44 protein-coding genes (1 of these 44 cut by a window edge) are annotated in these 47,130 nt (G+C 37.6%); 29 read left to right on the top strand and 15 right to left on the bottom strand.

What is annotated here, in order from left to right; all coding sequences use genetic code 11:
* Nucleotides 1-25 carry the 3' portion of a hypothetical protein gene (locus M3182_RS26135; RefSeq protein WP_285867741.1) on the top strand. The gene continues 107 nt to the left of window position 1, outside the view, so the window shows 25 of its 132 coding nt (coding positions 108-132); its start codon lies off the left edge, out of view; its stop codon occupies nt 23-25.
* Nucleotides 26-38: 13 nt separating this feature from the next.
* Here the strand turns inward: M3182_RS26135 and M3182_RS10855 are convergent, their stop codons facing one another.
* The gene (locus M3182_RS10855) at nt 39-1,790 is read right to left on the bottom strand and encodes a B12-binding domain-containing radical SAM protein (protein ID WP_251558060.1); all 1,752 of its coding nucleotides are present in this window, start codon (nt 1,788-1,790) and stop codon (nt 39-41) included.
* A 108-nt stretch (nt 1,791-1,898) separates the two neighbouring features.
* Entirely contained in the window at nt 1,899-2,942 is a 1,044-nt protein-coding gene (locus M3182_RS10860; RefSeq protein WP_251558062.1) for an acyltransferase family protein, read from the bottom strand.
* A 365-nt stretch (nt 2,943-3,307) separates the two neighbouring features.
* On the opposite strand from M3182_RS10860, the gene M3182_RS10865 reads away from it, so the two are divergent.
* From M3182_RS10865 to M3182_RS10885, 5 genes are all read left to right on the top strand, one after another.
* Nucleotides 3,308-4,321 (top strand): 2-oxoacid:acceptor oxidoreductase family protein, encoded by a 1,014-nt coding sequence (locus tag M3182_RS10865; RefSeq protein ID WP_251425479.1) that lies wholly within the window; start codon nt 3,308-3,310, stop codon nt 4,319-4,321.
* Entirely contained in the window at nt 4,321-6,615 is a 2,295-nt protein-coding gene (locus tag M3182_RS10870) for a thiamine pyrophosphate-dependent enzyme (RefSeq protein ID WP_251558064.1), read from the top strand. The genes M3182_RS10865 and M3182_RS10870 overlap by 1 nt, the downstream gene beginning before the upstream one ends.
* Before the next feature lie 633 nt (nt 6,616-7,248).
* The gene (locus tag M3182_RS10875; protein WP_251558066.1) at nt 7,249-7,761 is read left to right on the top strand and encodes a methylated-DNA--[protein]-cysteine S-methyltransferase; all 513 of its coding nucleotides are present in this window, start codon (nt 7,249-7,251) and stop codon (nt 7,759-7,761) included.
* A 314-nt stretch (nt 7,762-8,075) separates the two neighbouring features.
* Complete coding sequence (locus M3182_RS10880; RefSeq protein WP_251425488.1) at nt 8,076-8,330, top strand: Spo0E family sporulation regulatory protein-aspartic acid phosphatase; 255 nt, start codon at nt 8,076-8,078, stop codon at nt 8,328-8,330.
* Between the two features lie 416 nt (nt 8,331-8,746).
* The gene (locus M3182_RS10885) at nt 8,747-9,277 is read left to right on the top strand and encodes a hemerythrin domain-containing protein (RefSeq protein WP_251425490.1); all 531 of its coding nucleotides are present in this window, start codon (nt 8,747-8,749) and stop codon (nt 9,275-9,277) included.
* 166 nt (nt 9,278-9,443) lie between these two features.
* Here the strand turns inward: M3182_RS10885 and M3182_RS10890 are convergent, their stop codons facing one another.
* Nucleotides 9,444-10,676, bottom strand: a complete 1,233-nt coding sequence (locus M3182_RS10890) for an MFS transporter (protein WP_251558068.1) — start codon at nt 10,674-10,676, stop codon at nt 9,444-9,446.
* 200 nt (nt 10,677-10,876) lie between these two features.
* Between M3182_RS10890 and M3182_RS10895 the strand changes: the two genes are divergently transcribed.
* Together M3182_RS10895 and M3182_RS10900 are read left to right on the top strand one after the other, a co-directional pair.
* On the top strand, nt 10,877-11,317 hold the full coding sequence (locus M3182_RS10895) for a MarR family winged helix-turn-helix transcriptional regulator (protein ID WP_251425497.1): 441 nt from the start codon (nt 10,877-10,879) through the stop codon (nt 11,315-11,317).
* Nucleotides 11,318-11,382: 65 nt separating this feature from the next.
* Entirely contained in the window at nt 11,383-13,077 is a 1,695-nt protein-coding gene (locus tag M3182_RS10900) for a M3 family oligoendopeptidase (RefSeq protein WP_251425500.1), read from the top strand.
* Between the two features lie 45 nt (nt 13,078-13,122).
* Here M3182_RS10900 and M3182_RS10905 read toward each other — a convergent pair whose 3' ends face one another.
* A complete protein-coding gene (locus M3182_RS10905) occupies nt 13,123-15,276 on the bottom strand; it encodes an ATP-dependent Clp protease ATP-binding subunit (protein ID WP_251425503.1) in 2,154 nt (717 codons plus the stop codon).
* 389 nt (nt 15,277-15,665) lie between these two features.
* On the opposite strand from M3182_RS10905, the gene M3182_RS10910 reads away from it, so the two are divergent.
* Nucleotides 15,666-16,724: a YkvI family membrane protein gene (locus M3182_RS10910; protein ID WP_251425506.1), complete on the top strand. Its 1,059-nt coding sequence runs from the start codon at nt 15,666-15,668 to the stop codon at nt 16,722-16,724.
* A 61-nt stretch (nt 16,725-16,785) separates the two neighbouring features.
* On the opposite strand, the gene M3182_RS10915 is transcribed toward M3182_RS10910, so the two are convergent.
* Both M3182_RS10915 and M3182_RS10920 read right to left on the bottom strand, forming a co-directional pair.
* Nucleotides 16,786-17,394 (bottom strand): CPBP family intramembrane glutamic endopeptidase, encoded by a 609-nt coding sequence (locus M3182_RS10915; protein ID WP_251558070.1) that lies wholly within the window; start codon nt 17,392-17,394, stop codon nt 16,786-16,788.
* Nucleotides 17,395-17,542: 148 nt separating this feature from the next.
* Entirely contained in the window at nt 17,543-17,734 is a 192-nt protein-coding gene (locus M3182_RS10920; RefSeq protein WP_251425512.1) for a YkvS family protein, read from the bottom strand.
* Between the two features lie 234 nt (nt 17,735-17,968).
* Between M3182_RS10920 and ykzS the strand changes: the two genes are divergently transcribed.
* The 5 genes from ykzS (at nt 17,969) to M3182_RS10945 (ending at nt 22,649) form a co-directional block, all read left to right on the top strand.
* Complete coding sequence (gene ykzS / locus M3182_RS10925) at nt 17,969-18,163, top strand: protein YkzS (protein ID WP_251425515.1); 195 nt, start codon at nt 17,969-17,971, stop codon at nt 18,161-18,163.
* A gap of 396 nt (nt 18,164-18,559) precedes the next feature.
* Nucleotides 18,560-18,823, top strand: coding sequence for a phosphocarrier protein HPr (locus M3182_RS10930; protein ID WP_251425518.1), 264 nt, complete (start codon nt 18,560-18,562; stop codon nt 18,821-18,823).
* Entirely contained in the window at nt 18,823-20,541 is a 1,719-nt protein-coding gene (ptsP, locus tag M3182_RS10935) for a phosphoenolpyruvate--protein phosphotransferase (RefSeq protein WP_251425521.1), read from the top strand. Before M3182_RS10930 ends, ptsP begins: the two co-directional genes overlap by 1 nt.
* Nucleotides 20,542-20,961: 420 nt before the next feature.
* Nucleotides 20,962-21,741 carry an SDR family oxidoreductase gene (locus tag M3182_RS10940; protein ID WP_251425524.1) on the top strand — a complete coding sequence of 260 codons (780 nt, stop codon included), beginning with the start codon at nt 20,962-20,964 and terminating at the stop codon, nt 21,739-21,741.
* A 26-nt stretch (nt 21,742-21,767) separates the two neighbouring features.
* Nucleotides 21,768-22,649, top strand: a complete 882-nt coding sequence (locus tag M3182_RS10945; RefSeq protein WP_251558072.1) for an NAD(P)-dependent oxidoreductase — start codon at nt 21,768-21,770, stop codon at nt 22,647-22,649.
* A 46-nt stretch (nt 22,650-22,695) separates the two neighbouring features.
* Here M3182_RS10945 and M3182_RS10950 read toward each other — a convergent pair whose 3' ends face one another.
* The 3 genes from M3182_RS10950 to M3182_RS10960 form a co-directional block, all read right to left on the bottom strand.
* Nucleotides 22,696-23,844 carry an aminotransferase A gene (locus M3182_RS10950; protein WP_251425530.1) on the bottom strand — a complete coding sequence of 383 codons (1,149 nt, stop codon included), beginning with the start codon at nt 23,842-23,844 and terminating at the stop codon, nt 22,696-22,698.
* Nucleotides 23,845-24,086: 242 nt separating this feature from the next.
* On the bottom strand, nt 24,087-24,554 hold the full coding sequence (locus M3182_RS10955; protein ID WP_251558074.1) for a YkyB family protein: 468 nt from the start codon (nt 24,552-24,554) through the stop codon (nt 24,087-24,089).
* 96 nt (nt 24,555-24,650) lie between these two features.
* Nucleotides 24,651-25,541, bottom strand: a complete 891-nt coding sequence (locus M3182_RS10960) for a metallophosphoesterase (RefSeq protein WP_251558076.1) — start codon at nt 25,539-25,541, stop codon at nt 24,651-24,653.
* A gap of 242 nt (nt 25,542-25,783) precedes the next feature.
* On the opposite strand from M3182_RS10960, the gene M3182_RS10965 reads away from it, so the two are divergent.
* Together M3182_RS10965 and M3182_RS10970 are read left to right on the top strand one after the other, a co-directional pair.
* Nucleotides 25,784-26,998 (top strand): EAL domain-containing protein, encoded by a 1,215-nt coding sequence (locus M3182_RS10965; protein WP_251425537.1) that lies wholly within the window; start codon nt 25,784-25,786, stop codon nt 26,996-26,998.
* A 303-nt stretch (nt 26,999-27,301) separates the two neighbouring features.
* Nucleotides 27,302-27,874, top strand: a complete 573-nt coding sequence (locus M3182_RS10970) for a DUF3993 domain-containing protein (protein ID WP_251558085.1) — start codon at nt 27,302-27,304, stop codon at nt 27,872-27,874.
* An 85-nt stretch (nt 27,875-27,959) separates the two neighbouring features.
* Here M3182_RS10970 and M3182_RS10975 read toward each other — a convergent pair whose 3' ends face one another.
* Together M3182_RS10975 and M3182_RS10980 are read right to left on the bottom strand one after the other, a co-directional pair.
* The gene (locus tag M3182_RS10975) at nt 27,960-28,202 is read right to left on the bottom strand and encodes a glutaredoxin family protein (protein ID WP_251425541.1); all 243 of its coding nucleotides are present in this window, start codon (nt 28,200-28,202) and stop codon (nt 27,960-27,962) included.
* A 13-nt stretch (nt 28,203-28,215) separates the two neighbouring features.
* The gene (locus tag M3182_RS10980) at nt 28,216-29,172 is read right to left on the bottom strand and encodes an MBL fold metallo-hydrolase (RefSeq protein ID WP_251558098.1); all 957 of its coding nucleotides are present in this window, start codon (nt 29,170-29,172) and stop codon (nt 28,216-28,218) included.
* A 182-nt stretch (nt 29,173-29,354) separates the two neighbouring features.
* On the opposite strand from M3182_RS10980, the gene M3182_RS10985 reads away from it, so the two are divergent.
* The 8 genes from M3182_RS10985 to M3182_RS11020 all read left to right on the top strand — a co-directional run bounded on the left by M3182_RS10985 (nt 29,355) and on the right by M3182_RS11020 (nt 36,820).
* Entirely contained in the window at nt 29,355-29,591 is a 237-nt protein-coding gene (locus M3182_RS10985; protein WP_251425545.1) for a YkuJ family protein, read from the top strand.
* A 440-nt stretch (nt 29,592-30,031) separates the two neighbouring features.
* Nucleotides 30,032-30,463, top strand: a complete 432-nt coding sequence (cbpB, locus tag M3182_RS10990; protein WP_251425547.1) for a cyclic-di-AMP-binding protein CbpB — start codon at nt 30,032-30,034, stop codon at nt 30,461-30,463.
* 228 nt (nt 30,464-30,691) lie between these two features.
* A complete protein-coding gene (locus M3182_RS10995) occupies nt 30,692-32,122 on the top strand; it encodes an MDR family MFS transporter (protein WP_251426179.1) in 1,431 nt (476 codons plus the stop codon).
* 14 nt (nt 32,123-32,136) lie between these two features.
* Nucleotides 32,137-33,015 (top strand): transcriptional regulator CcpC, encoded by an 879-nt coding sequence (gene ccpC, locus M3182_RS11000; RefSeq protein WP_285867758.1) that lies wholly within the window; start codon nt 32,137-32,139, stop codon nt 33,013-33,015.
* 78 nt (nt 33,016-33,093) lie between these two features.
* Nucleotides 33,094-33,804: a 2,3,4,5-tetrahydropyridine-2,6-dicarboxylate N-acetyltransferase gene (gene dapD / locus M3182_RS11005; RefSeq protein ID WP_251425549.1), complete on the top strand. Its 711-nt coding sequence runs from the start codon at nt 33,094-33,096 to the stop codon at nt 33,802-33,804.
* A 29-nt stretch (nt 33,805-33,833) separates the two neighbouring features.
* The gene (locus tag M3182_RS11010; RefSeq protein ID WP_432806701.1) at nt 33,834-35,000 is read left to right on the top strand and encodes an N-acetyldiaminopimelate deacetylase; all 1,167 of its coding nucleotides are present in this window, start codon (nt 33,834-33,836) and stop codon (nt 34,998-35,000) included.
* Nucleotides 35,001-35,161: 161 nt separating this feature from the next.
* Complete coding sequence (locus M3182_RS11015; protein ID WP_251558101.1) at nt 35,162-36,079, top strand: DUF4349 domain-containing protein; 918 nt, start codon at nt 35,162-35,164, stop codon at nt 36,077-36,079.
* Nucleotides 36,080-36,163: 84 nt separating this feature from the next.
* The gene (locus M3182_RS11020; RefSeq protein WP_251425555.1) at nt 36,164-36,820 is read left to right on the top strand and encodes a potassium channel family protein; all 657 of its coding nucleotides are present in this window, start codon (nt 36,164-36,166) and stop codon (nt 36,818-36,820) included.
* A gap of 77 nt (nt 36,821-36,897) precedes the next feature.
* On the opposite strand, the gene rnjA is transcribed toward M3182_RS11020, so the two are convergent.
* The 4 genes from rnjA to M3182_RS11040 form a co-directional block, all read right to left on the bottom strand.
* Entirely contained in the window at nt 36,898-38,565 is a 1,668-nt protein-coding gene (gene rnjA, locus M3182_RS11025) for a ribonuclease J1 (protein WP_251425557.1), read from the bottom strand.
* 3 nt (nt 38,566-38,568) lie between these two features.
* Nucleotides 38,569-38,781, bottom strand: a complete 213-nt coding sequence (locus M3182_RS11030) for a DNA-dependent RNA polymerase subunit epsilon (RefSeq protein ID WP_251425559.1) — start codon at nt 38,779-38,781, stop codon at nt 38,569-38,571.
* 658 nt (nt 38,782-39,439) lie between these two features.
* Entirely contained in the window at nt 39,440-39,994 is a 555-nt protein-coding gene (gene def / locus M3182_RS11035) for a peptide deformylase (RefSeq protein WP_251558103.1), read from the bottom strand.
* Between the two features lie 556 nt (nt 39,995-40,550).
* Nucleotides 40,551-40,679: a YjcZ family sporulation protein gene (locus tag M3182_RS11040; RefSeq protein WP_251425563.1), complete on the bottom strand. Its 129-nt coding sequence runs from the start codon at nt 40,677-40,679 to the stop codon at nt 40,551-40,553.
* 207 nt (nt 40,680-40,886) lie between these two features.
* Here M3182_RS11040 and M3182_RS11045 point away from each other — a divergent pair, with 207 nt between their 5' ends.
* The 5 genes from M3182_RS11045 (at nt 40,887) to lpdA (ending at nt 46,975) form a co-directional block, all read left to right on the top strand.
* A complete protein-coding gene (locus tag M3182_RS11045; RefSeq protein ID WP_251558105.1) occupies nt 40,887-41,555 on the top strand; it encodes a YkyA family protein in 669 nt (222 codons plus the stop codon).
* 530 nt (nt 41,556-42,085) lie between these two features.
* Nucleotides 42,086-43,204: a pyruvate dehydrogenase (acetyl-transferring) E1 component subunit alpha gene (gene pdhA / locus M3182_RS11050; RefSeq protein ID WP_251425568.1), complete on the top strand. Its 1,119-nt coding sequence runs from the start codon at nt 42,086-42,088 to the stop codon at nt 43,202-43,204.
* Nucleotides 43,205-43,207: 3 nt separating this feature from the next.
* The gene (locus M3182_RS11055) at nt 43,208-44,185 is read left to right on the top strand and encodes an alpha-ketoacid dehydrogenase subunit beta (RefSeq protein ID WP_251558106.1); all 978 of its coding nucleotides are present in this window, start codon (nt 43,208-43,210) and stop codon (nt 44,183-44,185) included.
* A gap of 80 nt (nt 44,186-44,265) precedes the next feature.
* Nucleotides 44,266-45,561: a dihydrolipoamide acetyltransferase family protein gene (locus M3182_RS11060; RefSeq protein WP_251558109.1), complete on the top strand. Its 1,296-nt coding sequence runs from the start codon at nt 44,266-44,268 to the stop codon at nt 45,559-45,561.
* A 4-nt stretch (nt 45,562-45,565) separates the two neighbouring features.
* Nucleotides 45,566-46,975, top strand: coding sequence for a dihydrolipoyl dehydrogenase (lpdA, locus tag M3182_RS11065; RefSeq protein ID WP_251425574.1), 1,410 nt, complete (start codon nt 45,566-45,568; stop codon nt 46,973-46,975).
* Nucleotides 46,976-47,130 lie beyond the last annotated feature (155 nt).

Consider the following 47,130-nt stretch of genomic DNA (forward strand, 5'->3'; position numbering starts at 1 on the left):
AAAGAAAACAAAAGATAAAAAATAAAAATAAGCCGGCATTATGCCGGCTTTAGTTGAGACAAAGTATAGGAGTATACCGTTGTATTTCCAAGGGAAGGGTGGAAATAAACTAAGACAACGGATGAGGTGTGTTCAATCTCACCTGTAGATAGGTATTTCGCTAGATTGAAGGACACTTCTTCCAGAACAGTGTGCTTAAGTAAATCCTTTTCAGATAAATTTCTAAGGGTAACCGGTAAAACTTCACTAGAAATTAATTCTCTATATATGCGACTTCTCTGTTCTTTGTCCATTTCGAGATTCCACCACGGTTTTCTCGGCTTTTGTTTCTTTCCTTCAAGATAGTCATATTTCATTAAGCCTTCAATAACACTAAGATTTTCGGTCATCCGAACCTTTAAGAATTGGTAGAGACGACGGAATAAATCTTCTAGTTGATGTCCAATTCGTGACCATCCTTGTTGTTCCCAATAAGCTCCGAAATCTTGAAAGAAATCAAATGGCGTTGGAAAGATCTTGGTTACTAGGTATTCAATGGTCGTATTCATCCGATGATCATTCCAATACTTTTCAAGCACATCTTCAACTTGTTTGATGCGAATGATATCGCTAAAAGGTAAGACATTATTACCCAGTATTTCATATGGAGAGTGATCCATGTAAATATAATCATGGTCTTTAGCTCTTAGTCTTAAGCCAGTTCCCCTAAGCATCTTTAAGAACCCAAGTTGCAGTTCCTCTGGACGCATCGCGAATACGTCATTGAAGGTCTTTTTAAAAGAATCGTAATTTTCTTCCGGAAGTCCGGCAATTAAATCTAAGTGCTGGTCAATTTTTCCGCCTTCTTTAACCATTGTTACCGTTCGCTTAAGTTTATCGAAGTTTTGTTTCCGCATGACAAGCTCATTTGTATAATCGTTTGTGGATTGAACCCCAATTTCAAATCGGAATAAACCAGCAGGTGCATTCTTGTTAAGAAAATCAATGACCTCCGGACGCATAATATCAGCTGTTATTTCAAACTGAAATACAGTGCCTGGTAAGTGTTCATCAATCAAAAATTGAAACATCTCCATTGCATAACTGCGGCTGATATTAAAGGTTCGATCAACAAATTTTATTGTTTTCGCACCATTCTTCATTAAATAACGAATGTCATCCTTTACCTTATCGCGATCAAAATATCTTACCCCAACTTCAATAGAAGAAAGGCAAAATTGACAACTAAATGGACAGCCGCGGCTTGTTTCAATATAGATAACACGCTTGGATAAATGAGGCAGATCCTCCTCAAATCGGTGCGGAGAAGGGAGGTTTTTTAAATCCAGCTTATTAGCTTGTGGATTTAATTTTATTTTACTATCAAGTCGATAGGCAATTCCCGGAACATCGGTTGCTGTTTTTTGGTCTTTTATAGACGTAAGAAGTTGTTTGAAAGTTTGTTCGCCCTCGCCAATTACAATATAGTCAAATTCGGGTACTCTCTCCATCCACTCGATATAATCGTAGGTTACCTCTGGTCCACCAACGACAATGGTAATGGATGGGTCAATCTTTTTAATCATTTGAATAACTTTTATCGTTTCCTCGATATTCCAAATATAACAACTAAAGCCGATTACCTGAGGTTTTTTTTGAATTAGGTCGGTGACAATATTGATAATTGGATCTTTAATTGTATATTCTGCTAACTGAACATCGAATTCCGGAGCCGCATAGGCTTTTAAATAACGAATTGCAATATTCGTATGAATATATTTTGCGTTTAATGTAGCACAGATTATGTTCATATCTTATTTCCTCCAATATTAAATACAAATACAAAAACAATATCCCATTATACCTCATTCTAGCCTAAGAACAAAGGACCCATCCTTGGTGGATAGGTCCTTTCGTCATCAATTCTCCAGTCGCCTTTTTTTGGTCGGTCGGGAAAAGGAACTTGAGCGTTTTTTATATTTGGTCAAAAGCGTTACTTTTAGTTCAATAAATGGTTGTGCAACTGCAGTAGCCAACTTACTAGAAAGAAGTAAGGTTAATAGGAACGATAGGGCAGCTAAGAGTACGATATTCTCTGTATAACTCAGGTAATGTGGCACTTCGCTTTCTCTAAAAATCCGTATAAAAAACCCGTGGAGGAGGTACACGTACAAAGTGTTTCTCCCGAGACTCGTAAAGAAAAACTTGCTTTTCGGTACAATGGCAAGAAAACTAAAAACCATAATGGTACTTAGAATATATAAGCCTAGGCGAATCATCATGCCGATTGTTTCCGTTGTTTCTAACGCACTATAAGACTTTGACCCGAATAACCACTGATAACTTATATCAGGGAAAGAAGAGTAAAAGATAAACGAAGCAACAAACGGTATAACAGCGATGATTCTAAATGACGGTCTAGTGAGCATCTGTACATTTTCTTTAGTTAAATAAAAACCAAGAAGGAACATTGGAAAGAAGACAAAAGTTCTCGAAAGGCTTAAATAATTGGAAATCCAATCAAAATAACCAACACCTAAACCAATAGCCAGAGCTAGGGAAAGACCTACTGCTGGTTTTAGTCGTGAGAACCCAAACAACATTATATGCCAGAAAAATAAACTGATTAAAAACCATAGAGACCAATGTGGATTTAATGGGTCAATCGCAATGCTCGATTCATTATATAAGAAATAATAAAAAATAGAGTAAATAAGCTGGAAAATCAGGTACGGCAAGATTAATTTCTTAGCAATTTTCTTTATATATCCTTTTTGATAAAAACCTCTCGCAAAAAAACCAGAAACTAGGATAAATGCTGGCATATGAAATGTGTAAATCACTTTATAGAGTGTATACACAATTTCATTTTCATGAATAAATGACTGTATTAAATGGCCGAACACAACAAAGAAAATTAAAATGAACTTGGCGTTATCAAAAAAGTAATCTCGTTGTTTCATGTAAAAACCTCCAAAAAATGCCCCCTGATGTCCATTTTCCCCATTGTAACTAAAATCAAACTAGTCTCATAGTAGTATAAAGATACTGTAAATCAAACGTAAGCAAACCTATATAATTGTAATCTTTTTTATCCTCAAATGAAATATGGATTTAATGGGTTTTTATGTGGTGGTGTTATATAAAAAATGAAAACTGTTATATATATTATTGATACAGATAAAAGGCGAGTTTAGGCTATTAATTTAAAAGTGTATTAGTAAAAAATAAGAACTATGATATACATCACAGCGTGAGTTTCTTGATAGGCATAAAATATAGGAAGTGTATTGTAATCCTTAACATTAGTGTTAGCAAGGAGGAGAGTATGTCTATTTTACCGAGAAAAAATGAATTGGGTTTTTATGAAATTAGATTAGAGTCAATTGGTGGGTTAGGAGCGAATCTAGCAGGGAAAATGCTTGCAGAGGCAGGTGTTTTTGGGCTTGGATTGAATGGATCAAACTTTGCTTCCTATGGTTCGGAAAAGAAAGGATCTCCTGTAAAGAGTTTCATTCGATTCTGTGAACCGGATACTGAAATTCGAGTACATAGCCCAATTGAAGAACCTCATGTTGTCGGTGTGTTTCATGAAGCGCTATATAAAATGGTAGATGTCGCTAGTGGACTTGGTCCAGACGGAATTATTCTTGTAAATTCAACCAGAGATTTTGATGAGATAAAAATAGATTTAAAAATGGAAAGTGGCACAATTGCAACCGTAGACGCGCTTGGAATTGCTGTAGAGGAAAAGACGAAAGTGAATACAGCAATGCTGGGTGCTTTATTTAGGGTTTGTGATTTTCTAGATCCTGAGGCAATGAAACAAGTCATCCGCAAAACATTTGAAAAGAAATATCCTCATTTAGTTGAGCCCAATTTACGTACATTTGATAAAGGATATCAGACGGTAAATTTTAAAACATATGAGAAGAATCATGAGGCGACAGGTGTCGGATTTACGCGTCCACTATCTCAATTAGGGTACTTAACCCAAGAACTAGGTGGAGTGTTAACTTCGCAGGCAAACAGTATTCAGAAGGATCTTAGTGGCTCAAGGCAGGGATTTTTACCGAAATTTGTGCAAGAAGAATGTATTCATTGTGCTGCTTGTGATACAGCATGTCCTGATTTTTGTTTTGTATGGAAAGAAGGAGAGGACAAGCGTGGCAGGAAGCAAATGTTTTTACAAGGAATTGATTATCAATATTGTAAAGGTTGTTTAAAGTGTGTAGAGGCATGTCCAACTACAGCTTTAAGTGACCTGCGTGAAACATTAGGATATGCTGAATCACATCAAGTGAAGCAGTCATTTCCATATGTGATAGGAGGGATTTCATAATGGCGATTCTTGAAGGGACGTTACAAGCAACGGCTGCGGCTGAACAAGTTACCACATTTGAATCAGGAAATGAAATGGCCGCAATGGCAGCAGCTCAGATAAATTATCATTTAATGGGGTATTTTCCAATCACTCCTTCCACAGAGGTAGCCCAGTTTTTAGATCAAATGAAATCACGTGGGGAACATGATATCAAATTAATTCCTGCTGATGGGGAACACGGTTCGGCTGGAATTTGTTATGGTGCTGCGGCGACGGGGGCACGTGTGTTCAATGCCACAAGTGCCAATGGACTAATGTATATGCTCGAACAACTACCGGTTCAGTCGGGAACTCGTTTTCCAATGGTAATGAATCTTGTGACTAGAGCGATTTCTGGTCCACTAGATATTCGAGGAGATCATTCCGACTTATATTTTGCGCTCAATACAGGATGGGTGATTTTAACAGCCAGAACTCCACAGGCTGTTTATGATATGAACATTATGGCTTTGAAAATAGCCGAGCATTCAGATGTCCGTTTACCAGTAATGGTAGCTTATGATGGCTTTTTTACCTCACACCAAAAGCGGAAGGTACAATATTTTAAAAATAGGGAAGTTGTTCAACAATTTGTTGGAGAATGCCCGATTGATTATCATTTTGCACGAGATCCAAAGAACCCAGTCACCATTGGGGCTCACATGAATGGCGATGATTTAATTAATAACCATTTTCAACAATCTGAAGCGATGTATAAAGCGGCTGATGTTTATAAACAAGTTGCTGCAGAATACGCTAAGTTATCGGGACGAAATTATCAAATTTTAGATCAATATCGTATGGATGGTGCTGAGGTAGCGTTATTTTTATTAAACTCTGCAGCTGAGTCAGCAAAGGATGTAGTTGATAAGCTACGTTTGCAAGGCATTAAGGCGGGAGTTATTAGCCCAAATATTATTCGTCCTTTTCCAGCAGCAGAAATCCGTGAGGCACTAAAAAATGTGAAAGCGCTACTAGTTGGTGAACGAGCAGATTCCTACGGTGGTCATGGACCTAATTTAACGAACGAAGTGAAAGCAGCTCTTAAGGAGGATAGCTGGAACCAAACGGTTGTATTAAGCAGAGTATTTGGTCTCGGCGGGAAAGATTTCTATGCAGATGATGCCGAGGCGTTTTTCCAAATGGCGATTGATGCAATGGAAAAAGGCTATGCAGAAAAGCCATTCGACTATTATGGTCATGTACCAGGAAATCCAGAGAAACTGCTTAAGCCAGTGATTGAGCCACAACATGGAGATGTTTATCGTTCGGGGTTAATACATGTGCAAATGAATGAAGATACAGGCAAGCTTAAAGTGAAGATTCCACCGTTACGTGCTCTAACTTCAAAACCGAAAAGACTAGGTTCCGGACATGGTGCATGTCCAGGTTGTGGGATATTTGGTGGTTTGGAAACGTTCTTTAAGGGAATAGAAGGGGATGTTGTTGTCCTATACCAAACAGGTTGTGCGTATGTTACGACAACAGCATACCCATATACATCTCATAAACAGACGATGATTCATAATTTGTTCCAAAATGGCGCGGCGACTTTATCTGGTACTCTTGAAGCATTTTTAGAACTTAAGCGTCGCGGTGAAATTGAAGTAGCAAGTGACGCAACTTTCGTGATGATTACTGGTGATGGTGGAATGGACATCGGAATGGGTTCTGCTATAGGGACTGCTCTCCGAAATCATAAATTAATCATTCTTGAATATGATAATGAAGGTTATATGAATACAGGCTCACAAATGTCTTATTCCACTCCAATTGGGCATATGACTAGCACGACTAATGTAGGTAAAATGCAAAAAGGAAAAGCTTATCATCATAAAGATACAGCGCAAATTATGGCTGCTACAAATATTCCTTATGTATTTACCGGTACAGAAGCATTCCCACAGGACCTTGTCAAAAAGGCAGCAAAAGCTCAATGGTATGCCAAAAATGTAGGCATGGTATATGGAAAAATCTTAATTACGTGTCCGCTTAACTGGAAATCGGAAGACAGATTTGGCCAAACCATTGTTGAAGCCGCGGTAAACTCCAACTTCTTCCCATTATATGAAGTAGAACAAGGAGAAACGAACATTACGTATGACCCAGAAGCAAAAAAGAAAAAAATTCCACTCACCGATTGGTTAAAGTGGATGGGAAAAACAAAGCACTTATTAAAAGAGGAAAATAAAGACTTATTAGAAGGTTTTGAGGCTGAAGTTGAAAGAAGATGGCAACGCCTAAAAGCTAAGCATGAAAATCCGCACCTATAAGCTTTTCTTCAAACTGTAGACAATCTCGATTGGGCTTGTCTACAGATTCTTTGTGTTTTTACAGTTGAAATACGTTGCACCACTTTATTTTCCGACGGATCCCCCCCAAGCGCAATCATGTGTTGAATTTTCCCTAGTTCCTAGCCTAGCGTCCGCAAGCAGATTTTTGCTTTCTTCTCCTAGATTTTAAATAGAAGTGACTTGTATTAGGACAAGGATAAATTTTATAAGACAGATAGAGTTTTGTTAATTATAAACTGTCTTAGAAGCAAAGGTTAAGGGACAGAAAGGATTTGTGAATAAGTGAAACTGCCCCATAACGAGGCTTTGAAAGACAGAAATCAATTGGAAATAAGTAAAACTGTCTATGAACCAAGGTTTGAAAGTAATAAGAACCTACTATTAACTCAACCTGTCTTATCACCCAGCTATAATAAAAAACCGTGCATATAATCCAATCACATTCTGATTTTCTATCATGCTAGAAAGATTAGACCGGTTCTAAGTATCAATTGTCCTTTATCAATACGCAAAAGGATCTAAATCTAACATCCAGTTGTATACCAAGGTAATCATAAGTAGCTTGCTTATTTATTGATAGCCGTTATATATTGGAAGCGGAGGATGTGTGAAATGAGAACATTTACGAAGATTGAATCTGAAGTTGGAGAGTTTTATTTGGTCGCTCAGAATAAGAAACTCCAGGCCATTCATATAGGTGAGGAGGACTTTCTTCGCATCGAAGAGGTTGCTTCATTGAAAGAGGATCCTAATGATGAGCTACTTGTCGAATGTAAAAGACAGCTAAGACAGTATTTCGCTGGAGAAAGAACAACATTCAACCTGCCAATTGCGCAAACTGGTACTGAGTTTCAAATAAGTGTATGGAATAGTTTATTGGAAATTCCATTTGGTGCTACGAAAAGTTATCAGGAGGTTGCCAACATGATTGGGAGGCCCAAAGCGGTTAGGGCTGTCGGACAAGCGAATAAAGCCAATAAATTTCCTATTATCGTTCCTTGTCACCGAGTAATCGGGAAAAATCAAACCTTGACAGGTTATGCTGGTTCGAGGGTTGAAATAAAAGATTGGTTACTCAAGATTGAGGGAGCAGCCTTTAAACATAATGGAAACAAAGAGAACTAATAGCATTTTTTAGTAAGCACTTTGTTAAAAAGGTGCTTATTATTTTTATATAGCTAAGTAGATTAATAGCACTATTTGTGTGATAATTTACCATATTTTTCAATTTGAGAGAGAGATCGGGTTGTAGGGCATTTTGTCAGATTACTAGTTTTTTTAATGTTGGAAAGATGTCGAAGGACAATTATTATTTAAGAAAAATGTCTATTTTTGCGAATCTATTTACATTGATTTAATTTTCTGTAATACTGCTTTAGTAAGTAGATCATTCTATCAATAGAGTGAAGGGAAAGGGATTGGACTAGGGGGAGTGGCAGGTGCGCGAAAAAAATAATCCTTTACTTGTGCAAATTCAGACAAAAAAAGAAGAGATGTTTGCCTGTGCACGTGAGACTGGATTTAATAGTTTAGAAACGATTGCTTGTAGTCAGGAACTAGATCAGCTAATTTATGAATACCAACTATCTATGCAGAACATCCTTCCTGAAAAATCAAAGGAAAAAATTCATTTTCGAAACCTTTTTTGGTTTTTTCAAAACCCAAAACAAGCGGCAGGACATTTTGATTCCTGAAAAATAGAAAACAGTTAATAGTTTATCCTTAACCACTGACCAGTTGTCGGTGGTTATTTTGTTTTTACCCAGTATTACAACACTTAAAACCTAAAATTTATCATTATGTGAAATATTCTTGATGAAAGTGATAGGAAGCTCTTTCTATCATCCCCTGTGATAAGAGTCACTACGTTTCGGAATGTAACAATTTATACTTTAGGTAGGCTCTTTTCTCAAACATTGTTGCTTATTTAAAAGAAAATATAGAATGATTTAGCAATGATTCCATTCCAAAGCCGTTTATAAGAAGGATAAAGAGCTTACAAACTAAGTAGTACCACAGAGAAAAGCTTATTTCGCGTCAACATTGTTGGCTTTAGGATTTTAACGAAAAACAGCCTTTAAGTAAAATAATAAAAAAGGGGAATTGCATTATGCCAGCATGTATGAGTTCAATGTTAGGAAATGAACCTGTGGAATTAAGTGAAGGCCTGCAGCAATTGAAAAATGAACATGTTTCATTGTTAAATAAATTGGAAGACTTGCTTACCCTTTGCGTAAAAATAGAAAACGAAGACCAGATTGTTGTTAACTTTATGAAACTCCGGCCAGCTGTAATAGAGTTTTTCGAAGAGCTTGAACCACATTCAGAGAGAGAAGAAGGGGTTCTATTTGAAATGATGGGTACCTACATTGGTAGAGAAACTGGCCCAATTGCGGTAATGGAATATGAGCATGACCGAGCGAAATCCCTGATTGGAGTCTTCTTAGAAAATACAAAGAACGATCTGGAAACATATGATACAAAAAAAATGAAGCAAGATACCGCACTTGTGAAAGAAGCACAATACACATTAGTTGATCATTTCTCAAAGGAAGAGAAAGTGCTTTTTCCTATGGCAGAAAGAATGTTATCTACTAAAGAAAAACAAGACTTAAAGACAAGACTCAGTAAGATCAATTAAAGCAAAAAGCGAAAAAGAGCTGAGTCTCTTTTTCGCTTTTTTATTTAGGCTCTTTTCATAAACTTTGTTGCTTCTGTAAAAAATACAACTGAATGTGCAATTTAATTTTGCCAAATACCTTATTTAAGATATTAGTAAAGGTAGCTAACCCCCTTGTCCATCCATTTTATTTGTAGAAGGATTGTAGTCTTTTGTCAGATGGGAGAAATAGAGTAAACATCCCTAGTAATGGAAGTAAACCAATGATCATGATAGTCTGCGGCATTCCTATTAAATCAGCCAAAGAACCTATTCCTACTGATCCAACAGCCCCCATACCGAATGCCAGACCGACAGTTAATCCAGCCATTGTCCCAATCTTCCCAGGAACTAGTTCCTGCGCATAAACAACCGTTACTGAAAAACTTAACATTAAAATAAAACCGATGATCGTAATCATCACAAATGCTAGACCGGTAGGGACAAATGGAAGTAAGATTGATAGCGGTGCGGTTCCAAGCATGGATGAAAAGATGATATTTTTTTTGCCGAAACGATCTGCAAGTGGTCCGCCGAAAAAAGTTCCAATTGCGCCAGCGACAAGGAAAGCGAATAGAAAGATTTGTGCTTCCTTGATGGAGAGCCCATATTTGTCAATGGCGAAGAATGAATAATAATTGGTAATGCCGGATATATACCAGGATCTCGCGAAAATTAAAAATAGTATTAAAACTAGAGCCCGTTTAATAGATTTGGAAGCAGTGTGGTTAACAGGCTTTACTCTTTGGAGTTTCTTTCCTGACCGTTGCTGCTCGTTTAGATTATTTGAATACCATAAGGCAATATAATAAAGAAAACCAACGGCAACCGCTGCAACTAAACCAAACCAAGCAGCTCCTTTTTGGCCTAAAGGGACGAGGACGAGTGCAGTGATGAGAGGAGCTAGCGCTTGACCTGTATTTCCGCCAACCTGATATATCGATTGTGCTAATCCGCGGCGTGGTCCAGCAGCCATATAGGCAACGCGGGATCCCTCAGGATGAAAAACAGCAGAACCGAACCCCATTAGTAGGACAGAACCGATGATCCACTCATAGCTTGGAGCGAAAGATAGTCCCAAAATGCCAATGAAGGTGAAACTTAGACCAATCGGTAATGCGAATGGCATCGGCTTTTTATCCGCCATTATCCCGATAACAGGTTGAAGAATGGAGGAGACAATATTTAACGAAAAAGCAATGAATCCAAGCTGAGTAAATGAAAGTCCCATAGATTTTTCGAGCACTGGAAACATTGCCGGAATGACTGCTTGTAAAGAGTCATTTAACAAGTGACATAAACCAATAATAAACAAAATTTTATAAGTTGTTGTTTTTTGCTTTTGTTGAATAGGCTGAATAACTGCAGCACTTTGACCCAAACCAATCGCCTTCTTTTTATTAGATTCAATGTTATCTTACCAAAATTTCAGTATGTTTGGAGAGGGATTTTCAGACTTTATAGGGTTTCAAGGAGGGCAAAGTAAATTCTCTGAAAAGAAACAAATAGGACAAATGATGTTAAATGCTGGATTTTCGTTTATAATTTAACTATCAATTGAAACAAAGGAATGAAATGCAGATGAAAGAAGAACAAATCAATCAGTCTTTAAAATTGTTTATCGTCCTGTCTAGAGCGTTTAGGGCTATAAATGAGGAAGTAAATAAAGTTATTCAGCAAAAGGGGCTGAACCCCACGGAATTTGCTGTTCTGGAATTGCTTTACCACAAAGGAGATCAGCCATTGCAACAAATTGGTGGGAAGATTCTACTGGCAAGTGGGAGTATAACTTATGTGGTCGATAAACTAGAACAAAAAGGTTATTTGAGAAGGAATGGCTGTCCAAAAGACCGAAGAGTAACCTATGCTCAAATTACTGAAGAGGGCAGAGCATTTATTGAAGAGATTTTCCCAGAACATAGTCAGCGAATTAACGATCTTATGTCTGTGCTAAATACTGAAGAAAAACAAACTGCCATCGATCTATTGAAAAAACTAGGATTATCTTTGGGAAAGTATTAGTTCGGCTACCCTGAATAACCTATTTTTCAGGAATGGATATTTATACAATTTAGGGAGGAAGTACAATGAAGTTTGAAGAGTATACATATGAGCGGCCAAATTTTCCATTGTTTGAGCAGCGCTTTGAGGAAGCTTTAAATCAATTTAATAAATCAAGCTCAGCCGCTAAACAAGATGAAGCGATGAAAATTATTAATACTTTACGGAATGAAATGGATACGATGTTTAATCTATGTTATATTCGTCACTCCGTCGACACCAATGATGAATTTTATAAAGAGGAGCAAGATTTTCTAGATGAACTGGCTCCACAAGTAGAAGGATTAGTGACTAAATATTATGAAGCGCTCGTACAGTCTCCTTTCCGGAAAGAGTTGGAAGATAGATGGGGGAAACAATTATTTGCCCTTGCAGAGGCTCAATTAAAAACATTTCATCCTGAAATTGTTCCACTGCTGCAAAAAGAGAATAAACTATCAACGGAGTATACAAAGCTTGTTGCATCAGCAAAAATCGAATTTGAGGGAGAAGAACGGACCCTTGCTCAATTAGAACCTTTTGCACAATCGAAAGACCGAAAAATGCGCAAGAAAGCAAGTGAAGCGAGGTTTGGTTTTTTTGCTGACCATGAAAAGGAATTTGATTCTATTTACGATGAACTAGTGAAAGTACGAACGGAAATTGCGACAAAGTTAGGTTATCCAAACTTTGTAGAACTAGCATATAATCGAATGTACCGCACGGACTACAATGCAGAAATGGTAGCTAATTTTAGAAAACAGGTAGAGGAATACATTGTTCCAATTGCGACAAAGTTAAAGAAGCGCCAACAAGATCGAATTGGGGTTGACCGGTTAACGTACTATGATGAGCCGTTTAACTTTCAAACAGGAAACCCGGCACCAAAAGGCGATCCAGAATGGATTGTAAATAATGGTCAAAAAATGTACGATGATCTATCTCCTGAAACAGGGAAATTCTTTTCCTTCATGGTAGAGAATCATCTAATGGACCTCGTTGCTAAAAAAGGAAAAGCGGGTGGGGGTTACTGTACTTTTATTGAGGATTATAAAGTTCCGTTTATTTTTTCAAATTTTAATGGGACTTCAGGGGATATTGACGTGCTTACCCATGAGGCTGGGCACGCGTTTCAGGTTTACTCTAGTCGCCATTTTGAGATCCCAGAATACTATTGGCCAACTTATGAGGCATGTGAAATTCATTCTATGAGTATGGAATTCTTCACTTGGCCGTGGATGAACTTATTCTTTAAGGAAGAAACAGATAAATATAAATTTGCTCACCTAAGCGACGCACTTCTCTTCTTGCCTTACGGTGTTTCCGTCGATGAGTTCCAACATTGGGTATATGAAAATCCAAATGCTACACCAGAAGAACGCAAGCAACAATGGCGAGCAATTGAGAAAAAATACATGCCACATAAAGATTATGACGGATATGCGTATTTAGAAAATGGTGGATTCTGGCAGAAGCAGGGACATATTTATAATTCACCATTTTATTATATCGATTATACTTTAGCGCAAATTTGTGCATTCCAATTTTGGAAACGATCCCGGGAGAACCACGAAGAGGCCTGGGAAGATTATCTGAAATTATGTAAGCTTGGTGGCAGCATGCCATTTACTGAACTTGTAAAAGAGGCGAATTTAATCTCTCCATTCGATGACGGGTGCGTTCGTTCTGTTGTAAGTGAAATTGAAGAGTGGCTAAATTCCGTAGACGATAAAAAGTTATAGTCAAAAAGCAAGCCCGGTCTCATATAGGAGACCGGGCTTTGTTTGTTATTTCTTGCGAATGATAATTTCATCATCTTTTAGATGTGCAATCAACTGAGTTGTTTCAGGTTCTTCTAGAATATAGTCTGCAAGTTTATCCTCCAATTGTTCCTGAATAACACGGCGAAGTGGGCGAGCACCAAATGCCGGATGGTAACCGAGTTCTGTGAGTTTTTCTTTTACCTCAGCGGTTACTTCAAGCTGGATGGCTTGTTCTGATAATAATTCTGATAACTCAGCTAACATTAAATCGACAATTTTAAGAAGATGTTCTTTTTCTAGTGATTTAAATTCAATAATACTATCAAAACGGTTAAGAAATTCTGGCTTAAAGAAAGCTCCGAGTGAGTCCAAGATACTAGTTTCATTTGCAACATCGCTCTGGTCAAATCCAACCTTAATAGTTCTATGTCCGACACCCGCGTTACTTGTCATTATGATGACTGTATCTTTGAAGCTGACTGTACGACCTTGACTATCAGTTAATCGTCCATCCTCTAGGATTTGCAAGAACATATGTTGAACATCTGGATGTGCTTTTTCAATTTCGTCTAGTAAAAGAATGCTATAAGGGTTACGGCGGACTTTTTCAGTTAATTGTCCAGCTTCATCGTGACCAACATATCCTGGAGGAGAACCAATGATTTTAGACACGCTATGCTTCTCCATGTACTCACTCATATCAAGGCGAATCATCGCATCTTTTGTTCCGAAAAGTTCTTCAGCTAATGTTTTGGTTAACTCGGTTTTTCCTACACCAGTTGGACCGACAAATAAGAACGAACCAATCGGCCGATTTTTTGATTTCAAACCTGCACGACTACGTCGAATGGCTTTTGCTACTTTCTTTACGGCTTCATTTTGACCAATCACTTTTGCTGCAAGGTTGTTCTCTAAATGTTTCATTTTTCCTTGCTCGTCGGAATGCAGTTTACCAACTGGGATGCCTGTTTTCTTTTCAATCAGCTCTTGAATTTGTTCAATTGTGACTTCCGGGCGAACTTCTTTATGTTCAGCGTTTAATTCTTTTTCGAGGGTTGCTTCCTCGTCACGAAGTTTTGCTGCCTTTTCATAATCTTCCTGCGCTAGTGCCGCCTCTTTTTCCTTTACAATAGCAGAAAGTCTTTCTTCAATTTGATCTTTTCCAGCATAACCGGATTTTAGATTCAATTTAGAACCGGCTTCATCCATTAAATCAATCGCTTTATCTGGTAAGAAGCGATCTTGTATATAACGGTGTGACAGCTGTACACACGCTTTTAAGGCTTCTTCTGCATACGTTACTTCATGATATTGTTCGTATTTCGATTGGATTCCTTTTAAGATTTCAATTGTTTTTTCTAAAGATGGTTCATGAACATGGACAGGCTGGAAACGACGCTCTAATGCAGGGTCCTTTTCAATTTGGCGGTATTCTTTTAAGGTTGTAGCCCCGATGACTTGAAGTTCGCCACGTGCTAGTACAGGTTTTAAAATATTACCTGCATCCATTGAACCTTCAGCTGAACCTGCACCAACTAGTAAATGAATTTCATCAATAAATAAAATAATATTTTTGCGTTGTTGCAGTTCTTGAATCAACTGTTTAATTCTTTCTTCAAATTGTCCACGAATCCCAGTATTAGCCACAAGAGAAGCAACATCTAGTAAATAAACTTCTTTGTTTTTAAGTTTGTTTGGTACCTCCCCCTCGGCAATTTTTAACGCAAAGCCCTCGGCAATGGCTGTTTTTCCTACACCAGGTTCTCCAATTAACACGGGATTGTTTTTATTTCGTCGATTTAAAATTTCAATAACCCGTTCAACTTCTTCATCTCGACCAATTACAGGATCGATTAGCCCTGCTTTAGCTGCATGAGTAAGATTTCGCCCAATTTGATCAATTAATCCATTTCCACCACTAGCAGCTTTTGGTTCACTGTGTGGCTGGCCAGGAATTGGGTTTGGAGAAGGACCAGAAAAAGCTTTAAAGATATCGGTTAAATCTTTGTTTGCGAAGTTTGAAAAACCAGAAAATCCACTTGAAGGAAAGGAAGCGCCAAGCTTTTCTCGTTCCTTTTGGTAGCAATCTTGGCAGAGCATTAAATGCTTTTGACTGCCATTGATATTTACCTTTAATTGAATGTTTGCTGAATTATTATGACAATGTTGACAAAGCATTTAAATTCCTCCTTAAATAATGTTTAAAAATACTAAGTCCTGACTTTGACTAACTTTGACCTTTGACTACATTATAGTCTGACCTTTTTTGACTTTCAAGAGGTTTGCTTATGAAAAATTTTGCCAAAAGGCTCTTATCTAAAAACTTTGTTTTTAGATATAAAGAGAAAAAAATTAGCTGTGTTTTCACTGGACAGTAGCTTTAAATCAGGAGAAAAAGAGCTAGTAATCATAGTATGAACTCACAAAATGGCTTATCGTACGTTAAAATCGGCTTTTGGATTTTAACAACAATTTTACGAAAATAGCCTTCTAAAAAGAACGGGGGATAAAAAAGCTTGTCATGGTTTGTCTCTACGCTCATATATTGAAAACAAGGAGGGAGTTGTGTGAGGACAAACTGGGGAGCCGCGTTTCAAATTGCAGCCGTATATGTTGGAACGGTCGTTGGAGCCGGTTTTGCTACAGGTCGAGAGATTGTGGAATTCTTTTCACGTTTCGGCTTTATTGGGTTAATCGGAATCTTGATGAGTGGATATTTACTCATTTTTATGGGATCAAAATTAATGAGAATTGCGGCTCATATTGGAGCAAGTTCATATGAACAATTTAATGAATATTTATTTGGAAAATTATTTGGAGGAATTATAAATTTTATTATGTTATTTATGCTCCTAGGAGTGTGTGCGGTAATGCTTTCTGGAGCAGGGGCGGTCTTTCAAGAGCAATTGGGAATGTCTAAAAACATTGGGATATTGATTACAATCGCATTTTCCATTTTGGTCATGATTTTAGGAATCAAAGGATTGTTTGCTGTTAACTCCTTCGTTGTGCCTGCAATGATCGGTTTTAGCCTTATTTTAATGTACTTATCAATTAAACAACCTGGATTTGCAGAACAAGCGCTGTTTGTCCCAGCATCGGATGATGGGTGGAAATCTGTGGTCGCTCCGTTTACATATACAGCCTTTAATCTATCCCTTGCCCAGGCTGTCCTTGTACCTGTTGCGGCAGAAATAAAGGATGATCAAACGGTAAAGTGGGGAGGAATCCTCGGAGGGATTGCGCTAACACTGATTTTAATAATGAGTCACTTTACCTTAATCATGCTTCCAGGGCTTGAGACTTATGAAATTCCAATGGCTACAATTATGAAAAATCTCGCTCCGGGGCTATATTGGGTCTTTATCTTAATAATATATGGAGAAATTTTCACATCCGTTATTGGCAATATTTTTGGTTTAGAACGGCAGGTGAAAAAATACATCTCCGTTCCAAGTGTTAGCATTGTGATTGGGATCTTCTTTATCTGTTATTTAGTGAGTCAATTTGACTATAGTACGCTATTGTCTTATTTATATCCGCTATTCGGTAATATAAGTCTGATTTTTATTATTCTTTTATGGATGAAACCTTTTAAGGCGAAGGGAAAAGTAAATAAAAAATAACAAAACTCCGAGAAGAGGGAGGATAAAGTGTTCCTCTTTGCTCGGAGTTTTTTATGAGTTTTTATCTTAAGGGCAATAAGCCAAACATAAGTAAATCAAAAACAATATGAGAAATCACGACTAGTCGAATGCTTTTTTTCCAAGCGTATAAGGCTCCCCATACAAGACCTCCGGTTAGCGCAGCAATGAAGAGCACCCACTCACCAGAATAAATTTGAACAGATGCGTAGAGAAGCGTTGAAATGATAATGCTTGTTCGAGCACTTGTATAGCGATGTAGTTTTCTTTGGATAAATCCTCTCCAGAATATCTCCTCTCCAGGACCTATAACCAGCAAGAGAACAATATAATGCCATACTGTTTCCGGAGAGAATAGTTTATATAATCTTGTGATTTGGATCTCTAACGGCAAGTTTAAAACTCCAATCAGAGTATCCCCAAGCCAGAAGACTGCATATAGTATAACCCCGGTTATGATACCGAATAAGAGGTGAGATTTAGAAGAGTTTCTTTCTCCTGATTCATCAAGAATTGAATAACTAATTAATAAAAGCATAGCAGCGGTGAAGAAATACCAAAAGACTTTTTGCTGTTCGAAGGTTAAGAAGATGACTAGATGGGCTAGGAAAAAGCCTAAAACTAGACGCTTGTCAGAAATAACTCTTATCATAAACAGAGACTCCTTTCATGCAAACATACATTATTGTAACAGATAATATGTTTTTATGTTTAAAAAGGAGTAGTTTTGGACTTTTCAGAAAAAGAGTTATATCTGCACACAAAAAAAGTAGCGTTTGCTACTTTTTTAAGAATTCATATCATTGAAGAGCTGTTTCTTTAATAATGGTATAATTTTTATGATTGATGACAGTTCTTTGATCTAGTTCAAGATCTCGGTAATTATCCATATAGGTTAAATCTACAATTACGGAGTTCTCATTTACTTTCTCAACAATCCCTCGTAAACCTTCCCTGAATTCAATCACATTTCCCACCTGTGCTTTTTTCAAAGAACTTCACTCCTATCTCTTGGTTCCGCAACAGTGAAATAGACAAAACAAGCATAAAGCTATAACGATTTTTATCTCAGATAATGATGCGGTTTCATAATTATAATTACCATACCTAAAAATTGCCAGTTATTCAATATATTTTTGAAAACGTTTTTATAAATGTGGCATTTATATAGACAATTAGAAATCATGTAGTATGATGTTGAAGGAAATGATGTCAGGAGTGATCGTATGTCAGTTGAAGATATCAATGATATTTTAGACCGTTTAAAGAGTGGCGAATTAACTGAATACCGTGTATTGAAAGCGGACTTCTTAGCATTTAGACAGGTTCTTGTAAATCGTAAGGACTTCAAAAATTTTCGAGGGATTGCACAGCGTGGTGGTGATGTAATTTATCAATACCTGCAAACTCCAAGAAGTTAGAGAAACTACTAATAAGTTTGTCATTAATTGTCGGTTCGTGCAAAGTCCACATTGGGTGGAAAATATCTTTCAAAAATCAGTTTATGGCTATTTTTGAAAGATATTGAATGTTCTCAATTGAAAACGCTTTAATGAAAAAACTTGATAAAACAAGCTTTTTTGGTTGTTTACTGCTTTTAACCATGCTATTCTGTTGATGGTGATTTTTAATCGTTGGAAAGAAATGATTGAAATTACATACGCTTTCAGGAAACGATTGGAAAAATATATGGTGTGAATCGAATGTCGAATTGGGTAAAATAATAGTACATGTTTATATGATAGCCTGAGTTTGACTTTGGGGTAAAAGCATCATGTATTTCACCTATATATTTTTTAAAGGAGTTTGATTTCGATATGGAAAAAAGCTTTAAAGTAATTGCAGAAACAGGGATTCATGCACGCCCAGCGACATTATTGGTACAAGCTGCTAGCAAATTTGATGCTGATGTTCATCTTCAATACAAAGAAAAGAAGGTTAACCTTAAATCTATTATGGGTGTAATGTCTCTTGGAATTGGACAAGGTGCTGATATCACTATTATCGCAGAAGGAAGCGATGAAGCAGACGCTTTAAATACAATCGAAGAAACACTTAAAAGGGAAGGATTAGCAGAATAATGAGTTTTCTTCAAGGTATCGCTGCTTCCAACGGGATTGCCATCGCAAAGGCATATCGTCTAGTCGAACCTGACTTTTCTTTTGAAAAGAAGACTGTTGACTCACCAGAGCAGGAGGTAGCTCGTTTTCAATCTGCATTAAAAACCGCTAAGGATGAACTCGAACAAATCCGGACTCGCGCTGATAAAGAGCTAGGTGCTGATAAAGCAGCTATTTTTGAAGCTCATTTGCTCGTCCTTAGTGACCCAGAACTTATTTCTCCAATAGAAGATAAAATTAACTCTGAAAATGTAAACGCGGAGCATGCCCTTAAAGAAACCGCTGATATGTTTGTTTCAATGTTCGAGTCTATGGACAATGAATATATGAAAGAGCGTGCGGCTGATATTCGTGATGTGACAAAACGTGTTCTGGCGCATTTACTTGGAATTCAAATTCCAAACCCGAGCATGGTTACGGAAGAGGTTATTATTGTTGCAGAAGATTTAACACCTTCTGACACTGCTCAATTAAACCGTGAGTTTGTAAAAGGTTTTACAACAAATATTGGTGGCCGTACATCCCATTCGGCGATTATGGCTCGTTCAATGGAGATTCCAGCGGTAGTTGGAACAAAAACAGCTACTACTGAAATTAACAACGGCGATTTAGTTGTTGTGGATGGGTTAAAAGGTGAAGTCCATATCAACCCAACTCCGGAAATGCTTGAGGAGTATAAACAACAACAAGCGGATTATGCGAAACAAAAGGCTGAGTGGGCTAAGCTTGTGAACGAAAAAACGGTCACTGCAGACGGCCAACATGTTGAATTAGCTGCAAACATTGGAACACCAAAGGATCTTAAAGGTGTAGTAGAAAATGGAGGGGAAGCAGTAGGATTATATCGTACTGAATTCCTATACATGGATCGCGATCAACTTCCGACAGAAGAAGAGCAATTCACTGCTTATAAAGCTGTCCTTGAGGGAATGGAAGGAAAGCCAGTTGTTGTTCGTACTTTAGATATTGGTGGCGATAAAGAGCTTCCATACTTGAACCTGCCAAAAGAAATGAATCCTTTCCTTGGGTTTAGAGCCATCCGTTTGTGCTTAGAAGAACAAGATATTTTCAGAACACAACTTCGAGCATTGCTTCGAGCGAGTGTCTTTGGAAATTTAAAAATCATGTTCCCAATGATTGCTACATTAGTGGAATTCAGACAAGCCAAAGGGATGTTAGAAGAGGAAAAGCAAAAACTTCAATCTGAAGGTATCCAAGTTGCAGACAAAATTGAGCTTGGAATCATGGTTGAAATTCCGTCAACTGCAGTTCTTGCTGATCAATTTGCTAAAGAAGTTGATTTCTTTAGTATCGGTACGAATGATCTTATCCAATATACGATGGCTGCGGATCGAATGAACCAACAAGTTTCGTATCTTTATCAGCCATATAATCCATCCATTCTTCGCCTTGTAAAAATGGTGATTGATGCTGCTCATAAAGAAGGAAAATGGGCAGGAATGTGTGGAGAAATGGCTGGCGATGAAACAGCAATTCCATTGTTAATTGGTTTAGGGTTAGATGAGTTCTCGATGAGTGCTACTTCAATATTAAAAGCAAGATCACTAATTAGAAACTTATCTAAAGCCGATATGGAAGTTTTAGCTGAAAAGGCACTTCAAATGGGGACAACAGAAGAAGTAGTTGAAGTTGTTCAATCAACAGTTTCTTCTTTGTAACATATTTGTAATGTTAAATATGTTTTAAATTCAGGTTTGCGGGTATAAATAAGTAAGCACTTTGGTAAAACTAAAGGTAAGCTAATCATTCTCATTTTTCCCCCAGACTTGGCCGGTTGTCTTTGACAACCGGTCTTTTTTTATGGCTCTTTTCTCAAAAATTGTTGCTCTTAAAGGAAATATAGAATGATTTGGCTATGATTTCATTCCAAAGTTGGTTCACATGTTGAGAAAAGGGCTTACAAACTAAGTATTAACGCTGAAAAGGGCTTCTATCGCGTTAAATTTAAGGATTTTAAAAACAAACTTTGCGAAAACAGGCTCAAGCTGCAAGTTTTCTGATAAGATGTCTTGCAAATGAATGAATTCTGATAATAAGTACTTTATAATAAAAGTAAATAGCCTATTGGAGGTGGAGAAATGGATTTTCAATTAACAGGAAAAACGGCCGTTGTCGTAGCTTCGAGTCAGGGATTAGGTCGGGCAATCGCAGAAGCCTTGTTAAAAGAAGGGGCAAATGTCGTGATTTCTGGAAGAGATGAGTCGAAATTAAAAAAAGTTGCGATGGAATTAGAGGGATATGGGAAGGTTGACTTTCAACGGACAGATATTACGGAGCCAGAAGATATAAAGCAGTTAATCGCTAAAGCTGTGGATCGGTTTGGTGGAGTGGATATTTTAGTCAATAATGCAGGTGGACCGCCGGCAGGGTCATTTGAATCATTAACAGATGAGGATTGGCAAAAATCGTTTGAGTTAAATCTGTTTTCTTATATAAGAATGATTCGGGAAGCCTTACCTTATTTAAAAAAGCAAGGGGGGAAAATCATTAATATTGCTTCTACTTCAATTAAGGAACCGATTCCGGGTCTGATTTTATCCAATACGTTTCGAACAGGAATGGTGGGATTAACAAAAACGCTTTCTCAAGAATTAGCTCCTTATAACATATTAATTAATTTGGTAGCTCCGGGGAAAATTGCCACTGACCGAGTTGAACATCTGGATCAATTTAGTGCCGATAAACTAGGGATATCCAAAGAGGAGTTTGCGAATCAATCAAAGAAGAATATTCCATTGAAGCGATATGGTGAACCAGAAGAATTTGCAAGAGTGGTTGCTTTCTTAGCATCTGATGCTAATTCCTATATGACCGGTAGTTCGTTTTTAGTAGATGGTGGAATGGTTAAATCAATTTAGGTTCGAAAAGTGAAGGGAGAATAGGTATGCTTACAAAAGAAAATACCGTTATTGGTTTTATTGGAACTGGTGTAATGGGAAAAAGCATGGCTGGACATTTATTAAAGGCTGGTTATCCATTATATGTATATACAAGAACAAAACAAAAAGCTCAGGACCTATTAGATCAAGGTGCAAGATGGGCGGATACACCAAAAGAGATAGCTGAAAAAGCGAACGTGATTATTACAATTGTAGGTTACCCATCAGATGTTGAAGAGATTTATCTAGGGAAAGATGGACTCATTTCAAATGGGAACGAAAATACATATTTAATCGATATGACGACATCGACCCCTTCCCTTGCAGTGAAAATTGCTCAAGAGGCAAAGCTGAAGGGGATGCATGCCATCGATGCACCCGTTTCCGGTGGTGATATCGGAGCACGAGAAGCAAGACTGGCAATTATGGTCGGTGGAGAAGAAAAAGCCTTCATTGAGATTGAACCGATTTTAGAAAAAATGGGCTCTAACATCGTTCTTCAAGGAAAAGCTGGTGCAGGTCAGCATACGAAAATGTGTAACCAAATAGCCATAGCGTCGAATATGATTGGTGTTACTGAAGCCATAGTTTATGCAGAGAAAGCCGGATTGGATCCAGAGAAAGTATTGCAAACAATTACAACAGGTGCCGCCGGAAGTTGGTCACTATCAAATCTTACACCAAGAGTGATCAAAGGGGATTTTGAGCCAGGGTTTATGATTAAGCATTTTATCAAAGATATGGGGATCGCTCTCGAGGAAGCTGAAAAAATGGGGATTGCAATGCCTGGTTTATCGCTAGCTCAATCCCTCTATAAACAACTGGCTGAACAAGGTTTAAGTGATAAAGGTACTCAGGCGTTATATAAATATTGGTTTCAAGGGTAAAAAAATCGTTCCGTAACTGGAACGATTTTTTTATGTGTTCGAAGGTTTAAATCGTTTTTAAGTAAGCCTCTAAACGATTTAAGCCTTCTTCTAGGACTTCCATCGAATAGGCATATGATAATCGGAAGTAGCCTTCTCCATATTGTGAAAAAGCACTTCCTGGAACAACAGCAACCTTTTGTTTGTTAACCAGGTCGAGTGCAAAATCAAATGATTGAAAACGTCCATTAGGGATTTCTACAAAAAAGTAGAAGGCCCCATCCGGCTTGATTACTTTAAGGTCCATTCCAGTGAGTCTGCGATAAACATAGTCACGGCGTTTTATGTATTCCTGCTTCATCTGGTCGGCATCATTTATGCCAGTGGTTAATGCTGTTATGGCAGCAACTTGTGATACAGACGAAGCGCAAGTAACATTGTATTGATGGACTTTTAGAATATGTTTTGTTATCGCTTCTGGAGCAAAAAGGAAGCCGATTCTCCAGCCTGTCATGGAATGTGATTTTGAAAGACCGTTGATGACAATGGTTTGTTCTGGTAGATAGGAGGCAATCGATTGATGTTGGCGCTCATATGAAAGTTCACTGTAAATTTCATCTGCAAGGATGAAAATATCCTTTCCTTTCACCAGTTTAGCTATTGCCCTTAATTCTTGTTCAGTTAAACTGATGCCTGTTGGATTCGAAGGATATGGAAGCACAATGCATCGAGTTTTATCGGTGATTTTTTCAGCAATTAATTCGGCAGTAAATCGAAAATCATTCTCCCGAATATCCACATAAACTGGTTTTGCGCCACAAAGCTTGATTATGGGTTCATAGCCAGGGTAAACAGGCCCTGGTAGGATGACTTCCGTATCTGCTTCTAAAATGGTTCTAAAGGAGATATCGATGGCCTCGCTTGCACCTGTCGTTACAATAATCTCAGAGTCTGGAGAATAGGTGACACCGTATTTTACTTTGTAAAAGTTAGCTGCAGCTTCTCTCAACTCAATCAAACCAGCATTGTGGGTATAGCTCGTCTGGTTTTGATCAATAGCTCGTTTTCCAGCTTCCTTTACATGTTGGGGAGTGGGAAAATCGGGCTGACCAATTGTAAGGGAAATCATGCCTTCGATGCCAGCAACTAAATTAAAAAATTTCCGTATACCTGAGATTTCAATTTTTTTCACCTTTGAATTTATTAAATGTTCCACTTCTATTCGATCTCCTTCAATAAAATATATCTATATATTTTGAGTGTATCGGGGGAAAAAACCAGGCAACGATGGTTGCCTGGTTGAACTGATTTTACCCGATCATAAAACAGCTCTTTTTCAAAAGGTGCTCGTCTTAGAATTATGCTTTCTTAACGAATTGTCTATATTGTGGGAAGAGAACTTGTAAATTTCATTTCAGTACGCTCTGGTTAACTTTCGATCAGAGTAAAGGGAAAGGATTAAAAATAACTTTCTCCTAATTTTTTAAATACAGGTTTCTGATATTTTTTCTTTTTCCTTGCTTCATGGGTTGGATTTTCCCTAATCCCCGTATAGGTTTGTAGGAGTTTTTTGGCTTGAGTCAAGGAAAGGGTTGACTTTGGATTTCGAACGGAGCCATCTAATTTCCCTAAATGGGGGAGGTCTTTAAAGTCTGCTTTAGTTGGTGGGATGTGAAACAAGTATTTTCCACAAGAAACAAGCACATCCGATTGTTGTTGACTTAATTTTGGATTCTGAGAGAAATGTAAGCCAACTTTCTTTGCTTTCCCCTGTCGTAACAGCTTCATAAGGGCTTCGTGTTTAAGGTAATATAAAAACTTTGGATTAGGGGCTGTCTTTGCGTGACGATTAACAATGTAGATCGCTTGGGAGAGATTTTCTATTGTCGGACTTATATGGGGAGAATCTTGCCGTTGGCTTTTCAATAGTAGGGCTCCTTTCACAAGTTCTTCTTTATAAAAATATTATACCCTTCTTTTTGGTAGAAAAAAACAGTTAACCATGGTGATTTAAGAAACAATTCAAGATACGTCTTGTTCATTCAGTTCTGAGCTTAAAGTGAATAATGTTAGTTCAGGCTTAGAGAACATACGAAATGGTAATCTCGTTGTGCCAATCCCACGATTTACATAAAGGGTTAACTCATTATGCGTTCCTAAAAGATAGAACCCTTCTGGATATTTCTCGCCAAATGGTGGTGTGACGACGGGACCGTAAAATGGGAGTTGAATCTGCCCCCCATGACTATGACCACTAAGCTGTAACTGAATAGGATATAGGGAAGTGGTTTCCGCTAAATCAGGAGCGTGAGATAGCAAAATTTTATAAGATTGTTCCTCTGTATTTTGAAGTGCGGCTTTTATATCTGGTTGGCCTAACATCGCATCATCAATGCCTAAAAGGTAAATCGAATTTCCGTTAGGAAGTGTAATAGGCTTGGAGTCGTTCACTAACAAGGTAAATCCAGAGTTAATAATGATTTCTTTATAAATATCTGTCCCATATCCCCCATGGTCATGATTTCCATATACAGCAAACTTTCCATACCTAGAATTTAAGTTTGATAGAATTTTTGTAACTTCAGAAACTTGATTAAACTCAGTTGGATGATCTAATAAATCTCCTGTAAAAACAATTAAGTCAGGTTGTAAGTCATTTATTTTTTTGATCAGTTTTTGAAATTGAGCTAAATTGTAATGAAATCCTAAATGGGTATCGCTAAACTGGATAATTCTAAATCCATTAAAATCTTTAGGTATGCTCGAATGCTTTAATTTATATTGGGTAACGTCAAGCAATCTTGGTTCAATCTCGTTTGCATAATAGTAACCACCAATACCTACACTACCTAGGGCGAGTGCCCCACTAAATAATCGTTTTATAAAGTTCCGCCTTGATACTTTCTTGGGCATTGTATTTTACCACCATAATTTAGATATCTATTAATAATATCAGAAAGCTTCACAAAAATGAAGATAAGAATATAAACCAATGCTTTGGAAAATGGATGGAAAGTGTTGTAGATGATAGAATAAGTTTATAGAATTTAAATTTAAGAGTGAGTTTAGTAAATTAAGAGGCGACCGCTCACGAATGTGATTATCACTAGGAGCCGAAGCTGTATTATGAAAAGTGTAATTAGGGAGAGGGTTAAATGGATGCATTAGACATTCTAACCGATTTAAATCATGTAATTCCGTTTTTTCAACCGATTTTTAGCGCAGATGAACATCGAATTATAGCCTATGAGGTCCTCGGTAGATATGAAACAGACGAAGGACCAATAAGTCTAGGACCCTTTTTTCAAGACAGGGAGATCCCTGATGAATATCGTTTAGATGTAGATTTAACGATTCTCGAAAAAGCCTTTTGTAAGGCGGCTGAGTTGGACGATGATATTCTTTTATTTATAAATAGAGATGCCGAATTGTTGTTATGTGATGAAGAAGAAAGGCTTCTAACTTTAATCTTAAATTATAAAGAAAAAGGGCTTCAGCCAAGTCAAATTGTTCTAGAGGTATCTGAGCGAAATGCAGATGGAAGATTAGAGGATTTAGATCACTTACTCAGATATTATCGGACATATGGAATAAAAATTGCAATTGATAAAATGGGAAATGATAGTAGCCATTTGGATCGAATTAGCCAACTAGAGCCAGATATCCTAAAAGTTGATTTACAAATCCTTAAATCAACAGCCGCTGGTCCCACTTATCAGAATATCTTATTTACTCTTTCTATGTTGGCTCGTAAAATTGGAGCAGCGCTATTATTTGAAAATATCGAAACCGCTTTTCAACTTCATTTCGCATGGAAAAATGGAGGACGTTATTATCAGGGGTACTATTTAAAGGAACCACAAAGTGCTTTTTTAAACAGGGGGATTTTGAAAGAAAGATTAAAGCAAGAATGTCATGAGTTTATCTTATCTGAAAAGAAAAAAATAGAAACTTTGTTTTCTTTGCGTGATGAATTTGAGCATAGGGTTCAAGATACGCTCAGTCGCAATCGTAAGGTGCAAGATTACACGGACCTGTTGACCATCGTTGCGAAAGAATTAGATGAAATGGCATTCCGAATGTATATTTGTGACGAAGATGGTTTTCAACTCTCCCCTAATCTTTTCAAACAGAAAGACCATTGGATGGTTCAACTCGAATATATTGAAAAGAATTGGAGCTGGCGACCTTATTTTCTTGAAAATATTATTAAAATGAGAAATGAAAAGAAGGGTATCTTATCAGACAGATACAATGATATTGAAACAGGTGAAGCGATTCGAACTTTTTGTCTCCCGCTTAATTCAAAGAATTATTTGTTTATTGACCTTTCTTCTTCATACTTATTTGACCGCGAAGGATTATTTTAAAGGGCTCTTTTCTCAAACTTTGTTTCTTATTAGAGTGAAAAAATAATTTAGCTAAAATTTCAATCCAATGTAATTTTTGAAGAGAAGAAAAGAGCTAATAAACTAAGTAATACCGTAGAAAAAGCTTATTTCGCGTTAGGATTTTAACAATACTCTTTACAAAAACAGCCTTTTTAAATGATTAATTTAATGAAAAGCGTCTAATGATGTCAAAACATGAAAATATTTTACGAACGAATTTCGTTCTGCTATACCTTCTTAGTTGGTAAAATTAAACTTATCTAATGCATTTAGGGGGAAAGTATGAACAAATTCATCAAGCTTTTGATTTTTTGTATTGGATGTATTCTTGTCGCATTACCATTACAGGCATATTCTGAGAGAGATTTAGATGAAAAGAAGACGCCCTCTAAGACAACGGAAAGCCAGGAGGGAACAACAATAATGGTTGACCGTAAGGAGCTATTTACCTTTTTAGAATCAGCGTTCGCTGCACAGGTAGCCTTAAGTGAAAAAGGGAGATCATTAGAAGAAATTAAAGCTGAGTTAGAACCGTTTTTTAGTGATTCCTATACAGAGTTATTCCTAGATGAAAATATTGTGGAGGAAAATGGAGAATATTTCACATATGGTTCTGATGCTGCTTTATATTATATTCCTTTTTTCTCGTATTCAGACAAGACAAAGGTAGTTCCGGTTCAAGATAGCCTTTTTGTAGGCGAGGTCTTCTCTTCTACTCTCGACGGTCCGGTTGCTTATCATAACGGAACCATTTTTCTAGAACTGACTAGAGAAGCTGGGGAATTGAAAATCGTGAAGATTTGGTATGGGGATGTACCAGAAGAGGTACAAAAGCAAATTGAGCCAACTGCATAGCGAACAGATACTTATTAAATGAACTAAAAGAAGGGGACTGGTCTTTGAAAAGGCCAGTCCCTCTTTTTAATTGTTGGGGAAATAATTAATTTGATGTTAAGTTTAAAGCTAATTCAAGCTTTTTAAGGTCAAATCCAATAATTACTTCATTTTCAACAATAACAGTTGGAGTAGAATAGGCTCCATAAGTTTGTGTTAATTCTTTTCTAGCGGTTGGATCGTCTGAGATGTTTTTTTCCACAAACTCGATCTGATATTCGTTGAGGAACATTTTAACGATTTTGCATGGAGGACAATCGTTTTGTGTATAGACAATGGGTTTGTTCATAAAGGTACCTCCGTTATCTGTTTTGTTTGCTCATGTAATCAATTAAACCCATACCACTTACTTCTAGGTCCAAAGAAAGGAGGTCGAGAATTGGGTCTCCCTTTTCTATCCCTTGAGTATGAAGATGATTTTTTAAACGTTCGTAAAGACGAGTGGTCACCAATTTTGACTGGGCCTGAAAGTCCTTCTCTTCTTCGAAAGCAAGTTTCGCCTCTGATACGAATAGCTCTAGCTCTCCTTCTACTTGTACGAAAGCCTCAGCAGGTGATTCAGACATTCCATAATGACCAAAAAAAAGTCGTTTTGGTTTCAAGCTTTTAAACAAAGCGATGGATTGAAGCATTTTACTAGGGTCGAATTGGTTAGGAGAAGTAGTTGGTAGATAGAACTCGATCCCTTTACGGTGTAGCTGTGGATAATAAATGCCTGCTGTATCTCCAGTGAAAATGCCTTCTACCTTAGGGTGGAAAATACTGAAATGATGGTTTGCGTGCCCAGGTGTGTCAAAAAAAGTTAACACACAATCATCACCAATTTTTAATGTTTCAAGGTCGTTTTTCACTTCGATTCTGTCTTCTGGAACGGGCAGAATGGGGTCGAATAATGTATCGAATTTCTCACCATATACAGTTTTTGCACTTGCAATTAATTTTGAAGGGTTTGCAAGGTGGCGTGCACCCTTTGGATGGACAATGACTTTTGCATTCGGACAATGTTGAAGTAAAAGACCAACTCCTCCTGAATGATCAAGATGAATATGTGTAACGATGACATTTTTAATATCTTCAGGTGCGATGTCTAATTCCCTCAAGCCTTGAAGGATATGTGGAATAGAAGGACTGGCTGAGGTTTCGATTAGAGTGATATCTTTTTCTTTTATTACATAAGAACCTGTTCTTTCGGCAATTCCGAGGTCGTATCCATCGATTAAATAGATGTTTTCGACTAAATGAATGGTTTTTTTAAACAAAAATTTACCCTCCCCCTAAGGTTTTCCTTGTACAAATGCCTCTCATTATTTTATTCTGTTATTATTGGCATGTAAAGGAATAGAACTGTAAATATTCAGAATTTATTTCGAATGGATAGTTTCATGTCTAAAGTAAAACCTACTAATAAGTAGTTGTTTTACGCTGAAAGGAGAGGGTATATATGTCACAGCTTCAAGGTATTATTACAAGATTGAAAAGCTTACAAGAACAAGCAGCTAATGGAGAACCGGCCCAACGTTTTTTTGAGGTGAATGGAGAAAGAAAATGTCAGGTTACATATCATCCTAAAACTGAAACTTATGAGCTTGAGGTTTACAATCAAAAAGAAAAGCCAAAAAAATATCAATTTGATAATATCGACATGATTACAATTGAAATTTTTGATTTAATTCAATAACGAAGAAGGAACTATTAGGTTCCTTACAGACTGTAGACAAACTCGATGAAATTTGAGCTTGTCTACAGTTTTTTTGTGGTTTACATTTGGCACGAGCTTCGCTTATAAAATGGAGTGAAATTCTTTGGTTAGGAATCAAACTGTCAATGCTCCTACCTGGCAGATTCCGTAGGAGTCTTCGTACTTGCCACTTTTAATCAAAGTGTTTTTAAGGAAAACTGCTGTAAGCACTGCCTTTTTTTAATAGCTACATACTTTTAAGCTTCAGCGAATAGAAATGCTTTTAATGAATCCGATTTAAAATTTTGCTCATAAGAAACAACAAAGTTTGATAACAGAACCAATAAATAAATGTAAAATGGGTTCAATCTAATCAATGAACGGAATGGAGAATTATGATAAAATAAAAGGAGATAGAAACCATAATAGGGAGCTACGTTATGTTTAGTTTGCGAAGCGGAGGACTTTTACAATTGTATACAAAAGAGCTTTTGATTCCTTCGGAGAGAGTGGCTCATGTACAAGTGGGGAACAGTTTGGAACATGCACTCCTTGTATTAACTAGGAGTGGTTATACAGCTATCCCTGTCTTGGACCCACACTACCGTTTACTTGGATTGATTAGTACACCGATTATTATGGATTCCATTTTAGGAATCGAAAGAATTGAATTTGAATTGTTAGAACAAAAAAAGGTCGAAGAGGTTATGAATGTAGAGATTCCTCGTGTTTCGATCGATTCAACGTTAGAAACAGCGATCAGTTACTTGGTTGATCATCCCTTTTTGTGTGTTGAGGATGATCAAGGTTATTTCGAAGGGATTTTAACCCGTCGAGCCGTATTAATAGAATTAGAAAAAAATAATAAGTAATATGTTGGCCCCCGGTTTGCGGGGGTTTCCATTTTTATTCGAAACAATTAGAACGCCCTAACAGGCTATTTTTTTATAGATTATAAAGGTCAATTGACCCTTTTTGGTATCCATTCAGAGCTCTAGAAGCAATACTCTTTATAAGAAGGGGGGATGAAAGTGGGGGAATCACTGAAATCCCTTTTTGAAAAAGGGAAAACCAAAAGGCCGCTTGTGTTAATTTCTGTTATGCTTGCTACGTTTATGGGGGCCATTGAGGCAACAATTGTCTCAACTGCTATGCCTGAAATCGTAGGGGAGCTTGGTGGATTTTCTTTGTATAGTTGGGTGTTCTCTGCTTACTTACTAATGAATGCGGTGACAGTGTTAATATATGGGAAGTTGTGTGATTTATACGGACGAAAACCGATATTGATATTTGGAATTCTCATTTTTTTAATAGGGTCCATTTTATGCGGTTTAGCGACCTCGATGGAAATGTTAATATTTTCCCGCTTTATTCAGGGATTTGGTGCTGGTGCGGTTACTCCTGTTGCTACAACCATTATTGGGGATATTTATACAAAGGAAGAGCGTGCAAAGATACAAGGGTATTTGTCAAGTGTTTGGGGGATTTCAGCGGTTTCAGGACCAGCTATTGGCGGGTTGCTTGTTGAATTTGTTAGTTGGCGGTATGTGTTTTGGGTAAACATCCCGCTTGGACTATTAGCGATGTTTGGAGTTTGGGCATTTTTAGATGAGAAAATTGAAAAGAAAAAACACCAAATTGATTATGCTGGGGCTATTCTTTTGACCATTGCAGTAAGCGCACTTATGGTTTTATTAGTCGAAGGTGGCGTTCATATTGCTTGGAATTCTCTTATTGCGATCATTCTGTTTTTTATATCGCTGATTGCTTTTGTTTTTTTCTTCCACACAGAGAAAAAAGCAGTTGAACCGATAATGCCATTTTCCATCTGGCGGGAAAAGTCGATTCTGATTGCTAATCTTACATCGCTAAGTACTGGAATTATTTTGATTGGAATTTCTAGTTTTCTCCCAGCTTTTGTCCAAGGAGTCATGGAAAAACCTCCAATCGTTGCTGGATTTACTTTAACGGCTATGTCGATTGGGTGGCCAATTGCATCGACGTTATCCGGTAGACTGCTTCTTAAAATTGGTTTCCGATTGACGTCTTTAATTGGGGGAGCAGCTTTAATAGTTGGAAGTCTCATATTTGCAACGTTATCTCCTGAAGCAGGTCCAATATGGGCAGGTACGGGGTCTTTTGTTATTGGAATTGGTATGGGACTAACAACAACGGCGTTTATAGTGTCAATCCAAAGTACAGTCACATGGCAACAAAGAGGTATTGCCACAGCGAGCAATAGTTTCATGCGAAATTTAGGAAATACAATCGGGGCGGCATTGCTAGGAGGAGTGCTTAACAGCAGTATTCAAGCGAAACTGTCAGAAGGAAAAGAGCTGTCACTTGATTCAGTTAACCTCCTTTTAAGTGAATCGGAACGAAGTCATATGGCGATTGAACTGAAGCTTACTTTACAAGAAACGTTAACGGGAGCTCTCCACACTGTTTATTTAGTTGTCTTGGGTTTTGCCATCCTCAGTATCCTACTAGTTGCGTTCCTTCCAAAGAAAGAAATGGAGTCAAATGGATAGAAGGAGGTTTGGATTTGTCGTCACTTTCAGAATTTTATCTTTTATCTGTACTTGCGCAAGAAATGAATATGAGAAAAGCTGCGGAACGCTTATTTGTTTCACAACCGGCCTTATCACAACGACTTCAGACAATCGAAAAGGACTGGGGTTCAAAACTTTTCATACGATCGCAAAAGGGGTTAGCTTTAACTCCAGCAGGCGAACTGGTTGTTCAATATGCGAATGAAGTGCTTGCAAAAGAAGAAAAGGTTAGAGAAGCGATTTCGGCACTAGATTCTGAAGTATATGGTACTTTGAAGATTGCTGTTGCTTCGATTGTCGGCCAAAATTGGCTTCCCCAAGTCTTAAAGAAATTTGTAAAGAAACATCCACAAGCGAAGATTTCATTAATTACTGGTTGGAGCAGCGAGATTTCGAAAGCTCTTTATGAAGATCAAGCACATATTGGAATTATTCGTGGTACCCCTGATTGGAAAGGGGTAAAAATGCATTTGTTTAATGATGGCTTAAATTTAGTGGATACAGAAATTACCAAAGCAGAACAAGTACTCGAAACTGACCGCCCATTTATCCAGTTTAAGAGTGATTCGAATTATTATCAGGAGATCCAAGAATGGTGGCTAAAGAACTTTCAGACTGCTCCTAAGCGTACAATTATCGTGGACCAAATTGAAACGTGTAAGCAAATGACATTCAATGGCATTGGGTATGCGATTCTTCCAGAAATCACCCTACAAGGAGCAGAAGAAACCCTTTCGAAAATTCCACTGCTAGATGAAAATGGTATACAGTTGAAACGGGATACTTGGTTAATTGGATACGAATCTGCTTTCCAATTAAATCAGGTTCAAGCTTTTATTGAAGTAATTAGAGAGCATTTAGAAGATTTATAATCTAATTCTTGTGTTCCACTCTTATGTTTGGTAATGTATTTTTATGTAAAAACACATCATACTTTGGAGGGAATGCTTTTGAAACAAATGGATGCAAATGAAATTATTTCTTTTATTCAAAACAGTAAAAAATCGACACCTGTAAAGGTTTATATAAAAGGCGATTTAGATGGCTTGGATTTTGGAGCAAACTCCAAAGTTTTTATTACGGGCAAAACAGGTGTTGTGTTTGGAGAGTGGGCTGAAATAAACTCAGTTCTAGAAGCAAACCAGGCGAAAATTGAAGATTATGTAATAGAAAATGACCGCCGAAATTCTGCGATTCCTCTACTAGACATGAAAAATATCAAAGCACGAATCGAGCCAGGTGCAATCATTCGTGATCAAGTTGAAATTGGGGATAATGTAGTTATTATGATGGGAGCTTCCATTAATATCGGATCTGTTATTGGTGATGGAACGATGATTGATATGAATGTTGTTCTTGGTGGACGAGCTACAGTAGGGAAGAACTGTCATATCGGAGCAGGAACTGTGTTGGCAGGGGTCATTGAGCCACCGTCTGCTAAACCGGTTGTTGTAGAAGACGATGTTGTGATTGGGGCCAATGCGGTCGTTCTTGAAGGTGTTACAGTTGGAAAGGGAGCAGTTGTTGCTGCAGGAGCAATTGTTATTGATGATGTTCCTCCTTATACGGTAGTGGCTGGTACACCTGCACGTGTAATTAAAGAAATTGATGAAAAGACAAAATCAAAAACAGAAATTAAACAAGAGCTTCGTCAACTATAAAAGAAACATCTAACTATTTGAAAGCGTGGATGATATCCGCGCTTTCTTCCTATCTAAAAAGGAGGTGTACGGACTTGGAAGTATATAAGCAAGTTAGAAGGGATCTTCATAGGATTCCTGAGCTAGGATTTCAAGAATACAAAACGCAAAGCTATTTATTAAACTATTTAAAGAGTCTCCCGCAAGAACGGCTTGAAATAAAAACGTGGAGAACAGGGATATTAGTGAAGATAAATGGTCAGTCTCCAAAGAAGGTAATTGGCTATCGTGCTGATATGGATGGTCTGCCGATTACTGAAGAAACGGGATATGAGTTTAAATCTGAACATGAAGGACAAATGCATGCATGTGGTCATGACTTTCATATGACAATTGCATTAGGCTTGATCACTCATTTTGCTTCACATCCAATTAATGATGACTTACTGTTTATTTTTCAGCCAGCCGAGGAAGGTCCTGGTGGTGCGGAGCCTATGTTGCAAAGTGATGTTTTAACAGAATGGAAGCCTGATATGGTGGTAGCATTACATATTGCCCCGGAGTACCCAGTAGGAACCGTTGCGACAAGAGAAGGGTTATTATTTGCGAATACATCCGAACTGTTTATTGATCTAAAAGGAAAGGGTGGCCACGCGGCTTATCCTCATAACACAAATGATATGATTGTTGCGGCCTGTAATCTTGTTACTCAGCTCCAATCCATTGTGTCACGAAATGTTGATCCCCTTGATAGTGCGGTTGTAACTGTTGGAAAGATAACCGGAGGAACTGTACAGAATATTATTGCTGAAACCGCTAGAATTGAAGGAACAATACGGACTCTTTCGCCAGAATCAATGGCGAATGTAAAGAAGCGATTACTAGCTTTAGTTAAAGGGATAGAAGTTGGCTATGAATGTGAAACGAAGGTTGACTTTGGAGCGATGTATCACCAAGTGTATAATGAATTCAAATTAACTAGAGAATTTATGACCTTTGCTGACCAACACCCAGGAATTCATATGGTTGAATGTACAGAGGCGATGACAGGTGAGGATTTTGGTTATATGTTGAAAGAAATTCCTGGTTTCATGTTTTGGCTAGGTGTTGGCTCAGAATATGGTTTGCACCATGCGAAACTTAAGCCCGATGAACGTGCTATTTCCACTGCGATAGAACTACTAACAAATTACATTACATTTAAAGGGAATGGATAAATTTCTTTATTGATGAAAGCTGACCTAATTATTTTTGGTCGGCTTTCACTTGTTTTAACGGCTTTCAAAAAGAGGTTTTATGGAAATTTGCATAAAAAGTAGCGACTGTAACTTTTAGGAAAAGCATCTCGTCCTATTTGTATAGAGAGGGGGCTTGCTTCATGAAAACAAAACAGTTACTGCTTTTCCTGTTATTAATTGCTAGTGTAGTATCAGCCTGCAGCAATCAAGGGGAGAATCAAAGCTATTCTACTAAAAATGAAGATAGCGGTGTTGAGGAAAAACACGTTTCGTTAAGTATGGATAATAAGGCTTCTGAGGCTAACAAAGTTGAAGAACAATTATCCAAAGAAGAAAGGCAAACTAGTGACTCGAAACAGATTTCTAACAGTCGGATGGTCATTCATAACGCGGATCTTGAATTAAAGGTGAAAAATTACTCAAAAACACAAGAGGCACTTGAATCAAAAGCAATAGAATATGGAGGCTATTTAGTAGAGTCTTCTACCAGTCACTTTAATCAGGACCAATTATCCGGTAGAATGACCTTCAGAATCCCTGAAGAAAAGTTCTTTCCATTCTTAAATGATATTGAGAGTGCAGCAGCTAAAGTAATAAATAGGCATGTAACTGGCCAGGATGTCACGGAAGAATATGTTGACTTGGAGTCTAGGCTACGCTCAAAGCAAGCTGTAGAAAAACGGTTAATGGAATTCATGAAGAATGCCAAAGAAACAGAGGATTTACTAAAAATTTCTTCGGACCTAGCAAAAGTTCAAGAGGAAATTGAGCAACTGATGGGCAGAATGCACTATTTGGAGAATCAGACAGCATTTTCAACGGTTTCAATTGGTATGGAGGAAACTGAAATTGAAATTCCGAGTTTTGAGAATCAAGACTTAAACACATGGCAAAAGGTAAAAAAGCAATTTGTACTCAATATAAATTGGCTACAGTCTTTTCTGTCAGCGTGTGTTGTATTTATATTAGGTAACCTTCCGGTGATAATTCTTATAGGAGGGATTTTAGCAGGAAGCTTCCTCTTCATTAGAAGACAAAAACAAAGAAAAAAAGATTAGATGGCTTTGTTTGTGCATTTCAATCATAAGAAATAGAAATTATGCTAAAATATAAAAGAAACTAGAGCGTTTAGGGGGAGCAAGATGAAAAAGGAATTCGCTGTTATTGGGCTTGGTCGTTTTGGAGGGAGTATTTGTGAAGAGCTTGCAGAATTAGGGATGCCTGTTCTAGCTATTGATCATAAAGAAGAACGAGTCAGTAAATTCGCTTCGATTGCTTCCCATGCCGTTTGTGCTGATACGACGGAAGAGAAGGTTTTAAAAGAGCTTGGAATTCGTAACTTTGACCACGTTATTGTAGCAATTGGGGATGACATTCAGGCAAGTATTTTAACAACGCTCATCCTAAAGGAATTAGGAGTTAACAAAATTACTGTAAAAGCTCAGGATGATTACCATGAGAAAGTATTGCGGAAAATAGGTGCAGACTTTATTGTTCACCCTGAACGAGATATGGGGAGAAGAATTGCCCATAATATGGTATCGAACAATGTCCTTGATTATTTAGAACTTTCTGATGAACATAGTATTGCTGAAGTAGTCGCAAGTCACAAGCTAAGTGGCCATTCGATCATTGATTTAGATATTAGAGCTAAGTATGGGATCAACATCGTTGCGATTAAAAGAGGAAATGACATTCTCGTTTCCCCGCAGGCAAGTGAAATGATCCATCAAGGAGATATTCTCATTATTATTGGTGCTGATACGGATATAAATCGTTTTGAAAAGAAGGCGCTGTAAATAAAAAACAATGAAGACGCGTGGACTCCGGGCGCCTTCATTGTTTTTTTTCGTTCTATATTTTCTTTTGATTAATTTTAAACTTCCATTATGATTGGTAAAATCATTGGTCGACGTTTCGTCTTTTCGTAAAGGAATGGAGCAAGTGTATCTGTGATTTCGTTTTTAATCTCTGACCACTGACTTGTTTTGCGCTCCATCACTTTATTTAGATGTTTAGAGATTAGATTTTGCGCATCATTGATAAGGTCGCCGGATTCTCTCATGTAAACAAAACCACGGGAAATTAAATCAGGTCCTGCTGCTATTTTAAAGTCTTTCATGTTAATGCTTACGACTACAACTACAAGCCCTTCTTCAGAAAGAATTCGTCGGTCTCTTAAAACGATGTTCCCGATATCACCGATTCCGCTTCCGTCAATGTAAACAGATCCAGATGGAATTTTCCCAGCCACTTGTGCTTCGTTTTCGCTTAGTGCAAGAACTTCACCATTGTCCATGATAAAGCAATTTTCTTCTGGTACCCCGCAATCAACAGCAAGTTTTGCGTGCATCTTTTGCATTCTAAATTCACCATGAATTGGCATAAAGAATTTAGGACGAATAAGGCGAAGCATTAACTTTTGCTCTTCTTGTCCTCCGTGTCCAGAAGTATGAATATCACTAAGCTTATGGTGGATAACCTCTGCACCAGCTCGTGATAACATATTTATGGTGCGATTTACACTAAGTGTGTTACCAGGAATAGGTGAGGAAGAAAAAACAACTGTATCTCCTGGATTAATCTGAATCTGACGGTGAGTTCCATTTGCGATTCTAGATAATGCAGCCATTGGCTCTCCCTGGCTTCCGGTACAAAGGATGGTTACTTTATTTGCAGGAAGTCGATTGATTTGCTGTGGCTCAATAAATGTATCTTTAGGTGCACTTATATAGCCAAGGTCCTGACCAATTGAAATAGCTGCCTCCATGCTTCGACCGAACACGGCAATTTTTCGACCGTTGGCTACCGCTGCTTCGGTAACTTGTTGTAAACGGTGAATATTTGATGCGAAAGTAGCAAATATAACTCGTCCGTCAACTTTTCGGAAAATTTCATGAATAGTATCCCCTACACGACTTTCAGACATCGTGAAGTTTGGGACTTCAGCATTCGTACTATCAGAAAGAAGGCATAGAACACCTTCTTTACCTATTTCGGCCATTTTAGTTAGGTTTGCTGGTTCACCAACCGGTGTAAAATCAAATTTAAAGTCCCCAGTGTGAACAATTTGTCCTGGTGGTGTTTTAATGACAATTCCATAGGAATCCGGGATACTATGGGTAGTACGGAAGAAGGTAACAGATGTTTTTCTGAATTTAATGATATCGTCTTCTTTGATTTCAATGAATTTCGTTTGTCTCAGTAATCCGTGCTCTTCAAGTTTGTTTCGAATTAATCCAATAGCTAATTTTCCAGCATATATTGGTACATTAATTTGTTTTAGTAGGTACGGGATACCGCCTATATGGTCTTCGTGTCCATGAGTGACAAAGAGGCCTTTAATTTTGTCTTCATTTCGAACAAGATAAGTATAATCCGGAATAACGTAGTCGATCCCTAGCAGTTCATCTTCAGGAAATTTAATCCCAGCATCAATTAGGATTATTTCATCTTGGAATTGAACGGCATAGGTGTTTTTTCCGATTTCGCCCAGACCTCCGAGGGCAAAAACGGCAGTTTGGTCATTTTTAACAAATTTCATAAATTACTCAATCTCCAATACTTCAAAATATTCTTTCTGGCGTTCATATTCAAGATACTCCCCTTCAACTAGTTGAATATGTTCAATATTAAAAGGGCGATCAGAAAGCTTTTTTCTCACTTCTCTTTCAGATGTTGCTTCTACATACATTGTCTGAGTATTTTCTCTTACAGGCATTTCTGTGACTTTTTCTTGATAATAAACTTTATAAATCATTAAACTCTCTCTCCTTATAAGTGACTTTTTCTATTATATAAAAAATTTCTTTATATTTCATTGTTTTCAAGAGGCTCTTTTCTCATACTGTGCTGCTTGTGCTAATGGGTTGTATGGTTTGTTTTTTACAGCAGGAGCGACTTAGAGGGTTAAAAATTGCTAAAACACTTTACGGTCAATTTTTTATAAGAAACAGCTTTCATAAAAGTTTTAACCAATTTCCGTATTTTTCCGCTTTTATCAATTTACAATAAGCAAGGAGCCCTTCGCAAGTTTGAAGGGCTCAAAAGTTTACGCGATAGTTTTTTTACGAAGCAAATCTTTCCATTGTTTTAAAAGCTTTCTTTTCAGCTTCTTTAACATGGCAGATCATCTCCTTATTATTATTTTATCCTATCCTTGTCCAAAGGGAAAGAAGCAGAAAAAAGTTTCTTTTTGAAGAAAGATGTAAATATACCCAAAATATATAGAGTTAGACACGGTTTCTAATGAGTATATTATGTGTAAGATTGTCTAATTTTTTCATGGAGATAAATGGAAAGTAAACAAATGGAGATAAAGGAAGGGATTGTGAAGCTATCTAAGACCTTTAAAAGTAAGAAAAAGCTAAAAATCAACCTACAGTATTTGAAAGGAAGTAGGTTTGATTCTTAGCTATTTAACCATTAATTGCGGTGCCATCTTCTATATCTGCAAATGGATTATCCTTATTGATGTGATCATAAAACATAACGCCATTTAAATGGTCGATTTCATGCTGAAACACAATAGCAGGAAGACCTTTTAAGCGTAATTTAACTTCTTTACCGTCAAGGTCAGTGGCTTTGACAGTAATTCTCGCATATCTTGGCACATAACCGGGGATGGCTTCATCAACTGAAAGACATCCCTCACCTGTTGCCAGATAAGAGCGTTCAATCGAATGACTTATTATTTTTGGATTTAATAACCCACAGCTATATAGTTTGCCTTTTTCATCTTGGACATGCACTGCAATCATTCTTTTTGAAATATTAATTTGTGGAGCAGCTAAACCGATTCCTGGGCGTAGACCGTATTTTTTTGCGATCTCGGGGTTCTGGCTGTTAATTACGAACTCTAACATTTGCGTTAAGGTCTTTTTATCCTCATCTGATGCAGGTACAGGTACCTCTTCAGCTACCTTGCGCAATGAAGGGTGTCCGTCACGAACAATGTCATCCATTGTTAACATCTGTTGGTTCACCTCTTATGACAATTTTTACTTTATGTATCATAGTCTATCAAATGTATAAAAAAAAGTTAATTTATTTTGAGGATAAGAAAAAAGGAAGGGTGTAGGAACTTAACGAGTTCTTAAGTCAAAATGAGACCACATTTATTGATATAATGCCATTTGGGTTAAAGTAATCAATAAGTTGTATAGTGAAATGTGCCCCAAGTTGCAGGGAAAAATGGCTATGTTGCACCCCACAATTGTTCCCTCAAATTATTGATATGCATTTTATCTTAAAAAATTTAATAATTAGCGAAGTTTTTCCGGTTAGACTGAAGAATTGGGTTCTGGTTCTGGGAATATAAGCGGAGATCTTTCGCTTAACCAAAGCAAAATACATATTTTTACGTTTTTTGAGTAAATAAGCGAAATCCTTCCGGCTATTTATGCTATTTTCAGTGTTATTTCGTAAATAAGAGAAATCTCTCCGCTTAATAGGCTAACCCCGATAGGCATAAGTCACCCCTGAAGCGCCTTATGCCTGTCGGAGTTGAACGAGCCGTTTCCGCTTTTATTATTTCCAGCAGGCGCAGCCTACGATGATTAGTAGGATGAATAGGACGACAATTAACGCGAATCCTCTACCGAAACCGTACCCTGCTACTGGGTAACCATATCCACAACCATAACCATATCCAAACATTCTGCAAACCTCCTTTAAATTTCCCCTTTGTCTATGGGGGGGTATAATAACCTATGAAAATCACCCAAAAGTGTATAGGCTATAGCCTATAGGAAGATAATTCCATAATAAGTGGGTGAAATAACTACTATCGTTCTGGTATTTTCTTGTCGGATTGTGTTGAGGATAAAAAATCGCTATAGTGGTGTTAATTAAAGGAGGTTGTCCATGCCGAAGTACCAATACATATCTCTGATTGTTTTATTATTGATGGGGTCCTTTGCTCTTTCGGGTTGCCTAAATCGCACGACACCTGCTGAGGAAATGTTTGAAACGCTTGAAAGGGTTGTTCAAATTGAACAGAATTTTGAGGAGCAACAAGCTCCGTTGTTAGAATTGGAAAAGCAAGAAAAAGACATATACGAAAAGATTATTGAACTAAATATGCAGGACTATGACGAAGTCGTTCGATTAGCGGATCAAGCAATTGTAATTACTGAAAAAAGAAAAGAACATATTGAACGAGAGCATGAAAGTATGCAGGAATCAAGAGAAGCGTTTAACGAAGTAAATGCTATTATTGAAAAATTGGAGGATAAAGGGCTACAAAAACAAGCTGAGGAACTCTATGATTTAATGCAGCAACGATATGTTATTCATGACAAACTTTATAAGCATTATTCTGAAGGGCTTGAAAGCGACAAAGAATTATACAATCTTTTTAAAAAAGAAGATTTAACAATTGAAAAATTAGGCGAACAAATTAATAAAGTAAATGAATCCTACGAGAAAGTACTTGATGCAAACCAAGAATTCAATGATGTAACCGACAAATACAATCAAAAAAAGTTGGACTTTTATAAAGCTGCTGATTTAAATGTTCAAGTAAATGAATAGGGATGATTGCTTTTGTAAGAGAATATTAAATGGAACAGTACGGCCACCTATGTGTGCCGTATTTGTTTTATTGAAAAAATGTTGTCGCGTATTATCACTCATAATTCCAAGAGATGTTATGGAACAGGTGGGCTATTTTTATAATACAGATTTTATTTTATAACGATATTAATCATTTAAAAAAGAATTTAAAAAGTGAAACCTAGTATTTGACGGATTCTTTTCGTAGTTGTAAACTGATAATCGTTAACGTTATTGTATTATACAGTTTGTAAAAAACTGTTAGTACAGATTTTTTATTCACAAGAGTGTTTTTAGAACCTTAGACTGTGGGAAAACTACATAAGGTGCAAACGATCGGTGAGAGGAAGGATAGAAAGAAAAGTGTTCTGTTATTTTTCAGTTGCCGTTCACAACATTTAACCGATACGTGAAAAACATTAAACCCAAGAGAGAAATTCCAATACTTTTGGGCACTCTATTATGGATAATAATTAAATTGTGTTTAAGAAAGGAAGAGGTGACGATAGATGGCATCGAATACAAAAATTACACCAGCTGATTCAGTTAACAAGCTTCAAACTATCGAGGATCAATTTGAAACTCTGCAAATCCTTAATGAAGAGGGCGAAGTTGTAAACGAAGCAGCTATGCCAGATCTTTCGGATGAGCAATTGCAAGAATTAATGCGAAGAATGGTGTATACAAGAATTCTTGATCAACGTTCTATTTCTTTAAACCGTCAAGGTCGTTTAGGCTTCTATGCGCCAACAGCTGGACAAGAAGCATCACAATTAGCTACACAGTTTGCTTTAGAACAAGAAGATTTCATTTTACCAGGGTATCGTGATGTTCCACAAATCGTTTGGCATGGTCTACCTTTAGCTCAAGCTTTCTTGTGGTCAAGAGGGCATTTTGAAGGAATGAAGATTCCTGAGGGAGTAAACGTTCTTCATCCGCAAATTATCATCGGTGCACAATATGTGCAAACAGCGGGTGTAGCTCTAGGAATGAAAAAACGTGGAACGAAAGCAGTTGCGATTACCTATACAGGAGACGGTGGTACTTCTCAAGGTGATTTCTATGAAGGAATTAACTTTGCAGGTGCATACAAAGCTCCAGCGATTTTTGTCGTTCAAAATAATCAGTTCGCCATCTCTACTCCAGTAGAAAAACAAACTGCTGCTAAGACTTTAGCTCAAAAAGCAGTCGCAGCTGGTATTCCTGGAATCCAAGTTGATGGAATGGATCCACTAGCGGTTTATGCAGCAACTCGTAATGCGCGTGAACGTGCTGTTAACGGAGAGGGACCAACTCTGATTGAAACATTAACTTACCGTTATGGTCCACATACAATGGCTGGTGACGATCCAACACGCTATCGTACAGCAGATCTTGATAATGAATGGGAAAAGAAAGATCCACTAGTTCGTTTCCGTAAATTCCTTGAAGGCAAGGGTCTTTGGAATGAAGAAAAAGAAAACGAAGTAATCGAACAAGCTAAAGAAGACATTAAAGAAGCAATTAAACAAGCGGATGGTGCACCTAAACAAAAGGTAACTGATCTAATGTCTATTATGTATGAAGAAGAAATGCCACAAAACTTAAAAGAGCAATATGAAATTTACAAAGCGAAGGAGTCGAAGTAAGCCATGGCGCAAATGACAATGATTCAAGCAATTACTGATGCGATGCGTTCAGAATTGTCTAATGACCCGAATGTATTAGTATTCGGTGAGGACGTGGGCGTAAATGGCGGCGTATTCCGTGCGACTGAAGGCCTTCAAAAAGAATTCGGCGAAGACCGTGTATTTGATACTCCACTTGCAGAATCAGGTATTGGTGGTTTAGCAGTAGGACTTGCTTTACAAGGTTACCGTCCGGTACCAGAAATCCAATTCTTTGGATTTGTATTCGAAGTTATGGACTCTATTGCAGGACAATTAGCTCGCATGCGTTATCGTTCTGGAGGAAGCTATACAGCACCGGTTACAATTCGTTCACCATTTGGTGGAGGCGTACACACTCCAGACATGCATGCAGACAGCTTAGAGGGTCTTATGGCTCAAACACCAGGAGTAAAGGTTGTTATCCCTTCAACTCCTTATGATGCAAAAGGTCTTTTAATTTCATCGATTCGTGATAACGATACAGTTGTGTTCCTAGAGCATATGAAGTTATATCGTTCATTCCGTCAAGAAGTTCCTGAGGAAGCATATACAATTCCTCTTGGTAAAGCAGATGTAAAACGCGAAGGATCAGATATCTCTATTATTACGTACGGAGCAATGGTTCATGAATCTCTAAAAGCAGCTGAAGAGCTTGAAAAAGAAGGTTACTCAGCTGAAGTTATTGATTTACGTACAGTTAGTCCACTAGATATTGAAACAATTATTGCATCAGTTGAAAAAACTGGACGTGCAATTGTTGTTCAAGAAGCACAAAAGCAAGCAGGTGTTGCAGCAAATGTAGTAGCTGAAATCAACGACCGTGCAATTCTTAGTCTAGAAGCACCTGTATTACGTGTGGCAGCCCCTGATACTGTATTCCCATTCCCTCAAGCGGAAACTGTATGGTTGCCTAATTATAAAGATGTAATCGAAACTGCTAAAAAGGTATTAACTTACTAACATGAAACGAGGGGAAAAGCCGTACCTTTCCCCTTGTACAACATAAAAAAGCAGAAATTCTGCATAGGAGGCTGAATTTAGTGTCATTCCAATTTAAAATGCCTGACATCGGTGAAGGAATTCATGAAGGTGAAATCGTAAAGTGGTTTGTAAAGCCAGGAGATAAAGTTCAAGAAGACGATGTGCTTTGTGAAATTCAAAACGATAAGGCAGTAGTAGAAATCCCTTCCCCTGTTGAAGGAACTGTCGAAGAAGTATTAGTTGAAGAAGGAACTGTTGCAACTGTTGGACAAGTTCTTGTTACTTTTGATGCACCAGGTTATGAAAACCTACAATTTAAAGGCGATGAAGGTGACGCAGCTCCTGCACAAGAAGAAAAACCAGCAGCCGAGGCAAATACAGACACTGCGTCTACTGAAGCTCCTGCACAGGAAGAAGCTGAAGTGGATCCAAACCGTCGCGTGATTGCAATGCCATCTGTAAGAAAATATGCACGTGAAAAAGGCATTGATATCCGTCAAGTTAACGGAACAGGTAAAAATGGTCGAGTTCTTAAAGAAGATATTGATAACTTCCAAACTGGTGGAACAACTGCTACAGCACCTGCTGCACAAGCAGAAACTCCTGCTGTTGAAGAGAAAGCACCAGCAGCTGCAGCAATTCCACAAGGCGAATATCCAGAAACTCGCGAAAAAATGAGCGGAATTCGTAAGGCAATTGCCAAAGCTATGGTAAACTCTAAACATACGGCACCACATGTAACGTTAATGGATGAGATTGATGTAACTAAGCTTGTTACTCACCGCAAAAAGTTCAAAGAAGTGGCTGCGCAAAAAGGTATCAAGTTAACATTCCTTCCATATGTGGTTAAGGCGTTAACAAGTGCATTGCGTGAATACCCAGCACTTAATACATCACTTGATGATGCTACAAATGAGATTGTTCATAAGCACTATTATAATATTGGAATTGCTGCCGATACTGAAAAAGGTTTACTTGTACCAGTTGTAAAAGATGCAGATCGAAAATCTGTTTTTACAATTTCTGATGAAATCAATCAGTTGGCCGTTAAAGCTCGTGATGGTAAACTAGCTCCGGATGAAATGAAAGGTGCATCTTGCACAATCAGTAACATTGGTTCTGCCGGTGGACAATGGTTTACTCCAGTTATTAACCATCCTGAAGTTGCGATTCTTGGTATTGGTCGTATTGCTGAGAAGCCAATCGTAAAAGATGGTGAAATTGTTGCTGCTCCAGTTCTAGCTTTATCTTTAAGCTTTGACCACCGCATGATTGACGGTGCAACAGCTCAAAATGCAATGAATCATATTAAGCGTTTATTGAACGATCCAGAATTATTGCTAATGGAGGCGTAAGAAAATGGTAGTTGGAGATTTCCCGATTGAAACAGATACTATAGTAATTGGTGCAGGACCTGGTGGTTATGTAGCAGCAATTCGTGCTGCCCAATTGGGTCAAAAAGTTACAATTGTTGAAAAAAATACTGTTGGTGGAGTTTGCTTAAATGTTGGCTGTATTCCATCAAAAGCATTAATCACAGCGGGTCATCGTTATGAACATGCACAGCATTCAGAGAACTTTGGAGTAATTGCTGAAAATGTTCGCTTAGATTTCTCTAAGGTACAAGCTTTTAAAGAAGGCGTTGTGAAAAAGCTTACAGGTGGAGTAGCAGGTCTATTAAAAGGCAATAAAGTTGATATCGCATACGGTGAAGCTTATTTTGTTGATGCAAACACACTTAAAGTGATGGATGATAAATCATCACAAACTTACACATTTAAAAATGCGATTATTGCTACTGGTTCTCGCCCAATTGAATTACCAGCATTTAAATACTCAAAGCGTGTGTTGGATTCAACTGGTGCTCTTAACCTCCAAGAAGTTCCTGAAAAACTCGTTGTTATTGGCGGCGGAGTTATTGGTCTTGAACTTGGTGGGGCTTATGCTAGCTTCGGATCTCAAGTAACAATTCTTGAAGGTGCAGATGATATCCTGCTAGGATTTGAAAAGCAAATGACACAACCAGTTAAGAAAAAACTGAAAAGCAAAGGTGCTGAGATTGTTACAAAAGCCCTTGCTAAAGGTGTCGTAGAGACTGAAAATGGCGTGACAGTAACGTATGAAGTAAAAGGTGAAGAAAAAACCATCGATGCTGATTACCTATTTGTCATGGTCGGTCGTCGTCCAAATACAGACGAACTTGGCTTAGAACAAGTTGGAGTTAAAATGTCTGACCGTGGATTAATCGAGATTGACAAACAGTGCCGTACAAATGTAAGCAATATTTATGCAATTGGTGATATTGTTGCGGGTCCACAACTGGCTCATAAAGCATCTTATGAAGCAAAAATTGCGGCTGAAGCTATCTCCGGACATCCATCTGAAATTGACTATCTTGGCATTCCTGCTGTTGTATTCTCTGATCCAGAATTGGCTTCTGTTGGATACACTGAGGCTTCTGCAAAAGAAGAAGGAATCGATGTTATCGCTGCTAAATTCCCATTTGCAGCTAATGGCCGTGCGCTTTCTTTAGATGAGGCAGATGGCTTTATGAAACTCATTACTCGTAAAGATGATGGTTTAGTAATTGGAGCACAAATTGCTGGTGCTGGAGCTTCTGATATGATTTCAGAGCTTGGTCTTGCAATTGAATCAGGCATGACTGCAGAAGATCTTGCGATGACGATTCATGCTCATCCAACTCTTGGAGAAATCACAATGGAAACTGCAGAAGTTGCATTAGGTAACCCAATCCACATTATTAAATAATCTAGTAAAAATCCCTTCCGTGAATAGCGAGGGCACTGAAAAAGTCTAATTTTTATTAAAGGCAGTTGAAAGTTCAATCTAATGAACTTTCAACTGCCTTTTTACTTTATAATATTGTTATCAAATGTATGTAGGTGGTATCCAAGTGATTTCAA

This window comes from Mesobacillus maritimus, from assembly GCF_023715205.1.
In the GTDB taxonomy this organism is placed as follows: Bacteria; Bacillota; Bacilli; order Bacillales; family Cytobacillaceae; genus Mesobacillus_B; species Mesobacillus_B maritimus_C.

What these genes read in the sequence shown, in the direction of transcription:
- M3182_RS10855 (WP_251558060.1), bottom strand. Translation starts at nt 1,790, where the DNA reads ATGAACATAATCTGTGCTACATTAAACGCAAAATATATTCATACGAAT.
- M3182_RS10860 (WP_251558062.1), bottom strand. Translation starts at nt 2,942, where the DNA reads ATGAAACAACGAGATTACTTTTTTGATAACGCCAAGTTCATTTTAATT.
- M3182_RS10865 (WP_251425479.1), top strand. Translation starts at nt 3,308, where the DNA reads ATGTCTATTTTACCGAGAAAAAATGAATTGGGTTTTTATGAAATTAGA.
- M3182_RS10870 (WP_251558064.1), top strand. Translation starts at nt 4,321, where the DNA reads ATGGCGATTCTTGAAGGGACGTTACAAGCAACGGCTGCGGCTGAACAA.
- M3182_RS10875 (WP_251558066.1), top strand. Translation starts at nt 7,249, where the DNA reads ATGAGAACATTTACGAAGATTGAATCTGAAGTTGGAGAGTTTTATTTG.
- M3182_RS10885 (WP_251425490.1), top strand. Translation starts at nt 8,747, where the DNA reads ATGCCAGCATGTATGAGTTCAATGTTAGGAAATGAACCTGTGGAATTA.
- M3182_RS10895 (WP_251425497.1), top strand. Translation starts at nt 10,877, where the DNA reads ATGAAAGAAGAACAAATCAATCAGTCTTTAAAATTGTTTATCGTCCTG.
- M3182_RS10900 (WP_251425500.1), top strand. Translation starts at nt 11,383, where the DNA reads ATGAAGTTTGAAGAGTATACATATGAGCGGCCAAATTTTCCATTGTTT.
- M3182_RS10905 (WP_251425503.1), bottom strand. Translation starts at nt 15,276, where the DNA reads ATGCTTTGTCAACATTGTCATAATAATTCAGCAAACATTCAATTAAAG.
- M3182_RS10915 (WP_251558070.1), bottom strand. Translation starts at nt 17,394, where the DNA reads ATGATAAGAGTTATTTCTGACAAGCGTCTAGTTTTAGGCTTTTTCCTA.
- ykzS (WP_251425515.1), top strand. Translation starts at nt 17,969, where the DNA reads ATGTCAGTTGAAGATATCAATGATATTTTAGACCGTTTAAAGAGTGGC.
- M3182_RS10930 (WP_251425518.1), top strand. Translation starts at nt 18,560, where the DNA reads ATGGAAAAAAGCTTTAAAGTAATTGCAGAAACAGGGATTCATGCACGC.
- ptsP (WP_251425521.1), top strand. Translation starts at nt 18,823, where the DNA reads ATGAGTTTTCTTCAAGGTATCGCTGCTTCCAACGGGATTGCCATCGCA.
- M3182_RS10940 (WP_251425524.1), top strand. Translation starts at nt 20,962, where the DNA reads ATGGATTTTCAATTAACAGGAAAAACGGCCGTTGTCGTAGCTTCGAGT.
- M3182_RS10945 (WP_251558072.1), top strand. Translation starts at nt 21,768, where the DNA reads ATGCTTACAAAAGAAAATACCGTTATTGGTTTTATTGGAACTGGTGTA.
- M3182_RS10960 (WP_251558076.1), bottom strand. Translation starts at nt 25,541, where the DNA reads ATGCCCAAGAAAGTATCAAGGCGGAACTTTATAAAACGATTATTTAGT.
- M3182_RS10965 (WP_251425537.1), top strand. Translation starts at nt 25,784, where the DNA reads ATGGATGCATTAGACATTCTAACCGATTTAAATCATGTAATTCCGTTT.
- M3182_RS10970 (WP_251558085.1), top strand. Translation starts at nt 27,302, where the DNA reads ATGAACAAATTCATCAAGCTTTTGATTTTTTGTATTGGATGTATTCTT.
- M3182_RS10975 (WP_251425541.1), bottom strand. Translation starts at nt 28,202, where the DNA reads ATGAACAAACCCATTGTCTATACACAAAACGATTGTCCTCCATGCAAA.
- M3182_RS10985 (WP_251425545.1), top strand. Translation starts at nt 29,355, where the DNA reads ATGTCACAGCTTCAAGGTATTATTACAAGATTGAAAAGCTTACAAGAA.
- cbpB (WP_251425547.1), top strand. Translation starts at nt 30,032, where the DNA reads ATGTTTAGTTTGCGAAGCGGAGGACTTTTACAATTGTATACAAAAGAG.
- M3182_RS10995 (WP_251426179.1), top strand. Translation starts at nt 30,692, where the DNA reads ATGCTTGCTACGTTTATGGGGGCCATTGAGGCAACAATTGTCTCAACT.
- M3182_RS11010 (WP_432806701.1), top strand. Translation starts at nt 33,834, where the DNA reads ATGATATCCGCGCTTTCTTCCTATCTAAAAAGGAGGTGTACGGACTTG.
- M3182_RS11015 (WP_251558101.1), top strand. Translation starts at nt 35,162, where the DNA reads ATGAAAACAAAACAGTTACTGCTTTTCCTGTTATTAATTGCTAGTGTA.
- M3182_RS11020 (WP_251425555.1), top strand. Translation starts at nt 36,164, where the DNA reads ATGAAAAAGGAATTCGCTGTTATTGGGCTTGGTCGTTTTGGAGGGAGT.
- rnjA (WP_251425557.1), bottom strand. Translation starts at nt 38,565, where the DNA reads ATGAAATTTGTTAAAAATGACCAAACTGCCGTTTTTGCCCTCGGAGGT.
- M3182_RS11030 (WP_251425559.1), bottom strand. Translation starts at nt 38,781, where the DNA reads ATGATTTATAAAGTTTATTATCAAGAAAAAGTCACAGAAATGCCTGTA.
- def (WP_251558103.1), bottom strand. Translation starts at nt 39,994, where the DNA reads ATGTTAACAATGGATGACATTGTTCGTGACGGACACCCTTCATTGCGC.
- M3182_RS11040 (WP_251425563.1), bottom strand. Translation starts at nt 40,679, where the DNA reads ATGTTTGGATATGGTTATGGTTGTGGATATGGTTACCCAGTAGCAGGG.
- M3182_RS11045 (WP_251558105.1), top strand. Translation starts at nt 40,887, where the DNA reads ATGCCGAAGTACCAATACATATCTCTGATTGTTTTATTATTGATGGGG.
- pdhA (WP_251425568.1), top strand. Translation starts at nt 42,086, where the DNA reads ATGGCATCGAATACAAAAATTACACCAGCTGATTCAGTTAACAAGCTT.
- M3182_RS11055 (WP_251558106.1), top strand. Translation starts at nt 43,208, where the DNA reads ATGGCGCAAATGACAATGATTCAAGCAATTACTGATGCGATGCGTTCA.
- lpdA (WP_251425574.1), top strand. Translation starts at nt 45,566, where the DNA reads ATGGTAGTTGGAGATTTCCCGATTGAAACAGATACTATAGTAATTGGT.